At 42.1% G+C, this 57671-nt stretch carries 47 protein-coding genes and 1 riboswitch (2 of these 48 cut by a window edge); of the genes, 43 read left to right on the forward strand and 4 right to left on the reverse strand.

Features of this window, described 5'->3' with window-relative positions:
• The 32 genes from zwf to BUQ87_RS04970 form a co-directional block, all read left to right on the forward strand.
• A protein-coding gene (gene zwf, locus BUQ87_RS04815) for a glucose-6-phosphate dehydrogenase (protein ID WP_038267600.1) crosses the window boundary here: on the forward strand, positions 1–1105 show its 3' portion. Its footprint begins 365 nt before the window's first position; the window shows 1105 of its 1470 coding nt (coding positions 366–1470); the start codon falls outside the window, past its left edge; it ends in the stop codon at positions 1103–1105.
• Complete coding sequence (locus BUQ87_RS04820; RefSeq protein WP_242943776.1) at positions 1102–1770, forward strand: cyclase family protein; 669 nt, start codon at positions 1102–1104, stop codon at positions 1768–1770. Before zwf ends, BUQ87_RS04820 begins: the two co-directional genes overlap by 4 nt.
• A 165-nt stretch (positions 1771–1935) precedes the next feature.
• Complete coding sequence (locus BUQ87_RS04825) at positions 1936–2781, forward strand: carbon-nitrogen hydrolase family protein (RefSeq protein WP_038267602.1); 846 nt, start codon at positions 1936–1938, stop codon at positions 2779–2781.
• Between the two features lie 144 nt (positions 2782–2925).
• A complete protein-coding gene (gene pcrA, locus BUQ87_RS04830; protein ID WP_038267604.1) occupies positions 2926–5127 on the forward strand; it encodes a DNA helicase PcrA in 2202 nt (733 codons plus the stop codon).
• An 85-nt stretch (positions 5128–5212) separates the two neighbouring features.
• The gene (locus BUQ87_RS04835; RefSeq protein WP_038267607.1) at positions 5213–6451 is read left to right on the forward strand and encodes a GAF domain-containing protein; all 1239 of its coding nucleotides are present in this window, start codon (positions 5213–5215) and stop codon (positions 6449–6451) included.
• Positions 6448–8310, forward strand: coding sequence for a DUF2194 domain-containing protein (locus BUQ87_RS04840; protein WP_038267610.1), 1863 nt, complete (start codon positions 6448–6450; stop codon positions 8308–8310). Before BUQ87_RS04835 ends, BUQ87_RS04840 begins: the two co-directional genes overlap by 4 nt.
• Positions 8297–9259: a hypothetical protein gene (locus BUQ87_RS04845; RefSeq protein ID WP_038267612.1), complete on the forward strand. Its 963-nt coding sequence runs from the start codon at positions 8297–8299 to the stop codon at positions 9257–9259. The genes BUQ87_RS04840 and BUQ87_RS04845 overlap by 14 nt, the downstream gene beginning before the upstream one ends.
• Before the next feature lie 15 nt (positions 9260–9274).
• Positions 9275–10690, forward strand: coding sequence for a GT4 family glycosyltransferase PelF (pelF, locus tag BUQ87_RS04850; RefSeq protein ID WP_038267615.1), 1416 nt, complete (start codon positions 9275–9277; stop codon positions 10688–10690).
• On the forward strand, positions 10691–12178 hold the full coding sequence (gene pelG, locus BUQ87_RS04855; RefSeq protein WP_038267617.1) for an exopolysaccharide Pel transporter PelG: 1488 nt from the start codon (positions 10691–10693) through the stop codon (positions 12176–12178).
• A complete protein-coding gene (locus BUQ87_RS04860; RefSeq protein WP_038267619.1) occupies positions 12171–13043 on the forward strand; it encodes a glycoside hydrolase family 66 protein in 873 nt (290 codons plus the stop codon). The genes pelG and BUQ87_RS04860 overlap by 8 nt, the downstream gene beginning before the upstream one ends.
• 16 nt (positions 13044–13059) lie before the next feature.
• Positions 13060–14370 carry a M18 family aminopeptidase gene (locus BUQ87_RS04865; protein WP_242943777.1) on the forward strand — a complete coding sequence of 437 codons (1311 nt, stop codon included), beginning with the start codon at positions 13060–13062 and terminating at the stop codon, positions 14368–14370.
• 143 nt (positions 14371–14513) lie between these two features.
• The gene (locus BUQ87_RS04870; protein ID WP_038267621.1) at positions 14514–16184 is read left to right on the forward strand and encodes a sensor histidine kinase; all 1671 of its coding nucleotides are present in this window, start codon (positions 14514–14516) and stop codon (positions 16182–16184) included.
• Between the two features lie 11 nt (positions 16185–16195).
• A complete protein-coding gene (locus BUQ87_RS04875; protein WP_334292805.1) occupies positions 16196–16912 on the forward strand; it encodes a LytR/AlgR family response regulator transcription factor in 717 nt (238 codons plus the stop codon).
• Positions 16913–17074: 162 nt separating this feature from the next.
• On the forward strand, positions 17075–18496 hold the full coding sequence (locus tag BUQ87_RS04880; RefSeq protein ID WP_038267624.1) for a carbon starvation CstA family protein: 1422 nt from the start codon (positions 17075–17077) through the stop codon (positions 18494–18496).
• 351 nt (positions 18497–18847) lie between these two features.
• Positions 18848–18938: riboswitch (glycine riboswitch) on the forward strand.
• Between the two features lie 100 nt (positions 18939–19038).
• Positions 19039–19872 carry a DNA-binding domain-containing protein gene (locus BUQ87_RS04885; protein WP_038267629.1) on the forward strand — a complete coding sequence of 278 codons (834 nt, stop codon included), beginning with the start codon at positions 19039–19041 and terminating at the stop codon, positions 19870–19872.
• Between the two features lie 223 nt (positions 19873–20095).
• Positions 20096–20884, forward strand: coding sequence for a patatin-like phospholipase family protein (locus BUQ87_RS04890; protein ID WP_038267631.1), 789 nt, complete (start codon positions 20096–20098; stop codon positions 20882–20884).
• Between the two features lie 15 nt (positions 20885–20899).
• Entirely contained in the window at positions 20900–22579 is a 1680-nt protein-coding gene (locus tag BUQ87_RS04895; RefSeq protein WP_038267635.1) for a GspE/PulE family protein, read from the forward strand.
• 35 nt (positions 22580–22614) lie between these two features.
• Entirely contained in the window at positions 22615–23667 is a 1053-nt protein-coding gene (locus BUQ87_RS04900) for a type IV pilus twitching motility protein PilT (RefSeq protein WP_038267636.1), read from the forward strand.
• Positions 23668–23690: 23 nt separating this feature from the next.
• Positions 23691–24899, forward strand: a complete 1209-nt coding sequence (locus tag BUQ87_RS04905) for a type II secretion system F family protein (protein ID WP_038267638.1) — start codon at positions 23691–23693, stop codon at positions 24897–24899.
• A 289-nt stretch (positions 24900–25188) separates the two neighbouring features.
• Positions 25189–25581, forward strand: coding sequence for a type II secretion system protein (locus BUQ87_RS04910; RefSeq protein WP_052636366.1), 393 nt, complete (start codon positions 25189–25191; stop codon positions 25579–25581).
• 59 nt (positions 25582–25640) lie between these two features.
• Positions 25641–26030, forward strand: a complete 390-nt coding sequence (locus BUQ87_RS04915; RefSeq protein WP_052636369.1) for a type II secretion system protein — start codon at positions 25641–25643, stop codon at positions 26028–26030.
• 482 nt (positions 26031–26512) lie between these two features.
• Positions 26513–27274, forward strand: coding sequence for a prepilin peptidase (locus BUQ87_RS04920; RefSeq protein WP_038267641.1), 762 nt, complete (start codon positions 26513–26515; stop codon positions 27272–27274).
• A gap of 73 nt (positions 27275–27347) precedes the next feature.
• Positions 27348–27914 carry a type II secretion system protein gene (locus BUQ87_RS04925; protein WP_038267642.1) on the forward strand — a complete coding sequence of 189 codons (567 nt, stop codon included), beginning with the start codon at positions 27348–27350 and terminating at the stop codon, positions 27912–27914.
• An 11-nt stretch (positions 27915–27925) separates the two neighbouring features.
• Entirely contained in the window at positions 27926–28999 is a 1074-nt protein-coding gene (pilM, locus tag BUQ87_RS04930; RefSeq protein ID WP_038267644.1) for a pilus assembly protein PilM, read from the forward strand.
• A 1-nt stretch (position 29000) separates the two neighbouring features.
• Complete coding sequence (locus tag BUQ87_RS04935) at positions 29001–29627, forward strand: PilN domain-containing protein (protein ID WP_038267646.1); 627 nt, start codon at positions 29001–29003, stop codon at positions 29625–29627.
• Positions 29628–29629: 2 nt separating this feature from the next.
• Positions 29630–30886, forward strand: coding sequence for a hypothetical protein (locus tag BUQ87_RS04940; RefSeq protein ID WP_038267649.1), 1257 nt, complete (start codon positions 29630–29632; stop codon positions 30884–30886).
• 16 nt (positions 30887–30902) lie between these two features.
• Positions 30903–31319 carry a type IV pilus modification PilV family protein gene (locus BUQ87_RS04945; RefSeq protein WP_038267651.1) on the forward strand — a complete coding sequence of 139 codons (417 nt, stop codon included), beginning with the start codon at positions 30903–30905 and terminating at the stop codon, positions 31317–31319.
• 10 nt (positions 31320–31329) lie between these two features.
• On the forward strand, positions 31330–33690 hold the full coding sequence (locus tag BUQ87_RS04950; RefSeq protein ID WP_038267653.1) for a pilus assembly PilX N-terminal domain-containing protein: 2361 nt from the start codon (positions 31330–31332) through the stop codon (positions 33688–33690).
• 13 nt (positions 33691–33703) lie between these two features.
• Positions 33704–39775 (forward strand): PA14 domain-containing protein, encoded by a 6072-nt coding sequence (locus BUQ87_RS04955; RefSeq protein WP_038267655.1) that lies wholly within the window; start codon positions 33704–33706, stop codon positions 39773–39775.
• 194 nt (positions 39776–39969) lie between these two features.
• Complete coding sequence (rph, locus tag BUQ87_RS04960) at positions 39970–41316, forward strand: ribonuclease PH (RefSeq protein WP_038267657.1); 1347 nt, start codon at positions 39970–39972, stop codon at positions 41314–41316.
• A gap of 3 nt (positions 41317–41319) precedes the next feature.
• Positions 41320–41787, forward strand: a complete 468-nt coding sequence (locus BUQ87_RS04965) for a metallophosphoesterase (protein ID WP_038267659.1) — start codon at positions 41320–41322, stop codon at positions 41785–41787.
• A gap of 16 nt (positions 41788–41803) precedes the next feature.
• Complete coding sequence (locus BUQ87_RS04970; RefSeq protein WP_038267660.1) at positions 41804–42331, forward strand: DUF2179 domain-containing protein; 528 nt, start codon at positions 41804–41806, stop codon at positions 42329–42331.
• Between the two features lie 97 nt (positions 42332–42428).
• Here BUQ87_RS04970 and BUQ87_RS04975 read toward each other — a convergent pair whose 3' ends face one another.
• Positions 42429–43700: an ArsB/NhaD family transporter gene (locus tag BUQ87_RS04975; RefSeq protein WP_038267665.1), complete on the reverse strand. Its 1272-nt coding sequence runs from the start codon at positions 43698–43700 to the stop codon at positions 42429–42431.
• Between the two features lie 340 nt (positions 43701–44040).
• Here BUQ87_RS04975 and tig point away from each other — a divergent pair, with 340 nt between their 5' ends.
• The 3 genes from tig to clpX all read left to right on the forward strand — a co-directional run bounded on the left by tig (position 44041) and on the right by clpX (position 47690).
• Positions 44041–45330, forward strand: a complete 1290-nt coding sequence (gene tig / locus BUQ87_RS04980; protein WP_038267667.1) for a trigger factor — start codon at positions 44041–44043, stop codon at positions 45328–45330.
• Positions 45331–45790: 460 nt separating this feature from the next.
• The gene (clpP, locus tag BUQ87_RS04985) at positions 45791–46375 is read left to right on the forward strand and encodes an ATP-dependent Clp endopeptidase proteolytic subunit ClpP (protein ID WP_038267670.1); all 585 of its coding nucleotides are present in this window, start codon (positions 45791–45793) and stop codon (positions 46373–46375) included.
• 28 nt (positions 46376–46403) lie between these two features.
• Positions 46404–47690 carry an ATP-dependent Clp protease ATP-binding subunit ClpX gene (gene clpX / locus BUQ87_RS04990; RefSeq protein ID WP_038267673.1) on the forward strand — a complete coding sequence of 429 codons (1287 nt, stop codon included), beginning with the start codon at positions 46404–46406 and terminating at the stop codon, positions 47688–47690.
• A 26-nt stretch (positions 47691–47716) separates the two neighbouring features.
• Here clpX and BUQ87_RS04995 read toward each other — a convergent pair whose 3' ends face one another.
• Together BUQ87_RS04995 and BUQ87_RS05000 are read right to left on the reverse strand one after the other, a co-directional pair.
• The gene (locus BUQ87_RS04995; protein ID WP_038267674.1) at positions 47717–48247 is read right to left on the reverse strand and encodes a chromate transporter; all 531 of its coding nucleotides are present in this window, start codon (positions 48245–48247) and stop codon (positions 47717–47719) included.
• Positions 48235–48747: a chromate transporter gene (locus BUQ87_RS05000; RefSeq protein WP_038267678.1), complete on the reverse strand. Its 513-nt coding sequence runs from the start codon at positions 48745–48747 to the stop codon at positions 48235–48237. The genes BUQ87_RS04995 and BUQ87_RS05000 overlap by 13 nt, the downstream gene beginning before the upstream one ends.
• A gap of 334 nt (positions 48748–49081) precedes the next feature.
• On the opposite strand from BUQ87_RS05000, the gene lon reads away from it, so the two are divergent.
• The 3 genes from lon to BUQ87_RS15765 all read left to right on the forward strand — a co-directional run bounded on the left by lon (position 49082) and on the right by BUQ87_RS15765 (position 52608).
• Complete coding sequence (gene lon / locus BUQ87_RS05005; RefSeq protein ID WP_038267680.1) at positions 49082–51439, forward strand: endopeptidase La; 2358 nt, start codon at positions 49082–49084, stop codon at positions 51437–51439.
• Positions 51429–52037 carry a ribosome biogenesis GTP-binding protein YihA/YsxC gene (gene yihA / locus BUQ87_RS05010; RefSeq protein WP_038267681.1) on the forward strand — a complete coding sequence of 203 codons (609 nt, stop codon included), beginning with the start codon at positions 51429–51431 and terminating at the stop codon, positions 52035–52037. The genes lon and yihA overlap by 11 nt, the downstream gene beginning before the upstream one ends.
• 265 nt (positions 52038–52302) lie before the next feature.
• Positions 52303–52608, forward strand: coding sequence for an iron-sulfur cluster biosynthesis family protein (locus BUQ87_RS15765; RefSeq protein WP_334292806.1), 306 nt, complete (start codon positions 52303–52305; stop codon positions 52606–52608).
• A gap of 103 nt (positions 52609–52711) precedes the next feature.
• Here the strand turns inward: BUQ87_RS15765 and BUQ87_RS05020 are convergent, their stop codons facing one another.
• On the reverse strand, positions 52712–53194 hold the full coding sequence (locus BUQ87_RS05020; protein WP_052636373.1) for a hypothetical protein: 483 nt from the start codon (positions 53192–53194) through the stop codon (positions 52712–52714).
• 174 nt (positions 53195–53368) lie between these two features.
• Between BUQ87_RS05020 and BUQ87_RS05025 the strand changes: the two genes are divergently transcribed.
• The 5 genes from BUQ87_RS05025 to BUQ87_RS05045 all read left to right on the forward strand — a co-directional run.
• Positions 53369–53560, forward strand: a complete 192-nt coding sequence (locus BUQ87_RS05025) for a FeoB-associated Cys-rich membrane protein (RefSeq protein ID WP_038267686.1) — start codon at positions 53369–53371, stop codon at positions 53558–53560.
• 85 nt (positions 53561–53645) lie between these two features.
• Positions 53646–54341, forward strand: coding sequence for a DUF881 domain-containing protein (locus tag BUQ87_RS05030; RefSeq protein ID WP_038267688.1), 696 nt, complete (start codon positions 53646–53648; stop codon positions 54339–54341).
• A gap of 4 nt (positions 54342–54345) precedes the next feature.
• The gene (locus BUQ87_RS05035; RefSeq protein ID WP_038267691.1) at positions 54346–54657 is read left to right on the forward strand and encodes a hypothetical protein; all 312 of its coding nucleotides are present in this window, start codon (positions 54346–54348) and stop codon (positions 54655–54657) included.
• Between the two features lie 51 nt (positions 54658–54708).
• Entirely contained in the window at positions 54709–56325 is a 1617-nt protein-coding gene (locus BUQ87_RS05040; RefSeq protein WP_038267693.1) for an NAD(P)/FAD-dependent oxidoreductase, read from the forward strand.
• Between the two features lie 217 nt (positions 56326–56542).
• A protein-coding gene (locus BUQ87_RS05045; RefSeq protein WP_038267696.1) for a Na/Pi cotransporter family protein crosses the window boundary here: on the forward strand, positions 56543–57671 show its 5' portion. The gene runs 500 nt beyond the window's last position; the window shows 1129 of its 1629 coding nt (coding positions 1–1129); it begins with the start codon at positions 56543–56545; the stop codon falls past the right edge of the window.

Consider the following 57671-nt stretch of genomic DNA (forward strand, 5'->3'; position numbering starts at 1 on the left):
CACACTCATAACAGACAGCATCGGCAAAGCGGGCATGAACAAGGGCGCAAAGGGCTCGTACAGAAGGCTCGTCATAGAAAAGCCTTTCGGCAGAAGCCTTGAAAGCGCAAGGCTTTTAAACTGTGAAATAAGCAGGGTGTTTCCTGAAAAGGACATATACAGGATAGACCACTATCTTGCCAAGGAGATGATACAAAACATTATGGGGATAAGGTTCTCGAATGCGATATTCGAGCCGCTTTGGAGCAGGGACAATATAGACAACATACAAATATCAGTATGCGAAAAGGACGGGGTGCAGGGCAGGGGCGGCTATTATGACGGCGCTGGGGCCCTTCGCGACATGGTCCAAAACCACATAATGCAGATGATATCGCTTATTTGCATGGAGCCCCCAATATCGCTTGAGGCCGATGAGATAAGGGACGAGAAGGTGAAGGTAATAAAGCATATTGAAAAAATAAAGGGTGGCAATTTAAAGGAAAGAATGGTGTTGGGGCAGTACTCTGCAGGAAATGTCGATGGAGGGGATGTGGCTGGATACAGGGATGAAGAAGGTGTTCCAAGCGACTCGGCAACTGAGACATTTGCGGCGCTGAAGCTTGAAGTGGCAAACAGGAGGTGGAAGGGAGTTCCCGTGTATATAAGGACTGGAAAGCGCATGAGCAGAAAACTTGCCCAGATAGTTGTGCAGTTCAAGACCTTCTGCCAGATACACGGCTTCGAGCCCTACAAAGAGCCCATGCCTAACCTGCTTGTCATAAGAGTCCAGCCGAAAGACGGGGTGTTTTTCCAGTTCAACATGAAAAAGCCGGGAAGCACAGAGGAGATAGTCACGCAGCAGATGGACTACTGCAGAAGCTGTGAGTACAGCGAGAATACGCCCCAGGCTTACGAAAGGCTGTTTGAGGACGTCATAAAGGGAGACGCTTCGCTTTTCACCAGATGGGATGAAATTGAAGGCTCGTGGAAAATAATAGATGAAATACTCAGCGGTTGCACAAGGGAAGAGCAGAACATGCAATTTTATGAAGCCGGCAGCATGGGACCTGATGAGTCAGAAGAGCTCCTGCAAAGGGAAGGCAGGAGGTGGTGGAACATTTGAAAAAGGGGAATGTTTACGACATATCGATGAGAATAGGCGAGTATATGAGCGTATACAAAAACAGGGATGAAAACAGGCCGGAGATTGAAACGGTCAGAAGCTTTGAAGACTCAAGCGCACATGAGTCGAAAATACACATGAACCTTCACACGGGCACTCACATAGACATGCCCCTTCACATAATAAAGGGCGGGGCAAGTTCTGACGAATTGGATATCACAAGGCTGATGGGAAGCTGCCGGGTGATAGACATGACGGGTGCGAAGGACAGTATAACAAGGGAGATGATCGAAGGGGAGGGAGTGAAGGAAGGGGAATTTCTGCTTTTAAAGACCAGAAATTCATTTTCTGAAAAATTCAATCCCGAATTTGTATACCTCGACAAGGAAGCTGCGATACTTATTGCGAAAAGAGGAGTGAGGGGAGTGGGGATAGACTCGCTTGGGATAGAGAGGGGGCAGGCGGGGCATCCTACTCACAGGGCGCTTCTTGAAAATGGAATAGTCATAATGGAGGGGCTGAGGCTAAGGGACGTTCCGGCAGGGGAATATGTACTTATAGCTCTGCCGCTTAGAATAGAAGGTGTTGAGGCCCTTCCTGTGAGAGCTGTCCTTATTGACAAGAATACGGCGGCTGACTTTGTGGAATCATTTATAAATGTTTAACCTAGTATGCATTATTGACAGGGGTAAATGAAATATATATTTCAATAATCTATTTTTGCAATGTAATAAAAAATTTTTTAAAAAAAACACTTGGGGATGATAAAACATTGCAAAAGCAGTATAATATATGGAGAGAATTGCAAGTAAGACAAGGGGGACCAAACAATGGCTAAAATCAATATGGCTCTTTGCCAGATGAGTGTTGAGGAAGGCAAGGAGCTAAACATAAAAGAGGCGGAAAGTCTTATAAGAGAAGCCGCTTCAAACGGGATAGACATGGCTGTGCTTCCAGAAATGTTCAACTGCCCGTACGACAACAAATATTTTCCTGAGTACGCTGAAGGCTATCCGGGGCAGACGACAATGGCTATTTCAAATCTTGCAAAGGAGCTTGGGATATACATAGTTGCGGGCTCGATACCTGAAAAAGATGGGGACAGCATATACAACACCTGCTATGTATTTGGCAGAGACGGAGAGTGCATAGGAAAGCACAGGAAAATGCACCTTTTCGACATAGACGTAAAGGGAAGGATTACATTCAAGGAGTCAGACGTACTTGGAAGCGGCGACCAGTGCACTGTATTTGAAACAGAGTTTTGCAATATAGGTGTTGCAATATGCTATGACATGAGATTTCCAGAGCTAATGAGGCTGATGGCTGTAAAGGGAGGAGCAAAGGTGATAATAGTGCCCGCGGCGTTCAACATGACTACAGGGCCAGCCCACTGGAGCACCACCTGCAAGACAAGGGCACTTGACAACCAGGTGTATTTCATAGCGGTGTCTCCTGCAAGGAATATAAAGTCAAGCTATACAGCATACGGACACTCCATAATTGCAGATCCGTGGGGCAACATTATAATGGAAGCCGACGAGAAGGAAGACATACTATACGGGGAGATAGACCTTGAAATGGTTGAAAAGGTAAGGCAGGAGCTTCCGCTCCTCCAGCACAGAAGACGCGATGTCTATTCGCTTAATTACAAGCATGATGGAATGGAATATTAAATCCCATTTCGTGGAATTTAAAAGACGGGGTGGCTTAAGGCTATTTTTTAAAGTATAATGTAAATATAATATACAATGTAAAAAAGAGGAGGCCTCCTCTTTTTTGCTTTTGTAAAATAAAAACGGGAAATAGGTGATATATAGATGATTCAAGGCGGTAAAAGCAGCTATCAAAACTTAAACGAAAAGCAAAGAGAAGCTGTTATGACTACGGAAGGCCCGCTACTCATACTTGCGGGAGCGGGCAGTGGAAAGACAACAGTTCTGGTAAACAGGATAGGCCACATACTAGATACAAATGGCGTATTTCCATCAAACATACTTGCGATAACATTTACAAACAAGGCCGCAAGGGAGATGAAGGAAAGGGTAGAGAGGATACTTGGAGATGAAAGCGACGGAATGTGGATAAGCACTTTCCACTCGTGCTGCGTAAGAATACTCAGGAAGAATATAGACAGGCTGGGGTACACAAGCTCATTTGTAATATACGACAGATCCGACCAGCTGACCCTTTTAAAGGGAGCGATAAAAGAGCTCGACATGAACGAGAAGCTATACGACCCTAAAATGGTAATAGGTCACATATCCGATGCAAAGGACAAACTGATAAGCCCGGCGGAGTTCATGAAGACATACAGGGACGATTTCAAGATGTCAAAAATAGCGGCCATATACGAAAGGTACCAAAAGAACCTGAAAAAGAACAACGCACTTGATTTTGACGACATAATAGTGAAGACTGTGGAGCTTTTCGAGAAAAATGAGGAAGTACTGGAGTTTTACCAGAGGAAGTTCAAATACGTAATGGTTGACGAGTACCAGGATACGAACAGGGCACAGTACAGGCTCGTAAGCCTCATATCAAGGCTTCACAAAAACCTTTGCGTTGTGGGTGACGACGACCAGTCCATATACGGCTGGAGGGGCGCCGACATTACAAACATACTGAATTTCGAAAAGGAGTTCAATGGAGCCGTAGTTATAAAGCTTGAGCAAAACTACAGGTCCACCCAGAACATACTCGACTCCGCAAATGCAGTAATAAAGAACAACAACGAGAGAAAGTCAAAAAACCTTTGGACAGACAAGTCAGGCGGAGAAAAGATAAAGGTATTCAAGGCCATGGACGAAAGAGAAGAAGGGGACTTCATATCCAGAAAGATAAGGGAGCTTACAGAAGGCGACAATGGCATGGGCGACTTTGCAGTTCTATACAGGACTAATGCCCAGTCGAGAGCTATAGAGGAAGCCTTAATGAGGCAAAACATCCCCTACAAGATATACGGCGGACTGAAATTCTACGACAGAAAAGAAATAAAGGACATAATAGCCTATCTAAGGCTTATACAAAACCCTCTTGACGACATAAGCCTCAAGAGGATAATAAACGTTCCTAAAAGGGGAATAGGCCTCAAGACCATAGAAAAGCTTGAAAGCTTTGCGTATTCAAAGGAAGAGAACATATACTCGGCGATGCTCGACCTGGAAGACGGACTCATTTCAACAAGGGCAAAATCAAAAGTTGAACAGTTTGTAAGCATAATATCGACACTCATGGCCATGAACGAATGCATGAATATATCGCTTCTTATAGAAAAGGTGCTTGAAGACACGGGCTATATGGAAGAGCTGAAAAATGAAAACAGCGTAGAGAGCCAGACTAGGATTGAAAACCTCAAGGAATTCATATCTTCTGCTGTTGAATTCGAGCAGATAAGCGAGGAAAAGGACCTTGAGACGTTCCTTGCGTCAATATCCCTTGTCTCGGATTTGGATTCGCTTGAAGAGGGAGACGACTACGTTTCAATAATGACCCTTCACAGTGCAAAGGGACTTGAGTTTCCGGTGGTATTCATGGTTGGAATGGAAGAAGGGATATTCCCATCGAGCAGATCTGTTCTTGACGAGGACAGGCTTGAAGAGGAAAGAAGGCTTTGCTATGTCGGCATAACAAGGGCGCAGCAGGAGCTGTATATGACTTATGCGAACGAAAGAACCATATATGGAAGGAAAAACTATGGAACAAACTCGAGATTTTTGAGCGAGCTGCCACAGGACTGCCTTCAAAGCTATAATGCAAAAATAGACAAGATCAAAAACCACCCTTCAAGCAATATAGACATGAGGGAGATAAAAAAGAATTTCACATTCGGATCTTCTGTAAAGCCTGAAGTGAAAAAAGACATAGACAACAGCGGAATAGAGCTTGGAAGCAGGATATCGCATCCGAAATTCGGAGAAGGGACCATAGTTTCCAAGACGGGAAATGATGTGACAATAGCGTTTGAGAACAAAGGCGTAAAAATGATAAACCTGGAATATGTAAAACTTGAAAAAATATAGTAAAATCCCCCTTTTAAAAAGGGGGATTTTTAGGTATAGTCGATATATATGCGAAAATCATATAATTGAATCGTTGGAGGCGACTATGGACAGTGAAAGATTAAAAAGGCTTATAAAATGCATTGGAGAGACAATTGCTGCGGACATTATAATATTGTTTACATTCTGGCGAATAAACCCGATGGCGGAAGAGTTTTTTGCAATGAACATGCATCCATTTGTAATTGTAAGCGCTGCTATTGCGCTCAGATATGGAAACTACCTGGGGGTCATAAGCGCAAGTATAACATCTGTAATCTTCGTATATGTGTATGGATTTTTGGGAAGGGACATGTACCTTTTTTTTGTCGATTTTGACAATTACAAGTTTCTGATAATGTTTTTTTTGACGGCGGTTGTGCTGGGAAGATTCAAGGACAATTATACATACAATATGGAAATGAGCAGTGAAAAATACAGGCTGCTGAATGAAAAGCATAAAGATCTCGAGCAGCTTTATGAGAAAAACAGGTTTATAAACAAGGAGCTTAAAAAGCAGATAGTGGATTCTGAAAACAGCATAATATCGCTTTATGAGATTGCATCGTCACTTGACTCTTTGGACCCGGAGGAGATATATACCCAGACCATGGGAATAATGGCGAGGTTTTTAGGTGCAAAGACGGTATCAATATACACTGTAAATGAAAAGAGGGATTTTCTAAGGCTAAAGCTGAGGATGGGGGAAGGCAGAGGCCTTTTAAACTCAATAGATATAAACAGCATACCGTGTGTTAAAAAGATAATAGATGGAAAACAGACAGTCAAATTCGACCATTCGATGAACTGCGGCGGGAATATGCCCATAATGGGAGCGCCCATAGTATACGAGGGTAGGACAATAGCTCTCATAAACCTTGAAGATGCAGAGTTTGACAGTATAACCGACTATTCATACTATCTTTTCAAGCTGATAACCGAATGGATAAACAAGGCCCTTGCGCAGGCGATAGCCATAGAAGGTCATATAAACAGGGATAAATATTATGAAGAGACGAGAATTATGAAATACAATGAATTTAGCGAAAGGCTTGCTGAGGAAAAAAAGAGAAAGATAAGGTTTGGTCTTGAATATGGGCTTTTGAAATTCAACCGTTTTGAAAAGAGCATCAAGAACATTGACAATACGCTTTCCGGGCTTATAAGGGATGTAGATGTCGTAGGATATGATGAATCCAAAGAAGAACTATACATTCTGCTTCCGGCCACCCCTCGAAAGGTCACCCATGTAGTGGAAGAAAGGCTTAAGGGAGAACTTGCAGTAGAATTGGAGCGGTTGTCATGATAAATAAAAAGGTATTCATATATGTTTTGGCAATAATTCTAATAAGCGCTGCATTCATACAGGTAGCAAGAACCGGAACACTTGAACAGGAGTTCTCAATAAACCAGGAGAGCGTGAAGACAGCTCTTAAAACTACCGCCTCTGAAAATATACCAAAGGACTGCCAGAAGGTAATAGCATTATATTCAAAAGACTATAAAGGTTCAAAAGATCTGCGTGACAATATGGAAAAAATACTTGAAATGGCAAGGCTTAATTTTGAAATGGTAGACATAGACTCGGAAGGCGTACTCGACAATGTCAATGGCGCGGGGAAAGACGACATAATAGTGGTAGGGACTGAAAAATTCGGGAACGTGAAGTACAATGATTTGCACAATGCGCTTATTTCCAAGGTTGAAAGCGGCACAAGTGCTGTTTTCATGGTGAGGTCTTACCAACCAGGGCTTGACAAGCTCTGTGGAATAGTGAAAAATGGCGGCTATATGGGGGAAACTGTATTTGGCATTGAGTTCCATCAAAAATTCTTCCCGGGACTGGATGAAATCAGCATGGGTAAGGATGACAGGAAGATAGCACATTCGTCGCTTGATGTAAAGCTGGGAGTCGGTGCAAAGCTAATTGCAAGCGCCCAGGGAACACCTGTGCTATGGACCAATGACTATGGAAGCGGAAGGGTGGTATATGTAAATTCCACATTGCTTATGGACAAAGCAAACAGGGGGATTATGACACAAAGCATTGCGCTTTCAAATGACAGGTTTATATACACAATTTTCAATGGAAAAATTGTCAACATAGACGATTTTCCGGCACCTGTAAAGCCGGGTACAGATGATGTGATATATGAGAATTATCATATGAACAACAACATGTTTTACAGGAATATATGGTGGTCATCACTCTACAATATGTCAAAAAAATACCATATGAAATACACGGGACTTGTCACAGGGGTTTATAACCTGGAGACGAAAAGCCCTCTTCCTAATATAGACGCTGAAGGCGCGCAGGACATAAAATATTTTGGAAGGAAGCTTTCGGAGATTGGGGGAGAACTTGGGATTCACGGTTACAACCACAACTCGCTTGCACTGAATGGCCAGATGGAGTTTGGCAAATACGGGTACTCACCCTGGGAATCAAAAGATGCGATGGAAGAAGGGCTTTTAAAGCTTAAAGAATCGCTTGAGGCCATGTATGGGAGAGACATTAATATATACACATATGTACCGCCTTCAAACATAATTTCAAAAGACGGCAAGGATGCTGTCAAAAATGTATTTCCAGAGATTAAGGTGTTTGCAGGACTCTATACGGGAATGCCTGAAAATGGAATGCTTTATCAGGAGTTTGGAAAGGACCCTGATATCGAAGGGGCATACGACCTTCCGAGGATAAGCTCTGGCTACGAATACAATAAATATGTGATGTGGGACATATACAGCGGCATAGCCCATTATGGAATAGTCAACCACTTCATACATCCTGACGACATTTTGGACGCTGAAAGGTCTTCAGATAGAAGCTGGGAAGAACTTGAAAGGGACATAGATTCAATATTCGGCGATATATACAGAAGATTCCCGTATCTTAGGGGGATGACAAGCAGACAGGCTGTAGAGGAATATATAAAAAATGAAAACCTGAATGTTTACGTGGAGTATGGGAGCGACTATATAAGAATAAGCCATGAGAACATGTCGCCGCCCGCATACCACGTGCTTAAAGTGAAAAATGGCAAAATAAGCAGCATAGATGGCGGAAAATACAGCATTTTGGACATTGAAAGAGGACTATATGTAGTGGAAGCCACATCTGCGGATGTGAATATAAAAATAGGCTATGAAAATAGGTGATTTCATGTATACGATTTTGAGCATAATATGCTTGGCGGCTGAGATTTGGGCTGTCTGGGCGAATGTGGGAATGAAATATTTCATATTGATCCATATCATTGCCGCAGCTGCCCTGCTTGCGGCCAAAAGGATTTTGAAGGGGGTCAGAAAAGACAGCCTTGAAAGCTTGATAATACTCATGATGCCAATGGGCGGACTGCTCGTGCATGTAGTGGTGGAGATTTGCTACAAGTTTTTAAGAATAGATGAAAATGCAGTAGCTGAGTATGAAGACTATATAAAATACAAGGAGTTTATAACTCTTCACAAGGACATAGACATCCAAAAGGAGATCAACATACTCAGCCTTGGCGACAGGCTTATGCATTCATCTTCTGAGGAGAAGAAAAGTGCCATAATGAGCCTCAATACAAATGACATCGAAGTTAAAACAGGAGTTTTAAGAAAGGCGCTTTTGGATAAAGACCCGGAAGTTGTACACTACGCTGCATCCACACTCAGCTTCATACATGACAGATATGAAAACAAGCTTTCGGATATGGAAAATGAGTACGCCAGAAGAAGTACGACTTCAAAGCTTTACGAACTCATATCCGAATACAAAAAGTATTTGAGTTTGGGGATTGTCGATGAGATTTCAAGGCCGGCCCATGAAAAAAAATATGTCAGCCTCCTCAAGGAGCTTGATTCAAGAAGCGGTGGGGATTTCGACATGGGCATAATGATTGCAAGGGAATATATAGAATACGGCAATATTGAAGGTGCGCTGGGAATACTCCAAAAGCTCAGATCAAAGCATGCTGACAGATATGAGGTCTATATAGAATACATGCACATTTGCTACAAGAAGAGAGATTTTAAATCTATAATAAGAACCGCCAAAAAGGTAAAGGAAATGGATATTAAAATACCTGATAAAGAGATGAAAATGGTGGATTTTTGGACTTGATAAGGAAGGTGAATCATGGAGATTTGCATTTTGGCTGAAGGTTCATACCCCTATGTTTCAGGAGGTGTATCCAGCTGGATACACACTCTTGTAAGGGGAATGCCGGACAAGAAATTCAAGATATTTTCCATAATGCCCTCGCTGTTGGAACTGGACGAGTATAAATATGAAATACCTGGAAATGTAGTCGAGATAAAGACTGTTGGCCTTAGAGACTATGAGGAACTAAGCCCTCAGTATTCAGGATTCAGTCCGAATATAGGAAATGATGAAAAAAAGCAGATAGAAAAGTTTTTGAAAATGGAAAGCGACATAGACTGGAATGCAATAAACAATATACTGTCAGACAAAGGCAGACTTGGAAACCCGGTGCAGTTTCTTCAAAGCAGGATGTTTTGGGATGTATATAGAGAATTTTACTCTCAGCACATGTTCAGGCGTGGCTTCAACAAGAGCTTTTGGACTGTAAGGTCAATGCTGCTTCCTGCAATAAACCTCATGCAGCAGGAACTGCCATCTGCAGATATTTACCACGCGGTGTCTACGGGATATGCGGGGCTAATGGCGAGCATAGCCAAGTCGAAGACTTCGAAGCCTTTCGTGCTTACAGAACACGGGATATATGCGAGGGAGAGGGAAGAGGAGATATTAAAGGCTTCGTGGATAGACGAGGACTACAGGAAAATGTGGATAGACTTTTTCTACTTCATATCCACATGCGCATATGAAAACGCAGACAGTATAGTGTCGCTTTTCGAGCGAAGCAGGTTTGTGCAGATACAGCTTGGAGCTCAGATCGAAAAGACAATGGTTGTGCCAAATGGAATAGACATACAAAACCTTAACATAGACCACAAAAAGGTTCATGAAAACAACATAGGAGCCATACTGAGGGTGGTTCCCATAAAGGACGTCAAGACTCTTGTGAGAGCGTTTAAGATAGTGAAGTCAAGCATCTACGACGCAAAGCTCTACCTCATAGGCCCGTATGACGAGGACAGGGAGTACCACGATGAAGTTGTCCAGCTCATAAAGAACCTTGAGCTGGAAGCAGACGTATACATAACAGGCAGTGTGGACATAAAAGAATATATGGAAAAGCTTGACGTTCTGGTGCTCACCTCAATATCGGAGGGGCAGCCTCTTGTAATGCTTGAGGGAATGGCGTGCAAAAGGCCTTTTGTATCGACTGATGTAGGAGCTTGCAGGGAGATAGTGGAAGGGGCTGGCGATGACAAGCTGGGCAAGTGCGGAATAATAACCCCCCCAGTATCGCCGATGGAGACCGCGAGCGGGATAATAGACATACTAAAAGACAGGGAAGCGGCAATGGCAATGGGGGAAACCGGCAGAAAAAGGGTGGAAAAACACTACACTAGAGAGCAGCTCATAGAAAGATACGTGCAGCTCTATGAAGGTCTGGGTGATTAAATGGCTGGCATTGGATTTACTCTTAAAAAACTCTTTGAAGATGAAAGTTATTCTGCAAGGAGCAAGGCATACGCATATTCGGCCCTTGTGAGCGCAGGGCCTTGGATAGCGGCGGTTGTAACGGTCAACATAATAATACTGCTTTCAAAGTTTTTCCTGGTTGAAATTGCCCAAAGGGACCTTTTCATGGGAACCATGGTTTACAGCTTTGTGTTTTCGCAGATAATAACGGCACCATGGCAGCTTTTGATAACGAGGTATGTATCAGACAGGCTGTATAACAGGGAGTATGCGCACATAAGACCTTCTCTAATAGGTCTTTCAAAGATAGTATTTGCAATAAGCTATATAGTCTCGGCGCTTTATTACTATCCCAAGGACATTTCGCTTGAATACAAGATAATGGCTGTATACCTGTTTGTTTTCATATCGATTGTGTGGATACTCATGGTATATCTGAGCGCTGTGAAAAACTATGCCATTATATCATGGGCGTATGGGGCGGGAGGCATAGTGTCCATAGGCATATCTGCGATCCTTTTCAAACATCCGATTGAATTCGCCCGAAATGCGGGGGCTTCGAATCTTCTTTTGGCGTACACACTAGGCATAACCGTGACGTTTGCCCTGCTGCTGTACAGTTTTTTAAAGAATTTTGAATCGGACAGCGCCCTGGAATACGACTTTATAAGGTATATGGATTCGTTCGCTGCCCTGTTTTTCACTGGCCTGTTTTACACCCTCGGACTTTGGGCGGATGACATAATAATGTGGTACAGCAGCCTCGGAGTCAGCATAGAAGAGGTGTACAGGTATGCGCCCCTTTACGACAACGGGGTTTTTTTGGCATATCTTACAGTGATTCCGACTATGATACTTTTCATGGTTTCTGTGGAAACAGAGTTTTACGACACATACAGAAAATACTTTGCATTTGCCACAAAAGACGCTTCATATGATGATATACAGTCGGCAAAAAACGAGATGAAGACATGCATATACAGAAACCTTATATACATAATGGAAAACCAGACAATAATATCCATAACGTGCATAGTAGTGGCGGGATTTGTGTTCTCAAGGCTGGGGCTTCCGATAATAGTCAAGGACATATTCAGAATATGCACGCTCGGGGCTCTTTGCAATATATTCATACTCATAATAATACTCATACTCCTTTATTTTGAGGCAAGAAATCATGCCCTTGCGATAGCGCTGAGCTTTTTTGCTTTGAACAGCCTTTTCACTCTATATTTTCTTCCCCTGGGGGTTGAATTTTATGGATTCGGATATTTTGCGGGTTCATTTGTAAGCCTTTGCATTGCCATAGTCACAATGATAATATTTTTGGAGGAGCTCGACTACCACACATTTGCAAAGCAGCCGCTATTTGAATCGAAAAGCCGGGGCTTTTTCACGAGAATGGCAGAAAGGCTTGAGCCGGGAAGAAACAGAGCGCCTGCAAAAAGGAGGGGCATCGATGCTTAGCTTTCAAGTTGGGGTAGCAGCTACGGTTGTGGTGATTGCAGTGTGCTTTGTGGGTGCACATGTCAACTTTAAGGACTCCTGGGCGATGCAAAGCAGAGCTCCGGGGGGGCAAAAATCGGGATATGCATTAGAGGAGCAAAAGGACGATTATGTAATATACTATGGAGACGACAGCAGCGACGCTGTTCAAAAGCTCTCGGAATATGATACAGTTGTAATAGAGCCCAAGAATTTTTCGAGGGAAAATGTACTGAAGCTCCAAAAAAGCGGAAGCCGCGTGCTGGGATACCTTAGCATAGTGGAGCAAAACGGGGACGACGTTGACTTCATATCTTTAAAGGACGGCTGGTTTTTCATGCCTGAAGGAGAGCAAATCAAAAATGAAGCGTGGAATTCATACTATATGGACATAAGGGAAAAGGGATACCAGAACTTCCTGTTGAGACAGATTTATGCACATGTGGTGAGCAAGGGGCTCGACGGCATTATGATTGACACTGTGGGTGACATAGACGATTCGCATTGGAGCGATGGAGTCAAATCGGGAATGAAGGACTCGTACAGGGATTTTCTCATGAGGATAAGAAAAAACTATTCAAAACTTTACATTATTCAAAACTGGGGGTTTAAAACGATATACACCCATTCAGGGGCCATGGTGGACGGCGTAATGTGGGAGGGGCTTTCAGACGGGATAATAGAAAGTGACCAGTGGAGCAGGGACTGGCTTGAAAAGCTCGGGGATATGGGGCTTGATATATATGCGGTTGTTCCAAGCGGAGGGACATTTGGAAATCATGGCAACAAAAACAGCAATGTATTTATATATAAAAGAGACGGCGACGTATACGACAGCGTAAATTGACAGAGGAGATGATGGCTTGAAAATCGAGAAAAAAGAAAGAGAATTTGCAAACGACCTCATAGAATTCATATATAAAAGCCCTACGGCATTTCACTGCATAGAAACGTGCAGGAACATGCTTGATGAAAAAGGCTTTGAAAGGCTGCATATTGCCGGGAAATGGGACGTGAAAAAGGGTGGAAAGTATTATGTGGAGAAGAATTCATCTGCAATAATAGCATTTACAGTAAACAGCGAAAACATAGAAGAGGAAGGATTCGGGATAATAGGATCACACTCGGACTTTCCGGCAATAAAGATAAAGCCTAGCCCTGAAATGGTTCAAAGCGAGGGATATTTTAAGCTCAACACTGAAATATACGGGGGCCCGATACTGAATACTTGGATGGACAGGCCGCTTGCAGTTGCTGGAAGGGTTGTTACAAAGGGGAAAAGTCCGCTAAGACCGGAGGAAACGCTTATAAACATAAAAAGGCCTGTAGCAGTGATACCAAATCTTGCAATACATATGAACAGGGAGGTCAACAAGGGGATAGAGCTAAACAGGCAAATAGACATGATTCCTCTTGTGTCTACAGTAGGCAAGCAGTTCAAAAAGGAAGGGTTCATAAAAAATCTCATTGCAGATGAGCTGGAGATAGACATTGAAAGCATAATAGATTTTGAACTCTATTTCTATGAATACGAAAAGGGAATGCTCTGCGGCCTTGACGGCGAGTTCATATCGGCTCCAAGACTTGATAACATTTCAATGGTGCATGCAAGCCTCAATGCCCTTTTGGCTTCGAGGGCAGACAGAGGAGTGAGCATTGTATGCGTATTTGACAATGAGGAGGTGGGCTCTTCTACAAAGCAGGGGGCGGATTCGCCAATGCTTAGAAATGTAATGGAGAGAATATGCATAGGACTTGGAAAGGACAGGGACGGATTTTTCAGAGGAATGTACAATTCATTCATGATATCGGCAGACCTCGCGCACGCTGTCCACCCGAACAAGCCCGAAAAGAGCGACCCTACGAGTAGGCCTGTAGTAAACGGCGGGCCTGCCATAAAGCTGAGCGCAAACCAGAGCTATACCACCGACGGACTGTCTGCTTCAATATACGAATCGATATGCGAAGGCGAAAAGATCCCATGCCAGAGATTCCTGAACAGGTCGGATGAGAGAGGCGGCTCCACCATAGGGCCTATATCATCGACCCACCTTGACATACAAAGCGTTGACGTGGGAAGCCCTGTGCTTGCCATGCATTCGGCAAGGGAGCTTGGCGGAGTGAAGGACCACAGCATGATATACAGGAGCTTTTTGAAATTTTTCGAACTGTAAAAATCAAACGGGTAAGTTTGCAAAATATTTCTTGAAATCCGTTTTGTGATATAATTGGATATATAGTTTATGGATGCAGGCTGATCAGATTAGCCTGCATGTGTTTTATCAGGGAAAAACAGAAAAAATATGGAGTGATTATTTTGGCGGAGCTTTTTCAGCATCTCGTAAATAATTTGGGGTATGTAATAGTAATAACATTCTTCATATCCAGATTCAAGGGTTTCAGGCAGATAATAATAAAGGAAAAATTCAAAGCGGCAGACATGGTGCTTCTTGCTGTGATATTTGGAACATTTGGAATAATGGGAACCTATGTGGGAATAGATGTAAATGGCGCGATAGCAAACACCAGAAACATAGGAATAATGGTGGGCGGAATACTGTGCGGGCCTTTTGTGGGAATTGTGTCTTCCATGATTGCTGCGGTTCACAGGATTGCCATAGACATAGGCGGAATAACGGCCATCCCATGCGCCATATCCACCGTGGTGGGAGGAGTGCTTTCAGGAATCATATACAAAAGGGCCAAGCTGAAAAACAGATGGGTGTGGGGCCTCGGAGGCGGAATACTGCTGGAGAGCCTCAGCATGCTTCTTATACTGATTATGTCAAAGCCTTTCGACACGGCATACCAGATAGTAAAGGACATATATATCCCAATGATGATGGTCAACGGGGGAGGGATAGCAATAGTCATACTGATGATAGAGAACATATTTGAGGAGCAGGAGGAGATAGGCGCAAAGCAGTCGAAACTCGCACTTGAGATAGCCAATATGACCCTTCCGTATTTCAGGGACATAAATCCAAAGTCACTTGAAAACGTATGCAAAATAATAAAGGAGAAAGTGGGCGCAGATGCGGTCGCTATAACTGACAATGATACCGTAAGAGCCCATGTGGGGCTTGGGGACGACCACCATATAGAGGGCCAAAACATACTGACACATGCGACTGAGGATGTAATAAGGCTTGGCAAGGTAAGTGTGCTTCAAAGACCTTCTGAGATAGGCTGCAGCCACCCCGACTGTCCTTTAAGATCAGCCATAGTTGTTCCGCTTAAAGAGCAGGACAGTGTAATAGGGGCGCTAAAGATATACTACGGGAAGGAAAATGCAGTGCTTCAAAGCAGCATAATACTCGCTCAGGGGCTTTCGCAGCTGATATCCACCCAGATGGAGCTGAGCAAGATAGAAAAGCTGAGGGGCATGGCCACGAGGGCCGAGCTCAAGGCGCTTCAGGCCCAGATAAACCCCCATTTCATGTTCAATGCGCTCAATACAATAGTTTCATTCATAAGAATAGATCCGGACAAGGCAAGAGCGCTTATAATAGACCTTTCGACTTACCTTAGGCACAATATAGGAAGCGACGAGCAGCTTGTCGACATAAAAAAAGAGATGGAGCATGTGAACGCCTATGTCAAAATAGAACAGGCCAGATTTGGTGACAAGCTTAGCGTGGTATGGGACATAGATGACGACATAGACATAAAGATACCTTCGTTTCTAATACAGCCCCTTGTTGAAAATTCAATAAAACACGGGATACTCAAAGGGGCGGGGTTTGGAACCGTAAGAATAAATGCTAAGAAAACTCCTGAAGGAGTGGTGGTTTCGATAGAAGACGACGGAATGGGAATATCCAAGGATGTAATAGACTGCATCTATTCAGGCGCCGAGTCGAGCAGGACGGACAAGGGAGGGATAGGCCTTTCGAATGTACACAACAGGATAAGGCTCATGTACGGGAAAGGCGTAACAATAGAAAGGCTCCCAAAAGGAACAAGGATTAGTTTTGTGGTCAAATAGACGCTGAGGAGGTGAGGGATTTGAACTGCATAATTGTTGACGACGAATATCCTGCAAGAGAAGAACTCAAATATTTTATAAGGGAATTCAGCGACATAGAAATACTCGAGGAGTTTGACAGCCCGCTTGAAGCGCTAAAATACATTGAAAAACAAAACGTGGATGTGATATTTTTAGACATAAGCATGCCCGGGCTTGACGGAATCTCTCTGGGACGCATAATAAGCAGGTTCGAGGAAAAACCTAAAATAGTATTCATAACCGCATACAGGGAGCATGCCATAGACGCATTTGAAATAGACGCATTTGACTATATATTGAAGCCGTATTCAAAAGAGCGGATAATAGGACTTTTAAAAAAGCTCCAAAAAAGCAGCGCGAAGGCATCAGGGGAATCCATAGAAAAGATAACGCTTTGGAAAGACGAAAAGATAATAGTGCTTGACATTGGCGACATATATTACTGCGAGGCAAGCGAAAGAAACACAATAGTGCATTCAAAGGACGAGAGCTATATTGAAAACACAAGCATATCCGACTTTTACAAGAGGCTTCCAAAGGACAGGTTCTTCAGGACGCACAGGTCTTATATAGTCAATCTGGACAAGATAAAGGAGATAATACCCTGGTTCAACAACACATACAATATAAGGCTTAAAGACGACGTCGGAGAAGTTCCTGTCAGCAGGAGCAACATAAAGGACTTTAGAAAAATAATGGGAATATGAGTGGAATACAGAGCATGTTATCTGATTGCAGATAATGTGCTTTTTTTTGCAACTCATGCGTAATTTACAGAAAACTTTTGAAGCGTGGCTATAATGAGATTAACAAGTCAAGTATGTAGGCGTTTGAGAAAACGTTTTACAAAATGAAGAGGAGGAAATTTTATGGTTACGTTTTTCGCTTCAATTGCACTTCTTATAATAGGTTATTTGGTATATGGAAAAGTTGTTGAAAACGTATTTGGAATTGAAGATTCAAAGCCGACTCCAGCCATTGAGATGGAAGACGGCGTGGACTATATTCCAATGAGCTGGCCGAGGATATTCCTGATACAGTTCCTTAACATAGCGGGGCTAGGACCCATATTTGGAGCCATAGCGGGTGCGCTTTGGGGGCCTGTGGCGTTTTTATGGATAGTATTCGGATGTATATTCGCGGGAGCGGTCCACGATTATTTCTCGGGAATGCTTTCTATAAGGCACGGAGGAAGCAGCATACCCGAGATAGTGGGCTTTTATCTTGGCGACAATGTAAAGCAGATAATGAGGGTTTTCACGGTGGTGCTTCTGCTTCTTGTAGGTGTGGTATTCGTAATGGGGCCGGCAGGACTTTTAAGCAATATTACAGGAATGAAGTCGACAATATGGGTAGGGATAATAATAGTATATTACCTTTTGGCTACAGTTCTACCGGTGGACAAGCTTATAGGGAAGATATATCCGCTGTTTGGAGCTTCTCTTTTGATAATGGCATTTGGAATTGGAGGGGGAATAGTTCTAAAGGGGTATTCAATACCTGAACTTACTCTTGCAAACCTTCACCCTAAGTCAGTTTCAATATTCCCTTTTCTTTTCATAACAATAGCGTGCGGAGCAATATCTGGATTCCACGCAACGCAGTCGCCTCTCATGGCAAGATGTACTCAAAGGGAAAGCGAAGCGAGAAGGATATTCTACGGTTCAATGATAGCAGAAGGAATAATAGCGCTGATATGGGCTGCGGCTGCAATGTCGTTCTTCGGAGGAACGGAGGGTCTTGCAGGAGCGCTTGCAAACGGAGGACCGGCGGTTGTGGTAAATCAGATTTCATCGACAATACTTGGAAAAGTAGGTGGAGTTCTTGCACTTCTTGGAGTGGTTGCATGTCCTATAACTTCCGGAGATACGGCGTTTAGAAGCGCAAGGCTTGCAATATCGGACTCTATCGGGCTTAAGCAGGACAAGCCTAAAAACAGATACATGGTTGCAGTGCCCCTTTTCGCAGTGGGGATAGCACTTACAATGATGGACTTTTCAATAATATGGAGATACTTCTCATGGGCTAACCAGACGCTTGCAATGATAGTGCTTTGGGCTTCAGCGGCATATCTTGCCCAAAAGGGAGCTTTCCACTGGATGTGCAGCATCCCTGCGGTATTCATGAGCGCCGTGACCACGGCATATATACTCCAGGCCCCAGAAGGCTTCAGCCTTCCGGCGCAAATGTCAAATGTCACTGGAATAGCAGTTTCAGTAGTATTCCTCGGACTTTTCATGAGAAACATAGGAAAGCAAAAGAAAGAAGTGAAAGAGTCGACAGTAGCTTAATTTCATATAGATCCCCCTTTGTGAAACAGCCGCGGCATACATATGCCGGGGCTGTTTCAATACCCATATGATTACAATTTTTCATGAGTGTGGATTGCCTGTTTCCACTTTACAGTTATGTAAGGTATAAGTTCTTGACAAAAACAGCCCGTCCATGTAAACTTGTAGACGTTGAATAAAAAAAGTTTCGGAAATGTTTCGAAAACTTCAAAAAGTTGATGAAGAATATTAATATAAAACGGCATAAATGTGGCTGAATGTCATTGGAGATACCCAAAAGGGTAACCAAAGGAGCAAGGAATGGAAATGCGATGGTCCGTTTTGAAACTCTCAGGTCAAAAGACAATGGCAGGACACGCCCCTGGAGAGACCCGTAAAGGGCATCGAAGAAGAAACCCAGCTACTTGGGGAATCTTTCAGATAAAAGGACAGGGTATGAATCTGCATGTGGGGTTTCTACATGCAGATTCATATACTGTTTTTTTTATATTTCGAAAATAAAACCGAAAACAATACTGATAAAAATTCCGGAGGTGTTTTAGGTGAATGTTTTCATAGTTGAAAAGGACGCCAGCATAGTTGAAAGGCTGGAAAAGATAGTCGAAGGCAGAAATCTGGGAAGCATAATAGGCCACTGCAGCGATGTTGAACTTGCAGAGGAAAAGATAATGAAATTCAATCCGGACATGGTAATTGCAGACATAAACATGACTGAAAACAAGGGGATATCGCTTATAGGAAATCTCAAGAAAAAGCTTTCTAACACACAGGTAATAGCCCTGTCAGACGCCTCGTCCAAGGACATAGTGGAAAGGGCATATAAAAAAGGGCTGGATTATTACATATACAAGCCTGTAAACGAAGTCGAGGTTGGAAATGTAGTTAAAAATCTTAAAAAGCAGTTTGAAATGAAAAAGCTGTTCAATCAGATGAAGGGATTTTTTGACATATCGACGCTGCCTGAGATCGAAGAGCCTAAAAAGAGCATTGACTGCAGAACAAGAGAAGTTATGAGGAATATAGGGATAACGGGAGAGTGCGGAAGCGCCGACATAATGAAAGTCGTAAAATTTCTAATAGACTCGGGAAAAACAATGGATGACTACAAGATTAAAGAGCTGTGCCTTAAATTCACCGACAACTACAAGACCATGGAGCAAAGGATGAGAAGAACCGCCACTGTGGGGATTATAAATCTTGCTAACATGGGAATAGAGGATTACATGGACGATACATTCATTGAGTATTCAAAAGGGCTATACAGCTTTGAACAGGTGAGAAGGGAAATGGACAGCATAAGGAGAAATGGAAAGCGCGGGGGAAAGATAAACCTCAAAAAATTCATAAACGGCATAATATTCTATGCCACGAAATAAAAAGACAAGTGTAAAACTTTATAATTCTATAATGACAATGCAGCTGCACAGGGACGTTCTAGTGCAGTTTTTTTATTTTTAAAACAGAATATGCAAAAAATATTTGGAACATAGTGTAATGTATAATGGTGAACATGTATATTAAATTTCATTCAAAGCCTATTTTTGTAGTAAAATATATATAATGAAACTTTAAATAGATATAAAAAAGGGGATATAAAACATGAATGGACTTTTTCTTCAGGGGGGCGGTGCAAAGGGGGCATTCCAGGCGGGAGCCATATGCGCATTTCGCGAAATGGGAGTGGAATTCAGCGCCATAAGTGCAACTTCAATAGGAGCTATAAACTCATATTACGTGTATACGGGGGAGTATGAAAAGCTCATGGGGTTTTGGAACGATGTAGATGAGGACATGCTAAGAGGCAGCATGCACAAAGGGCTAACAATAGACAATTCATACCTCATAGAGCCGCTGCGCAGCCTCAGGGGAAGGGATGAAAAAGTCAAAAGTCTTAAGGTCAACTATGTGAATGTCACCGATTCAAGGCTCAGAGAATGCTGCAGCGACATTGCAGCGCTTTCCAGCGAAGAGGCCATAGAAAAGATATCGTACAGCTCGAGCATTCCCCTCAAGATAGATGATGAAAAATCCATAGGAGAGATACTGGGGGAGTTTGATTCGAGCATAGTTTTTGAAAAGTTCAGAGAAGATATAGAAAAAGGGACATATAACGGATATAATCTTGACGGAGGGATATTGAACAACAATTTCATACAGCCTTTTGAAAAGACGCGTGTCGAAAGGCTGTTTATGATATCTCTCAAAAATGAATATGAGATTCCGGAAGAAATAAAATGCAGATACAAAAAAGAGCAGTTCGTACTTTTGAAGCCGACCAGAAAAATACAGCCCATGGACACTCTTAAGTTCGAGAGGGATTTTTGCAGGGGCATGTTTGAAGAGGGCTACAATGCAGCCCGCAATGTGAATGTGTGCAAATTAGTATAGCGAGGTGAATTTTGGATGAAAAACATGATTAAACTGGGAGACCTCCTGCTGAAAGTGGGGAAGATATCGCAAGAGCAGCTTGAAAACGCTCTTGATACTCAAAAGAAAGTTCAAAAAAAGCTGGGGGAGGTTCTTACGGACCTCGGCTACGTCACAAACAGGGACATAATAGAGGTTCTTGAGTACCAGCTGGGAATTCCTCATGTTAATCTTGAAACATACGACATAGACATAAATGCCCCGAAGCTCATAAATGAAAAGTTTGCGAGAGAAAACATACTTGTTCCAGTGAAAATATCCGATGAAGATGTAATGGTCGCCATGGCAGACCCATTTGACATAATAGCCATAAGCCAGCTTGAAAGGATGCTGGGGAAAAGGGTAAGCCCGGCGATTGCAACGGATGATGACATAAAAAACACCATAGAAAAATATTACAGCTCCGAGAATGTAAGAAAGGCTGTTGAGGAATTCAAAAGGGAATATGAATTTTCTGACGAACACATAGACCAAAACCTTCTGAATGAAGTAAACGACGCTCCGATAGTAAGGCTTGTGGACTCGATAATAATGCAGGCTGTCCAAAGCCGTGCAAGCGACATACACATAGAGCCGACTGCAAACAGCCTCAGGATAAGGTTCAGGGTGGACGGAGAGCTTTCAGACGTAATGAAGCCTGAAAAGAACACCCACGGGGCAATAGTGACCAGGATAAAGATAATGGCCAAGATGAACATAGCTGAAAAAAGGCTTCCTCAGGACGGCAGGATAGAGATGAATGAGGAAAAAAGAAACCTTGACCTTCGTGTGTCCACCATACCTACAATATACGGGGAAAAAGTCGTAATAAGGGTTGTGGACAACACTAAATTCCTAAAGAAAAAAAGTGAGCTGGGACTTTCGCATGCAAACATAGAAAGGTTTGAAAATCTTTTAAGACTTAAAAACGGCATAATACTCGTCACCGGACCTACCGGAAGCGGCAAGAGTACGACGCTTTATTCTGCTATGAATGAGCTGAACGATTTCAGGAAAAACATAGTCACTGTTGAAGACCCAGTAGAATACAGGATGGAAAATATAAACCAGATACAGGTAAACTCGAAAGCGGGCCTTACATTTTCAAGCGGGCTAAGATCGATATTGAGGCAGGACCCTGACATAATAATGGTGGGAGAGATAAGGGATCACGAAACAGCCGAAATGGCGATGAGGGCCGCTATAACAGGTCACCTTGTGCTTTCGACTCTTCACACCAACGACGCCGCATCTTCAATATCAAGGCTTCTGGACATGGGCATCAAGGCGTATCTTGTATCGGCCGCAGTCAAGGGGATTGTAGCGCAAAGGCTTGTGAGGACAATATGCCCTTACTGCGAAGAGGAGTATGTTCCAAGTGAAGACGAGCTGGCGCTACTGTCTCACAATTCATGGCGAATAGAGGGGAAGCCCATAAAAAGGGGCAAGGGCTGCAGGCTCTGCAATTACACGGGATATAGGGGAAGAAAGGCCGTACACGAGATACTTGTTGTAGACAGGCACATAAGACAGATGATATTTGATGAAAGTAAAATAGAGAGCATAAAGGACTATTCGATCAAGCAGGGCATGAGGACTCTTCAGGACAACTGCATAGGCCTTATAATTGATGGTGAGACAACAATAGAAGAATATGTGAGAAGCATACACACATAGGACAAGAAAAATATTATCGCTTGGAGGAATTTTGTATGGATATAATAAGCCTTGCTAAAAAGACGGTTGACATGGGGGCTTCGGACCTTCATCTGAGCGTTGGGATACCGCCTGTTGTAAGAATTGACGGGAAGCTTGTAAAGCTCGATGAATACCAAAAACTAATGCCGGACGACATAGAAAAGATAGTTTTTGAATTTCTTGACGAAAAACACAGGGATATGCTTGTTGAAAAGGGTGAGGTCGACTTTTCGCACTCCCAAAGGGGAATAGGAAGGTTCAGGGTGAACGCATACAGGCAAAGGGGAAGTTATTCAATGGCACTCAGGGTGGTGGCACTTGACATTCCGAACATAGACGAGCTGAGGCTTCCTGAGATACTAAAGGACTTTTCACTTAAACAAAGAGGGCTAGTGCTTGTCACAGGGCCCACTGGAAGCGGAAAGACGACGACTCTTGCCGCGATGATAGACCATATAAACAAGAACAGGAACTGCCACATACTCACTCTTGAAGACCCCATAGAATACCTTCACAAGCACGACAAGGGGATTGTGAACCAAAGGGAGATAGGAAACGACAGCGTTTCATACAGCAATGCACTAAGGGCCGCCCTAAGGCAGGACCCGGACGTCATACTCATAGGCGAGATGAGGGACCTTGAGACTATATCCATAGCCCTTACGGCGGCGGAGACAGGGCACCTTGTGTTCTCTACACTGCATACAATGGGGGCCGTATCGACAATAGAGAGGATAATAGACGTTTTCCCCCCTGCCCAGCAGAACCAGATAAAAATCCAGCTAGCAAGCGTGCTTCACGGGGTCGTATCGCAGCAGCTTGTAAGAAAGCTTGATGGAAACGGAAGGATAGCGGCCACTGAGATAATGGTCTGCAATTCGGCCATAAGAAACCACATAAGGGAAGGGAAGACCCACCAGATAATGAGCTCGCTTCAAACAGGTGTCAAATTCGGAATGCACACAATGGACAGGTCGATTGCAGAACTCTACAGGGACGGCATAGTAAGCTATGAGGATGCCCTTACCTGCGCGTTCGACAAGGATGCATTTTCAAGATATGTATAGACTAGTGTAGAAGAGGTGCGTTAATGGCAGAATATATATATACTGCAAAAGGGAGAAAAGGGGAGACTCTAAAGGGAGTGATAGATTCAAGGTCTGAAGGAGAGGCGGCCCAAAAGCTCAGGGAAAAGGGGATGTACCCCGTGAGCATAAAGCTTCAGACGGTGGCGAACAGGGACATAAAAATAAGCCTTCCCCAAAAGATAAAGGTGAAGGACATAGCGCTCATGTGCAGGCAGTTCTATTCGATGCTTGACTCCGGGATTTCGATACTCGAATGCGTTGAGGTCCTGAGAAGGCAGACAGAAAACAGAAAGCTCGCACAGTCTCTTGAGGAGGTATACCAAAAGCTTCAAAAGGGGCAGACCCTTTCCGCTTCCATGAGGCAGGAGAAGGGGATATACCCGGAAATACTCATAAACATGGTCGAGGCCGGTGAAGTGTCGGGACAGATAGACGTGATAATGAACAGGATGGCCGTCCACTTTGAAAAGGAGAACTCAATAAACAGAAAGATACAGTCGGCCATGACATACCCCGTAATAGTGATATCAATAGCGGTGCTCGTGGTGTGGTTCCTCATAAGCTTTGTGCTTCCAAGCTTCATTGACATGTTTTCAGGCGCAGGGGTCCAGCTTCCGCTTCTGACGAGGATGCTTCTGAAGGTCGGCGAATTTACTAAAAACTACTGGTACATAGTGTTCGGAGCGCTGCTTGGAGGATCTTATGTCCTCGGGAAATACCTGAGGACTGACGAGGGAAGATACCAGCTCGACAGGTTCAAGCTCGCATTTCCTATAATAAAGGAGATGAACACAAAGGTTGCGACATCGAGGTTTTCAAGAACGCTTTCCACCCTTATGGCCAGCGGAGTGCCCATAATACAGGCCATGGGCATAGTCAAAAAAGTCATAGGAAATGCGGTGATAGCAAAGAGCATAGATAGCGTAATGGACGATATCAAAAGGGGAGAGGGCCTTGCAAACCCGCTTGCCGCGCTCAAGGTGTTTCCGCCAATGCTCATATCGATGATAAAGGTCGGGGAGGAGTCGGGAAAGCTCAGCGACATGCTTGAAAAGTCTGCCGACTACTACGACGCGGAGGTGGACGACGCCATAACGAGAATGACCACTATTCTCGAGCCGGTTTTGATAATAGTTATGGCCGTCATAATAGGGACGATAGTCATGGCGATAGTGCTCCCTATGTTCGACATGTTTCAACATATTGGGTAAAAACTGTAAAGAATATAAATACAGATTAAATATGCCTGAAAAAAAGGTTGAAAAAAATTAACAACAAAGGGCTAGGGTATGGGCCTTAAATGAGACTTAAGACCTATTGAAAATGATTCGTGGGTTAACAGTATTTTCCTTGAAAACAAGCCGGAAACGTAGTAAAATTAAAGTAATAAATCATTGTTTGTTTGTATTTTCGATTTTACAAAGAGCGGTTATGGTTGTCTGCTCGCTTGTAATATTTTTAAATGAAATAAGTTGTCGGTTTGAATTGGGAGGTGAATGTATGAAAAGCATGTTTATTGGCATAAAGAAGATGTTGAAAGGAAACAGAGGATTTACGCTTATAGAACTTATAGTTGTTATAGCGGTTCTTGGAATGATAGCTTCGATAGCAGTGCCGAAAGTAGGTGGAATAACTCAGAAGGCTAAGACGAATGCGGATAAGCAGACAATAGCGATACTCAACAATGCGGTTGAGATGTATGTAGCTGAGTCTGGAGATTCGGATTTGAGCGAATTTACAGATGAAGACGATGCGGCCAAGACAATAAAAGATTTGCAGGATGAGATTACTGGCCCTCATGGTAATAAATACGGTCCTTATCTTAGGGATGATGTCACTACGACGCTTCCGTCGGGAAAGACCGTCACTTGTACTGACGGCAGGTTTAAATAAGGTGTATGTTTAATAAAAGATTCAAATAAATATAATAAAAATAACAAGGAGGCGTCATAATGAAAGGGTTAAAAAAGTTAATGAATAACAAGAAAGGATTTACGCTTATAGAACTTATAGTTGTTATAGCAGTGTTAGGACTTATAGCGGCTATAGCAGTGCCAAGGATAGGTGGAGTAACAGGAAAGGCAAAAACAAACTCTGACAAGCAGGAGATTGCTATTTTGAACAATGCGCTTGAAATGTATATATCAGAGTCTGGAGATACTGACTTAAGTGAACTTACGATAACGAGTGCGGCAACTGTAATAACTGATTTGAAAAATTCTGCTGGAATAGCAGATGAAAATGATGCTACTAAGATGCATGGACCTTATTTGAGATCAGATGCTGATGATGACCTTCCGTCAGGGAAAAAAGTTACTTTTGCAGATAAACAATTCAAGTAACTTTTTCTTGTTACTCAAATAACCAGTGCCAGGCACGAACTTACGAACATATTGGATAACAAGATTGTTGGCATAGCCTATACTTACATGAATTTTATTATTTGAAAACTGCAGGGAAGCGAACTGATTCGCTTCCCTGTTTAGTACAAAGACATAATTTCTATTGTTTTACAATTCAGGAATGTTTGGCGAGGGTCGACTTCGCAGCAGGCGGTGTGTGTCATGGGCCGGTCTGGCTTTATGGAGATTTGTGAAGCAGCCCAGCGAAATGCGGACAATGGGTGATGGAACCTTTGACTTGTTTGAGCGAAGCGAGTTTCAAACGGTTCCCACCTATTGCCGAATGAGGTGTAAGGCTGCTCCAAATCGGAAGACGTCCGGGACGGCCATGCTACCACCGCCTTATAAAAACACACATGCCTTGCCGCTTTGCAGTCCAAACAAGAGGTTTTAGAAGTTTTGAGAACATAAAAGGAGATCATATGGATATTACACAAATACTGCTTTATGCATTCATTTTCGCGCTCGGGCTTGTAGTCGGAAGCTTTCTGAACGTTTGCATATACAGGATACCGCTCAAAAAGTCAATATCGTTTCCGCCGTCGTCATGTACAAACTGCGGGAAAAAGCTTTCACCACTTGAACTTATTCCGGTTATTAGCTATATGCTTTTAAGGGGCAGATGTAGAGGCTGCGGCGCTGGAATATCCATCAAATACCCTGTAGTAGAATTGCTTACAGGTTTTTTGTTTATATGGGTGTTTAGCGTTTTAGGGTTTTCAACTGTTTTTTTGAAATATGCGGTGCTCACGTGCATTCTTTTGGTGGTTTCGTTCATAGACCTTGAGCATCAGATAATTCCGGACGAAATAGTCATTTTTTCATTGGCTGCCGGCGCAGTGCTGAATATAATGTCAAGAGATGTGAGCCTGAAGAGCGCTGGGATAGGATTTTTTGCCGCCAGCGGGATACTTCTTTTGATAGCGATAATTACAAAAGGCGGAATGGGCGGAGGAGACATAAAGCTCATGGCTGCTGTAGGGCTTTTTATTGGAACAGGGCCAGTGCTTTTGGGGCTGTTCCTCTCATTTATAATAGGCGGGGTCATATCGCTTATTCTCATAATATTAAAGCTCAAGGGAAGGAAGGACTACATTCCGTTTGGGCCTTTTCTTTCGATAGGAAGCCTTGTCTCTGCGCTTTTTTACAACCAGATAATATACTGGTATGTAATGAGGCTTTAGGGAAGTATATTGGAAGAGAAACTCAATTTTGAATTTTGGTAGGGCAAAGGATTTGTTGGAAGAGAGAGATCATATGAAAACTAAAGGATATCACCGCAAAAAAAACTTTAAACTAACAGGAAGCATACTCAAAAAACAAGTGGGATTCACGCTTATCGAACTTGTAGTTGTAATAGCTGTGATTACAGCGCTTTTGATCCCGCTTGCAGGCATATTTAATGCGGGATACGACACTTTCTACAGGGAAGACGAAAATGTTAAGATTACAAGATGCGCAAGAACTGCCATGGAAAGAACAGTGGAGGCCATCAGAAAGGCCGATGCGCTTGAAAGGACAGTCAAAATAGACGGAGAGACGGTCAAGGAGTATTATTACGACATAGAATATGTAAGCGAAAGTTCAATAAAAGTAAACGGCAAAAGCATAGATGAAACGTATGCCTTTGATGACATAGACGGAGCGGATGAACTGGAAGGCAAAAATATTGATATTGAAATATATCTAGATAACGGAGACGATCTCACGGGCAGCTTGCCGGACGGAAGAAAGATTGCAAGGGTGAAGGTTATGATAACGGTTACGGGAAAAAGGATAGGGGACTACTATATAGAAACGCAGGTGTACCTGAGAAATAACTAGGGGGAGCAGGAATGGCGGAAAAAGTTTTAGGAATAGACATAGGAAGAGGAAATATAAAAATAGTGTGTGGAAGCCTTGGAAAAGGCAAATTTACGCTTCATGGACACCAGATTTTGAAAACTCCTAAAGCGGCTTTTGGAGCAAATGGAATCATAAATTCAAAAGTTTTTTTTGAAGATGAAATTACACAGCAGCTTCCTGACGTGATAAAGCATATGGGATGTAAGGGCATAAAATGCAGTCTGACAATATCAGACAAGCAGATAATAATAAGGGAGAGGAAGCTCCCATTTGTACCCCAAAAGGAGCTTAGAGAGATAGTCATACTTGAGGCCCAAAGTTTTCTTCCGGGGCCGCTGGAGGATTTTGTTGTCGACTACAGGGTCATAGATAAATCCACAGATGATGAAAATGAGCTTTTGAAGGTTTTGATAGTAGCAGCTCCACGTGAACTTATAGACAGCTATAGGAGCTTTATAGAACGATCTGGACTCAAAATCATGGCAATAGATATAAAGTCAAGCTGCATAACAAATTATGCAAAAAAATATATATTGAGAGAGGATATGAATACGCTTGTCGTGGATATAGGAGCGCAGACTACAAAGTTCATAATGTACAATGGAAAGAGCTACTTTGCGGAGCTTGAAATTGACGGAGGCGGAGACGAAGTTAATTTTGCAATGTCGGAATTCTTGAATATGAGCGACGAAGACGTCGAAAGAAAGAAGATGAATGCGGAAAAATTTGTCATGAATGACGATGTGGATCTTTCGCAAGATGAAGAGGACATGTATTTTAACATAGCTGTAAAGAGGACGTATGAAAAAATTGCCCAGGAAATAAGAAGGGTTATGGATTACTACAGGACGAGAAGATTCAGCTCTAGAATAGATAACGTGATAATGATAGGTGGAGCTTCAAATATGAACGGAATAGCGGAATATATTCAAAGCATAGCGGATGTGCCCGTCAGCGTTGCTGATATTCCAGAAGAGTTGAGCTCGAGTTTTGGAAGCGAGGACTCCCAAAAAGATTTTTCAATGATAATACCAGCAATTGGCGCTGTGCTAAGGGGGAAATAAAGTGTTAAAACTTTCAAAGTTCAGCATTAAGGGCAAATTAAATCTGAATAAAAATGAAAACAGTGAGATTGAAAAGCTAAAAAGAAAGAACATAAACCTTCTTCCCGCGGAATATATAAAGTCGCAAAACAGAAAAAGGAATGTGGCACTGTCCATAACGGCTTCAATAGTCTTAGTGGGATTTTTGGCCGGGGCATATGTTTGGATAGACAAGGAAATTGAAAATACAATACTTGAAAATGAAAAACTTTCAAAGAACATATCGGAGCTTGAGGAAATCAAAAGCCAGCAGGATTTTCTGGAAAACATAGACGAAAAAATATACGAGAAAAAACTTGTGCTGGAATTTATTGAAAAAAGCAATATTTCAGCTACTGCATTTTTTAAGATTTTAGAAAAAAATCTTCCAAAGGATATAGGGTTTATTGACATAACGGGCGATGAAAACGAAGATGTTGTGATAAACGGCTCTGCTCAAAGCGAAGTGTCTGTAGCGGAATTGCTATATAACCTGAAGTCGGAAAAAATGTTTAAAGAGGTTTTTGTTTCAAACATAAGCACACAGTCTGAAGAAGGTTCAAGCGGTTACACATTCAGCATCACTTGCAAATTTGGAAGGGAGAAATAAGGGTGAATCTTTCAAAAAGAGAAAAGATAATGGTTATGGGGCTGGCTGTTTTTACAGCATTATATTTTACATATAACAATGTGTATAAGCCTAAAATAGAGCAGTGGCAGACTCAAAAGAAAGCGCTCAGCGGAAATGAGCAGATAAAAGAAAAGCTGGATAGGAATATGCTGAACAAGGAAGAACTAGAGGCAAAAGTTGAGGCGATGAGGCTTGTAGTCGACGAGCTCAACCAGGCTCTTCCGCATGAAGTGTACCAGGAAAACAGCATACTATATATAGATGATGTTTTTTCAAAAAACAATTTGGAAATACTGACTGTGGACTTTGTGGAGCCGGGAGAAGAAAAAGGTGAAGTCGAAAGCGGCTCGCTGGAAGATGCCATAGAAGACTATATGAAATACCTGGACAAGGGCAACAAGATAGACGTCAAAAAATATGAGATGCTTGGAAAAGAAGAGAAGCTGGAAGAAAAGGAAGATGAAGATGGCGAGGAAGGAGAAGAAGAAAAGCCTTACCTTTTTCTTGAAGCTACCATTTCATTTTCAGGAAAATATGAGGATTTAAAGAAAGTGCTCGAGGAGATAGAGCAAAACAGGAAGAAAATAATAATAAAGAGCCTTGGCGTGGTCAACACCCCTATGGACATAGGAGGGAAGATAACTCTCCAGTTTCCATTTTATCCGGATGGAAGGAAAGGTGAAAATGGGGATTGGAGCATAGCTTCCGAATACGGAAATATCGACCCGTTCTCCACTGGAAGACTGAGTATTTTGAACCAGAACAAGAGAAAGACAGATGCAGTGTCAAGCGAAAGGGAATCCACGCCGGCTGTTTCGGTAGATTCTGACTTTTATGTGGTGCTAAAGCCTATATCAAGCGACATGCCCACTGTAACAATGGGTAAGTCTCCTTACAGGTATACGGCGGTGTATGAGGATTCAAACAGCTTCAAAGAGGCTAAAATATACATCAAAAAAGAAGGGGGGGAATACATGTTCAGGTATGAAACAAGTTCACATGGATACCCTTCTGCATCGAAAGAGGAATACGAAAAGCTTCAGCTGTTCGGAGACGATATAGTGATAAAGGTGTTTTCAATGGCAAGGCTTAATGAAAAGGACTCATCGGGGCTTGTTCTGAATGTATATAACGAGACTGACAAGCCGGTCAAGGTATACGTTACAGGAGATGATGCATCAAAACCAAGATTCAGAGCAGTGCCAAAGAAAGGGACTGTAAATACTCAGAAGCTTTAAAGGGGTGTTTTAGATTATGAAATCAAAAGGGTTCACCCTTATTGAAGTTGTATTGGCTGTGACAATACTTTCCTTGATGGGATTTGCAGTGCTCAACCTTTTTATGAGCGCAACAAAGACTAACAATGACGTAAAGAGAAAGATAAAGGCAAGCTATATAGCCCAGCAGATAATGGAAAAGGAAAAGGCCGAAAAGTCAAAAAAGCCCTCTGAAGGTGAGATGAAGTATTATACTGCGGATGGAGTCAAAATTGAAGTGGAGGACATAGGCGCTACAAGCGGCTATCTGGCGGGAGTGGAATATAAAAAGCTTGAAAGAGGCGATGGCGATCCGGGCGAAATGCAGGGACTCTATGAGGTGCACATAAAGGTGTATTTCAATGGAAAACAGGTGGAGAGCATAAGCTCTCTATCCAGGAAAGACAAGGACTAGGGTGGTGTATATGGACTACAGGCAAAAAATTAAAGATGAAAAAGGCTCCATGTATATATACAGCATCCTAATTGTTTTTGTGCTCACAATACTTGGTGTAAGCCTTATGGGGGTTGTAATGAGCAATCTGAAGACAGGACTCATAACTACTGAGAGAAACAAGGCGTTTTACATGGCTGACGGAGCCATAGAGGAGGCTCTTTGGGAGCTTCACGCCGAGGTTGCAAAGGCTGAAAGAGATTCGCAGGACTGGGTCAATGGAGAATACAGGGATTCCGACGAATGGAAGGATTTCATAGCGGCTGTATACGAGGACGTAGACCTTACGGTGGAAGAGGCTCGTGAAATCATAGAGGGCAGGCTTGAAGCCGAATTCAGGAAAAAGTATTTTGACCTGCTGACTTCCGACGGCGAGCTGGCATCTGATATAGTGAAAAGAATTTCAAATGTGGATTTCAAGCTCGAATCAGAAAACTCCAAGGAGAGCTCAATGGGCGACGTAGCCGTCGAATCGGAGTATGTAAAGGGCGAAAGAATAGAGGTCAAGCTGACATCGAGCGCAACATACAACAAACTGGGCAAGAATGCGGAATTGAAGCTGAACATAATAAGCCCCGGCCTTGTCAAAAAGACAGAGGATGAAGAAGAGATAGCAGTTGAAACAAAGGTATTCAAGACAAACGACATATACCTGAGGGCCATAACCTGCCAAGGCGACATAGTCGCCGTAGGCGGAAATGTCGAGGTGAACGGTGACGTATACGCCTATGGAACATACCCAGAAGAAGTCAGGGTTTCAAACGAGGAAACCGGAGGAATAGTCAGTGGATACTCAAGGAGCGCGGGTGACTTCATAGAAAAGAACAAAAGTTTGGGAGATGACGAAAAAATCGCATTTCCACAGGGCAAGGGAAATCTGACCATAAGAGGAACGGCAGCCACTAAGTCCAACATACAAGCGAGGTATTCAGGGTCCGAGCTAAATGTCGAAATGCTCCAAAAGGAAAAGTTAATAATTGAATATGACGAAGATGAAAAAGACTATGTCATAAGGCCGAATTCTTCCGCAGACAAGATAATAACGCCTGGAAACGCCTACTGCAATTCGGTGATACTTGCCAAAAATGCTGACAACTCGAGAATAGACATAGGCGGAAACGCTATAATGTATGACGACATGGAGCTCAACGGATCCGATGGGAATATAGCAGTGGGAAGCGACGGGAACCCTTCTGAAGGGGAGATATGGGCGATTCTTGACGGAGACCCTGCAGGAAACGAGGCGGACAGCGGATACGGAGAAAGAAGCGGAAGCATAATAGTCAACTCGAGTGGAAATGGCGACAGAATCGAGGCAAACAGGATATTTCTTGCGGGAACATCATACATGAACGTAAAGGACTCTAAGGACAAGCTCTACCAGACGGGTGAGAGCCTTGCAATGAGCAAGTACTCGTATTTTTACCAGGGAGAGTATACGGGAGAGCAAGATGTCAAATACAAGGAGTATACGGATGCCAAAAGCAATGGATACATGTTTGTAGACATTGACCCGGACAAGAAAATAGAGCACTACTTGAAATTTGCAGACGAGAACAATTCGTATATTTCCCCAAAAGACAAGGTGAAAGCTAAAATAAGCGGGCTGGACGGTTCGTCAGGAAGCGAAAACTATTCGCTGGGCGCGGTAATGGCGAATGAAAAGATATATGACCCGACGGGGAAGGTTTCTTCAGGCAACATATCAAAAGGAAACTTTATTGACCTGGGAAGCTTTTCAGAAAAATCAGCCGCGAAGGTGAACGAGATAGACGAGAACACAAGCCTTCTTGGAAAGAGAGATTACGCCGAAAACAAGAATATAAATGAAATATTTAAACAAATGTACAAGAGCGACGTGTCAAAAGAAGAGACAGAAAAGCCATCAAGCATAAAGGTTTTCACGAATAAAGACGTATATGTAAACGGAAGCATAGGGGATGGAGAAGGCCTTAGGATTAGCGGCAAAGACCTCAAGGGAATCATATTCACGACAGGAAATGTATTCATATGTGGAGAGACAACGTTTAATGGCGCCATAGTGGCAAGGGGAAATGTCATGTTTGTCGGAAGCGAAAACAAAACGATAACATATGACGAAGGAAGAGTCATAGACATGGTATCGGATGACGACGAGCTATATGGAGTTTTTTATGGTGAAACCGGGAGGAAATTTGAAGTTGTAAGCGGAAAGACAAGCTCGAATGACCTGGGGATTGGAGTTGTAGAAGGTGGAACTGAAAAAAGGGTGATTGCAAACCACGGAGCCATAAGCATGAAAAGAGCTTTTGACGACGTAATGGAATTTGTGAGCTGGAAGGAAGCGGATTAGGAGGAGGAATACTATGAAGTTTGAGAGATTGAGGAAATTGCTCAGTGTCTTTATGGTTTTATGCATGCTGGTAACCACGGTTCAGCCGGAAATGATAGCCTGGGCGGCACAGGATAAGACTGTAAGGGGAATAGTTTGGGAAGATTCTGATGAAGATGGAAAAATGGATGCAGGTGAAAAAAAGATAAGTGGAATTTCAGTTTCATCTCTCTGGGGAAATGGAAATGCACAGCAGGGAAAACCGTATGAAACTGTAGTTTCCGGACTAGATGGAAGCTACACCGTTACGGCTAAAAATTCAGGAAATGATATTGTCATAAAAGTCGACAAGGATAATTTGCAGAGCAATGGCAAGAGATACAGACTGACAAAAATGAGGGCTGACTTGCAAAATGGTTCTAAATTAGACCAGGCAAGCGGCGAAAGTATCAAGATAAAGCCGTCTCGAGAGGACATACATATAGGGTTGGTGGAAGTTGTAAGTGATTCGAATGGACAGGAAGGATCAAATGAAAACACAAGACTCAAGGTAAAAGTCACTGACGCAATCGGAGACAAGCCTGCGTATGAAGGGAGTGACAGGATACTGGGGGAGTCAGACTGGGCTATAAGGGGTGAAGCTACCGTGAGCTTTGAATCTGAAAGCCAGGAAGTTCTAAACGGCGTGAAGTACAAGTTTTTCAAGAAGGACAGCCAGCCATCGGGAACTGATTTTGGACAGATAGAAGGCTGGGAGAATCTTGACCCGGAAAAGAACGAGATAATGAAGCTGAGAGACGTAATGATGGACAAGCAGGGACACCTGACTTGGAGAAGCTACGATGTGAGCCACATGGATACAACGAGCAGTGCTGGAACTTACAAATGGAATAAAAGAAGCGATGTATACATGAACCCGCATAATGATATAAAATATCAGCCTGCAGATGTTGCGGATCTGGGCACTAGCTACAGAAATATAGACGAGTACATGGATATCGAAGAACTTACGCTTGTAGGGAAAAAAGGAAATTCTTATTACAAAGTAAAAAATGTTAATGGGGCTGAAGTTGAGGAGACAGTGAGAACTGCGGTTCAGGAAACGACATACCATGGAAGGCCATGTATAAAAATAGACGGAAAGATGTACATCAAAGTAGGTAAAAATGACCAAATAACTGTTAACGGAACTAAAAAACAGGTAAAGCAATTTTTTGCTGAATATGGCAACAGATATGGAGCGTATGTATATGTGGGGGCTAAAAGGTACGTCCCAAAGACTGTTTTTTACGGGTTTTCGGATATTTTTATAAACCAGTCTGGAGCCCATCCTAATTTAGCGGCGTATCAGGACTACAAGGAAGCCTCGAAGTTCTGGGGATATATAAAAGTAGACGAAAGCGGAAACTACCAGTTTGGATTTGACGCCGACGATGGTTTCTATGGGTACATAATGAGCGACGGCGAAAAAAAGGAAATTTCAAATCATGACAGGTATTTTACAAACGGTGGAGCAAGCGCTGCTGTAAACCCGAGGGAATATAATGGACCTGGAACAGGATATACCGTGATGAAACTTGAAAAGGACAAGTACTATCCTGTATACCTTGAATACTTCAACTGGGGCGGAAATGGAAAATTCATGCTCTACTATAAAGAGGATGGCTCGGCATGGGGGACTGCTAAAAAGAACTGGTTCTACCCGTCAAAGACGAACACTCCCGGGGAATACGCTGAGAGTACGTTTGTAATAAATGCAGGAGTTGATTTTCCAACCGATCCTGGAAAATACTATATAGGAATAAAGGACGGAGACAAAAACGGAGTGTACGGGCCTTTTGTGGTTGCGCCGAAAGCACAGATTGAAGTGAAGAGGGAGCCGGTTGACGGTTTTGATTCGGTTATGGAGGACAGCGAGTATACGCTCAGATATACGATAAGTCCAAAGCCGATAGAAAGCAGTAATCTGGGAAAAGAGCTGAAGGTTGAAAATCTTGTTGTTCAGGAAGAGTTCGACATTAATACGACGCCAAAAGATGTGAACGGCATAGGAACGACTACTGATAAGACAAACGAAGATGGGACTCACCAAACTACGTTCAATTCAAATCATTTGGACATAACATATAGATGGGAAAATGGAAAGTATGTTGCAGACCCGATTGAATTTGAATTGACAATGGAATTAAATGCGAGAAAGCCCGTAATTGATTTTGGAAATGAAAACACATTTGTTTCATATACTGATCTCGACGGAGCAAATGCTCAAAAACCACTCGGAAATATAAGCATAGAACTTATTCCGAAGCTGCCGGTCGTGAAGATTCTTGAAGTAGAGCCGACGGACAGTTACAAGGATGAAAGGGATATAAAAAGCAGATTTGGAAACAGCATTTCTGGTACAGGTACGGCTGACGGAAATACTAATAAATACACAGTAAGCGGACAAAATCAAGGCGAAATAACATATGAGATTGCAATAACGAAAATGCCCGTGAGTCAGTTCATAGGCGATATAGAAGATGTAAATGGAAAATACGATGTCATATTCATTGGAAATAAGACGAATAATTACACTAATAGGGAGCGCATACCAGGAGCGGGTTCATATGGAGCCTATAGGGATAATGACATAACACAAAAAAAAGCCGATGAGCTTAAAGAGTTTATAGAATCGGGACAGCTTGTAATAGCTGAAAGCAACATTAATTCTGGTACGATGATTGCAGATATTTTTGAGAATTACATTGACAGGGAAAATGTTGTTAAATGGGAAGATCTTCCTAATGGAGATACGTTTGAAGGATTTAAACCTCACTACTTAAGATCAAACAAGAGGCCGAGGCTTACAATAAATGAAAAGCCTAAAGACTATGATGGAACAGATGGAAGCTATATAGATTCAAATGTGATGAGATTTAATTTTGACATGAAGTCTCTCAATATGACAGGCAGAAATAAAAACCTTGTTGAGGCAAGGCTTTACATGGACTTGAACGGTGACGGGCTTTTCAAGGACGATGAACTTGTAAAAACCAGCCAGCCGGTGATGTCTGTTGAAGACTATTCAATGGAGTACAGGCTGAAAGATGCATTTACGGGAATGATGCCGTGGAAGCTTGAGGTTGTAGATCGGGAAAATGGTGCTGCGTCATATGAGGTTGGATATCCCGCATACAAGAGCAAAAAGCTTAAGACAAGGGTGCTTCAGCTTACTCCTAATGGAAATAATTTTTCAATTTCAAGCATGGGGTATATGCTGAGTACAGATGGATATGAAATAGAAGTGACTCAGCTTCCTGTAAGTATATTCAATGCAAATTATCCGAATGAAGCTTCTTATGGAGGAAAGAAAATTAGAACAGAGCTTAATGGAAACTACGATATGGTGGTACTTGGTTTTGCAGATTCATTTGGAAACGGATCTGATATTACTAATTCAGCAGCCATAGAGGAATTGAAAAACTTTATAGGGACGGGCCAAAGTGTTTTGTTTACTCATGACACTCAAGGACCTATAGATTTTTATAACGATGCACCAAACCTTACAAGAACACTAAAGGGCTTTGTTGGATTCACAGACAGCAGGACATATTCTGGAAGTGGAAGTGGGAAATGGGATAATTCATGGGAGACAACAGTTGCTTTCAAGCTGAACAAGGGCGTAATTACTATGTACCCGTATATGATAGGTGAGCAGATAAGTATATCGCCTTCACACCAGCAATACTGGGATATTGACTTGGAAAATGAAGATGTTGTGCCGTGGTTCACCCTCACAACAAAAAATGGAAACAGCCATGACAAAAGTATAAACAAATATAAATATTCGCCAAGGGCCCATTACTATACCTTCTCGAATGGAAATGTGACATTTTCGGGAACGGGGCACAAAAGCCCAAGTAGTTCTATGGACGAAAAGAAGCTTTTTGTAAATACAATGGTAAAGGCTGCGAGAAATGCAAACCATGCTCCGACGATACAGGTTTTCAACCTCGATGAAAATGAGATAATATCAACTTCACAGGAGAAATTGGAATTCAGCTTTATGGCTGAGGACATAGACGGAGACGACATGTCCGGAGCGGTTTATATCAACGACGTGCCGGTTGAGACTTATGGAGAAGGCAGCATAAAAAGCGGGGGCTCTGTAAAGGTTGAAATAACAAAGCAGCAGCTTAAGAGCATAATAAATTCAGATGACTCGTTCGAAATAAGGATAGAGGTCAAGGATTCCAAAGGGGCGATGGCTCAGGAAAATTCAAGCTTTACAATACAGCGTTTTGCAAACCCTACAATTTCAATTGGGGAGAGTGGAAATGCAAACGGATACCTTGTGGGAGATACCGCGAATATTACAATGTCCATAACAGCCCAGGGGCCTGGAAAAGTTCTAAACAGAGGAATTGAGGGCATGGACTTCTCAATGAACTATGACAGCAGTGCGATTGTGGGAGATTCATCTTGGACGGGAATATCGAATGTTTCGTTTGACCCAGACCCAAGTCCTGAAGTCCAGGAAAAGAGATTCAACTTCAGTCTCGAAAGGGCTGGAGAATACACTGTTGAAAATTCAGTTTCATATAACTGTCCTGAATTTAGTGCTCTCGCAGACCACCAGAGCGAAAGTTACAGCTATCCTGTCAATGTAAGATCGGGAGTAATAGACGTAAAGGTTGTTGAAAGTGACGGTTCGAGCTTTGAAAATGCCAGAGTCAAGATTGAAATGCCGGACGGAAGCCCAAGAACATTGGATTTAGATAGGAATGGAAGGGTATCCTTTGAAAACATGAAATCGGGAAGATACGAAATTTCAATAGAGGGACTTCCTGAGGAGTATATTGTAAATGGAGATGCAAGCAGGGTTGTAAACCTTTCGTATGAAAACAACATAAGCGATGAGACATTCGAACTTATAGACAAGGGGGATGTCGGGCTGGAAATTGAGGTTCAGGCGAAAGAAGGATGCCTTGTGGGCGACAAGATAGACGTGAACATGAAGGCTGTTGCACACAATGAAGACAGTACTGTAAGTACGGACATAGAAAATATAGAATTTAAGATGTCTCATGACAAGGGGATTTCGCCAGCAACAAGTCTGGATTGGAAAATGAGCAACATAATCATATCGGGCGACCGTATTTTCAATAATAACCAAGAAAATAAATTCCAGTTTACAGCCGACAGCGAGGGCGACTTCAGCATAACAGGGGCTGTAACATACGACTATTTTGAAAACCTGCAGGCGGTAAGGAGTGCCACTAAAAAGGTGACTGTAAGGTCGGGAAGGATGACTGTCACGGCGAATACACAGGATGGGCTTCCTTACAAAAATATACCTGTCGCTGTAAACGGCACCACCGACTCAGGTGAGCCATACAGCAGGACTTTAAGTACCGACGAGACCGGCAAGGCTGTAATGACGGGCATACCGTCAGGAAACTATAAGGTAGAGCTGCAGCTCCCTGGTGGAATGGTTGCAGAAGGAGGCAATTTGAAGTCTGTAAGAATGGACTATTCAAACAGCGAACAGGACATAGAGTATAATATATACGACAAGTCCGGAATAGACGGTCACGGCAGATTCACCAACGGAAAAGTGCTGGAAAGTGCAATGGTAACCATACCTGCGGCTCCAAACTTCAAGTCGGATTTCGGGGCTAAGTTCAAGTTCTATGGAAGTGCCGAGGCCCAGGACGTAAGATTCAATTTGGATAGAGCCGTTACAAGCGTGGACTTTACTCTTTACAGAGTGGATTCTGCTGAAGGTCTTGAAGAGATTTCTGGAATAGAGTACATCTGGGTAACTAAAACCGGAGAAGTTGAAGTTGAAGAGACTTTGACTCCGGATCAGATCAACGAAAGAATAGCAAATGGAACCGATTTGATGTTAAAAGACGGAAGGATAGAGATAAAACTGAAACTTCCTGAAAGCTCGGATTTTGAGAACAACTATATAATAAAATACTCTATAACAAATAGCATGGAAAAAGGCGATGTAATGCAAAACAGATTCATAATGAATGGTGAAATGAAGCCTTGCGATGTCAATGCAAATTCAATTGACTACACATATAACAGCGAGGCGAAGAATTTGACGGTATAAGCGTGGTTGAAAATTAAAGAGATCAATTGCAAAAAGGCCATCAGGCCTTTTTGTTTTGTCCAAATACAAATGAATCACCAAGTATCATTGAAACTTGACTTGAATTGACTTACAATAGAGTATGTCATATATTCGATATCATGAATTGAACATATCGAACACACTAAACATATGAACCGAAATCTGAAAGGGTGATGGACTTGAGAAAAGGAAAGAGAAAAAACGACGAACTTAGGGATGTGAAAATAACCAGAAGCTATACAAAATATGCCGAGGGTTCTGTACTTATAGAAATGGGAGACACGAAGGTAATATGCAATGCATCTGTTGAGGAAAAGGTTCCTCCATTTTTGAAGGGGAGCGGCACAGGCTGGATAACAGCCGAATACTCAATGCTTCCAAGGTCTACCGGCCAAAGGAAGGTAAGGGAGTCGTCAAGGGGCAAGGTCGACGGAAGGACCCAGGAGATACAAAGGCTTATAGGAAGAGCATTAAGGTCTGTTGTAGACCTTTCGAAGCTCGGGGAAAGGACAATATGGATAGACTGCGACGTAATACAGGCTGACGGCGGAACAAGGACTGCATCTATAACAGGTTCTTTCATAGCGCTTGTGGACGCACTCTACAAGGTATACATGAACGGAAAGATAGCGGAGATACCTCTGAAGTCGTTTGTATCGGCAGTGAGCGTAGGCGTGGTGAATTCGCAGCCAATGATTGACCTTTGCTATGAAGAGGATTCGGCGGCGCAGGTGGACATGAACGTGGTAATGACGGACCTTGGGGAGTTTGTAGAGCTCCAGGGAACTGCGGAAACTCATCCGTTCACAAGAGCCGAGCTTAACGAAATACTTGAACTTGCTGAAAAGGGGAACAGGGAGCTTATAGACATACAGAAAAAGGCGCTTGGAGATGCCATGACAAGTCTTGTGCTAAATAAAAGGATAGACATGGTGGTGGCTACATCCAACAAGGGGAAGCTTGCCGAATTTTCAAAGCTATTGAGGGACATGAACGCAAACGTACTTTCAATGGCTGATGTGCAGCTTGAAGGCCTTGAGATAGTCGAAGACGGAGAGTCATTTGAGGAGAACGCGCTCATAAAGGCAAGAGAGGTTGCTCTAAGGACTGGAAAGATTTCAATAGCGGATGATTCAGGGCTTGTAGTCGACTTTTTGGACGGAGAGCCGGGCGTCTATTCGGCCAGGTTTGCGGGCGAGGACGCAACAGACGGCGACAACAACGAAAAACTGCTGGAACTTTTAAAAGAGGTGCCTGAAAAGGAGAGAAGGGCCAAATTCGTATGTGTAATAGCAGTTGTATATCCTGACGGAAGGGAATTTACAGCAAAGGGGTCATGCGCCGGAAAGATAGCATATGAGCCTGCGGGAGAGGGTGGATTTGGATATGACCCGCTATTCATAGCAAAGGGCCACGACAAGACATTCGCCCAGATGGAACAGGAGCTTAAAAACAAGATAAGCCACAGGGCAAAGGCTCTTGAAAACATGAAAAAAGAGTTTAAAAACAGGATGCTGTAAGCCATGAGAATAGGCATCATAGGAGATACTCACAGGCATATGGAGTCCATTGAAAAAGCTATAGAGCATTTTAAAGGTTGCGAAATGATACTTCACACAGGTGACAATTTTGAGGATGCAAGCATTATTCACTCCAATACAAATATAGGGATTATAGCCGTAAAGGGAAATTGTGACTTTGAAGACGTTGAAGATGAGATGCTGTTTGAAAGCTGCGGCAAGAGGATATTTCTCTGTCATGGCCACAAATATGGAGTGAAGCACGGCAATATGGGTCTTGAAAAAAGGGCAAAGGAAGTGCGGGCCGACATAGTGGTTTTTGGGCACACCCATATCCCTCATATTGAGGAAACTGGAGGCATACTGTTTATAAACCCCGGCAGCACATCTAGGCCCAGAAGCGGAAATGGCAGCGCGGGAGTGCTGAGCATCACTGATGAAAATGTAGAATTTGAATTGTTTGAGGTTTAAGGAGAGGGAAAAACTAATGGGTCATCTGATTGGGTATTTTCTTATATTTTTGGCCAGGGTAACTGACGTTTCGATGGCTACAATAAGGACAATAATGGTTGTGAGGGGGAGGAAAGTCACTGCGGCGTGCATAGGGCTTGTGGAGATAGTCATATATGTCCTTGCAATAAGCAGGGTTCTTGGGAATATGGACAATCCATACAACCTTATAGCATATGCGCTTGGATTTTCGACGGGCAATTTTGTAGGCATTACCATAGAAGAAAAAATGGCCATAGGAAGTCTGATCATACAGGTTGTTACAAAAAACAATGCAAATGAAGAACTTTCACAGCACCTCAGGGATAAGGGATATGGGGTTACATGCACTGAAGGTTTTGGAAGAGAAGGGCGAATATATGTGCTTAATATAGTTGTGGACAGAAAGAACTTTAAGGAAGTTGAAAAAATAGTTTCGGAATTTGACAAGTCTGCTTTCACCACGGTCCAGGATGTGCGTAATATAAGAGGCGGATACTTCAAAAGAAGGATAAAGAAAAAATAGAAAAGATTATCAGAACAAAAAATATCCGAAACAGCCATTTACAAAGGCTGTTTCGGATATTTTGCTGAATATAGCTTTGGTACACCATAAACTTGTATTACAGATAAAAGGCTATAAGATACACGCTTGCCATTATTATTGATATTATCATCATAGGGAAACCAACCTTGATATAGTCTATGAATGAAAGCTTGTACTTGTTCTTTTCGAGTATGCCTGCAACTATTACGTTGGCCGATGCCCCTATAAGGGTTCCGTTTCCGCCCAGGCAGGCTCCGAGTGAAAGCGCCCACCAAAGGGGAGTTACGTCTATTGAAGTCATTACTGACATTTTGCTTATAAGCGGAATCATTGTCGCTACAAAAGGTATATTGTCCAGGAACGACGAAATTATTGCAGATCCCCAAAGCATTAATAGCGCAGTCAGGAAGAAATTTGTCTCGGCGGTTTCTGTGATTCTTTCAGCTAGCATGTCTATGAGTCCGACCTTTTCAAGACCACCTACCAGCATGAACAAGAATGCGAAAAAGAATATTGTGGGCCACTCTATTTCATGCAGTACGACTTCAATGTCAGCTCTGGTCAAAAGCAGCATTGTACTTGCACCTATGAGGGCTACTGATGCGGATTCAAGACCTAGCATTTCATGGAGAGAAAATCCTATAATGGTCAAAAAAAGCACAGAAAGAGATTTTATAAGCAGCCTTTTTTCCTTTATAGCTTTTTGCTCATCGAACATGAGAAGCTTTTTCTTTTGGGCCTCATCTACAGTTACTTTACGCCCGTATATGAATTTGAATATAAATATTGTAACAATCAGTATTACAAGCGCTATTGGGCCCGTATTGAGAATGAAATCCATAAATCCAAGCCCGGATATGCTTCCTATCATTATGTTTGGAGGGTCCCCTACCAGGGTTCCCGTACCGCCCACATTTGACGATATTATTTGCGGTACGAGGAATGGAAGAGGGTTTACCTCGAGAGTTTCAGTTATTACAAGAGTCACCGGCGCTATTAGAAGAACTGTGGTGACGTTGTCCAGGAAGGCTGAAAGAACGGCTGTGACGATGCAAAGGAACATTATTATCCTCCAGGGATCGCCCTTGGCAAGCTTTGCCGTCTTTATTGCTATGTACTGGAAGACCCCTGTGGTTTTGAGTACGTTTACTATTATCATCATGCCTATCAAAAGGCCTATTGTATTGAAGTCTATAAAGTGGAGCGCTTCTTCCTGGGAGAGTATCCCAAGCAGTATGAGCATTGTAGCTCCAAAAAACGATATTATTGTTCTGTCTATTTTTTCGGATATTATGAATATATAAGTCACTATGAAAATTGAAAGGACTATTGCAGTTTGAGAAAACATTATGGATTATCAACTCCTAGTCAAACAATGATTATTTGATATGATTTTTGAAGCTGTATTGAAGATGTTTAAATTTGATTATACCACAGAAATATTCTTGATTATAGGACAGATTATAGAACGGAAATTTTACAGGACGGGTTTCAAAAGGCCCATAATATATTTTATTGGTCAAAAACGATATTTTGACTTGATTTCTAGGGGGTATTGTATGATATAATATTAAAGTTGTATGGTATAATATTCAAGTATTTAGGATATTGTTCAATCAATGTGGAGAATGTCGGCATGGTTTTATCTGGGCCGGATTAAAATAAATTTTTATTAGGAGGATGTATTCATGAGCGCAGAAATGATAACAAAAGAAAACAGCGAAGTGATCATAAAGCTGGCGGTAGACAGTGCAGAATTTGGCAAGGGAGTAGACAAGGCCTACAAGAAGCTAAGAGGAAGATTCAACATACCAGGCTTCAGAAAGGGAAAAGCTCCTAAGAAAGTCATAGAAATGAACTATGGAAAGGGAATATTCTTCGAAGAAGCTATAAACATAGTTTTCCCTGACGCATACGAAAAGGCTGTAAAAGAGCTTGAGCTTGATCCTGTTGCAATGCCTGAGATTGAAGAGGTTGAGCAGGTTGAAGACGGCCAGGACCTTGTAATGAAGGTTAAAATTGCAGTTAAGCCTGAAGTTGAGCTTGGAGAGTACAAAGGCGTAGAAATAGAAAAGAAGGAAGTTTCAGTTGAAGACGAGCAAGTTGAAAAAGATATTGAAGTAAAAAGAGAAAACAACGCAAGATACATAAACGTTGAAGACAGAGGAATACAAAACGACGACATGACAATAATAGACTTCAAAGGATTCGTAGACGGAGAAGAATTCGAAGGCGGAGCTGCGGAGAACTACAACCTTGTTGTTGGATCGAACACTTTCATACCAGGATTTGAAGAGCAGCTTATAGGAGCATCTGTAGGCGACGAGCTTGACGTTAACGTTAGCTTCCCAGAAAGCTACCACGCTGAAAACCTTGCTGGAAAGCCTGCGCTTTTCAAGGTTTCAGTAAAGGAAATCAAATTCAAGGAGCTTCCAGAGCTTGACGATGAATTTGCAAAGGACATAAGCGAATTCGACACTATAGACGAGCTTAAGGCTGACATCAAAAAGCAGCTTGAAGAAGAGGCTAAAAAGCAGGCTGAAAACGAAATGAAAAACGAACTTGTTGAAAAGATAGTTGAGGCTGCTACTGTGGAAGTGCCTGAGGTTATGGTTGAAAACGAGGCTGACTCTATGCTTAGAGATTTTGAAATGCAGCTTAGATACCAGGGTCTTGACATGGACAGCTACATGAAATACATGGGCAAAAACAGAGACGAGCTTAAGGATGAAATGAAAGAGCAGGCTCTTAAGAACGTTAAGAGATCTCTAGTTCTTGAAAAGATATACAAGACAGAGGGAATCGAAGTAAGCGATGAAGAGTTTGAGAAGGAAATCGAGGAAATGGCTAAAACTTACAACATGGAAGTTGAAAAAGTTAAGTCTTCTCTAAGACCTCAGGACATGGAGAGCATAAGAGAGAGCATGCTTGTTAAAAAAGCTGTAGAAATGCTTATGGACAGCGCAAAGATAGCTTAATCAAATAAAATATCATATATAAAAGCAGCGGACATTTCCGCTGCTTTTTAATTTCCGTAAAATGCTCTGCGGATTCAGGAGGATTTTGAGTTTGTAGCCCAAAAATAAAAAAAAGAGCCCAAGCATATGTACATATATGAGTGTTGTGATAAAATTGTATATAATAAAAAAATGTTTCATATGGCTGAAACTGAATTTAGAACTGCGGTTAGGTCGACAAGATTTCTGATTTGAGGTATTATGTATATACCACAAAAATTCCAAAAACAGTGCGGAATAGTGGTAGGGGGTTTTAAAAGCCTGAAAATTAGCTGGATTGGTTGGATAGAGGTTCAAATAATTTACATTTAGTGCTATTTAGTAGTATAATAATGTTAAAACACATGTTTAGTCAGCAGACATTTGGTATATTATATAATAATAGAATTTACAACAAACTTAAAAGGGGAGGGATTACAACATGTCACTTGTACCTGTAGTAGTAGAGCAAACCGGAAGAGGAGAAAGAAGTTACGATATATATTCTAGGCTTTTGAAGGACAGGATAATTTTCCTTGGGGAGGAAGTAAATGATGTAACGGCATCACTGATAGTTGCACAGATGCTTTTCTTGGAGTCGGAAGACCCAGATAAGGACATATATCTTTATATAAACTCACCTGGAGGGTCTATAACTTCAGGAATGGCTATATATGATACAATGCAGTATATCAAACCGGATGTTTCAACAATATGCGTAGGAATGGCAGCTTCCATGGGAGCGTTCCTGCTGACAGCGGGAGCAAAGGGAAAGAGATTCGCACTTCCAAACAGCGAAATAATGATACATCAGCCGCTTGGAGGAACAAGAGGCCAGGCCACAGATATCCAAATACATGCTGAGAGAATACTGAAAATGAAGGAAAAGCTGAACCAGATAATGGCTGAAAGAAGTGGGCAGGATATCGAAAAGGTAAAAGCGGATACGGAAAGAGACTACTTTATGAGCGCTAAAGAAGCAGCGGACTACGGGCTTATTGATGACATCCTTGAAAGAAGAGTGTAGAGCTTATAATAATTAAAGAGGTGAAAAAATGTCAAGATTTGATGACAAAAAACATCTGAAGTGTTCTTTCTGCGGAAAGTCACAGGATCAGGTAAGAAGGCTTATAGCAGGCCCTAACGTATATATATGTGATGAATGTGTTGAGCTTTGCCAGGAAATAATAAAGGAAGAATTTGAAGACGTTATAGAAAGTGAGATAACAGGTCTTCCAAAGCCGCAGGATATCAAGAAGATACTTGACGAATACGTAATAGGTCAGGAGACGGCGAAAAAGATGCTGGCTGTTGCGGTATACAACCACTACAAGAGAATATTCAATTCAAATGCGGATGTGAAAGATGACGTCGAGCTTCAAAAGAGTAACATATTGATGCTTGGACCTACTGGTTCAGGAAAGACTCTTCTTGCTCAGACGCTTGCAAAGATAATAAATGTGCCATTTGCAATAGCTGATGCGACTTCGCTTACAGAAGCCGGATATGTTGGAGAGGACGTTGAAAACATACTTCTAAAGCTTATACAGGCGGCAGACTATGACATAGAAAAGGCCGAAAGAGGTATAATATATATAGACGAGATAGACAAGATAGCTAGAAAATCGGACAACCCTTCTATAACAAGAGACGTGTCGGGCGAGGGTGTTCAGCAGGCCCTTCTTAAAATACTAGAGGGAACTACTGCAAATGTTCCGCCTCAGGGAGGAAGAAAGCATCCTCATCAGGAATTCCTTCAGATAGATACGAGCAAAGTACTTTTCATAGTTGGAGGAGCTTTTGACGGAATAGAAAAGATAATCCAAAAGAGAACAGGGCACAAGTCGATAGGTTTTGGAGCTGATATTGAAAGTGAAAAGGATATAGACCTTGGAAAGATATACGCGCAGGTTGAGCCTGAAGACCTTTTGAGATTCGGTTTGATACCGGAGTTCATAGGAAGGGTTCCTGTAATAGCATCGCTTGACCTTCTTGACGAGAATGCCCTTGTGACTATACTGAAAGAGCCTAAAAACGCACTTGTAAAGCAGTATAAAAAGCTGTTTGGAATAGACAATGTCGAGCTTGAATTTGAGGACGAAGCGCTTATATACACGGCTAAAAAGGCCATAGAAAGAAAGACTGGCGCCAGAGGTCTTAGAGGAATACTTGAGACAGTAATGATGGATGTAATGTTTGAAATACCTTCAAGAGACGATATTGAGAAAGTTATAGTAACAAAAGAATGTATCTCGGATTCTAAGGAGCCTCTTGTGATATTTAAAAACAGCAAGCTTAAAAAAGAAAGTGAAGAGGAATCAACAGCGGGAGAGAGTGCTTAATATTCATATGATGAATGCAAAAGGGGCTATAAAGCCCCTTTTAAAATTATGCCGGTAAATCCGAAAAACAGTATTACCGGGATAGGGTGTATTTTTTTGAACTGAATGAGAAAAAATGAAAAGGCCATTATAAACAAGGAGGCGGTGTCGAAGTCTCCTCTTTTGAAAATGGAAATGGCAGCTGAAAGTATAAATCCTATTGTGAGCGGCCTTAGCACGCCAAATAGCCTGGTTAAGAATTTCGAGTCCTTGTGCTTTTCCATAAGGGGCGAACATATGCCAAGGGTTATTATTGAAAATGAAACTACGGCAGCTGTTGCAGCTATGCTGCCCGGAAGGCCGAGGAGCTTGAAGCCTATAAATGTTGCGCTGTTTGTAGCTATGGGTCCTGGAGAACTTTGAGATATTGCAAGCAGGTCGAGGAATTCTGAGTAGTTCATCCAATGGTTCTTTTCTATTATTTCCCGTTCTATAAGGGGAAGCATCGCGTAGCCGCCGCCAAAGCTGAACATACCTATTTTAAAGAATGCAATATACAGCATCATTATTTTGTACATAAGCTGAAAACACCTCCAGTCAATATCACGAATATCGGATTGATGTTGAAAACCGCAACGAGTGCGAATGAGAATGCAAACAAGGCGATATTTAATCTGCACTTATCCATTTTTGAAAAAAGCCTCGTAAATGAATAAGCCAAAAGCGCTACCATAACAGGGCGTACCCCGTAAAAAAAGCTTTTGAGAAACCAAAGCTCACTGCCCACACTGTATATATAGGAAAGGGCGAGTATTGACAGGAAAGAAGGTAGCACTATCCCTATGCAGCAAAGCGCACTGAGGGCATATCCTCCTATTTTGTATCCCGTCAGAAGGGAAAGGTTTACGGCTATCGGTCCGGGAAAGCTTTGGGCTATAGATATTATGTCGACGAACTCATCTGGGGAGAGTAAGTTTTTTTTTATGGTCAGCTCATCTTCTATTATGGGGATCATCGCATATCCCCCACCGAATGTAAAGAATCCTATTTTGAGGAAAATCAAAAAAATTTCAAACAAGAAAAAGCCTCCTTATAAATGTGATTTATAAATGTATTATATCACACATGAATCAGCCGGGTTTTGTTGAGCAAAAAATTTACAAAAATAACAAGATTCATAATTAGGATGTGCAATTTGCTTTTACATAAAAATTTGAATCTGCTACATATTGATTTATACTGATATACTGAGCATATAATTGTTGAAAAAAAAATGTGGTAACTATATAATAGTAAGGGATTTAAGATAACTTGGAATTATGGAATATTTAGACTATAAATGCTATGCTTGACGTATTTTTTATGCAGTATTTGGCTGGAGCATATAAATTCAAGCAGTGAGGAGTGATAAAATGAGTAAAAATTTCAAATTTAAAGAGCACACGCTAACGCTCATACCCCTTAGGGGACTGGCAGTTTTTCCATATATGGTACTCCATTTCGACGTGGGAAGGGAAAAATCAATAAACGCCCTTGAAGAAGCAATGGTGGAGGAGCAGCTTATATTTTTGACTTCTCAAAAGGAAGCTGAGATAGACATACCTACTACGGAAGATTTTTATCATGTTGGAACAATATGCAAGATAAAACAGATGCTAAAGCTTCCGGGAGATACAATAAGGGTTCTTGTGGAAGGTGTATCAAGAGCCAAGATAAAAGAGATAATTGATGAAGAGCCTTATTTCAGAGCAATTCTTGAAGAGGCGGAATACGAGCAAGACGATGAAAGGGACAAGGAAACGGAAGCCCTTATGAGAAGCGTCATGGATGCGTTCGAAGAATATGTGAACACTGGAAACAAGATAACTCCTGAAGTGCTTTTGACTCTTTCTGACATAGAAGAGCCGAGTAGGTTTGCAGATACAGTGGCTTCGAACATGAGCCTCAAGCCAAAGCAAAAGCAGGAGCTTCTTGAAATATTTGATCCCAAGGAGAGGCTTGAGACTATATACGCAATACTTCTCGAGGAAATTGAAATACTTGAAATAGAAAAGACAATAAGCCTTAGGGTTAAAAAGCAGGTCAACAGGCTTCAAAAGGAATACTATCTCAGGGAACAGCTTAAAGCCATACAAAAAGAGCTTGGAGAGGACGAAGAGACTCTAGACGAGATAGAGGAGTACAAGGAAAAGCTTCAAAAGCTCAAAATAAATAAGGACGTCAAGGAAAAAATAGGCAAGGAGATAAAGAGACTTTCGTCAATGTCCTCGTCTTCTGCTGAATCTGCGGTAATAAGAAACTATGTCGACACTTTCTTTTCTCTTCCTTGGAACAAGGAGAGCAAGGACAAGCTGGACATAATTGAAGCTCAAAAGATACTTGATGAAGACCATTTCGGGCTTGAAAAGGTCAAGGAGAGGATACTTGAATACCTTTCGATAAGAAAGCTTGCAAAATCCATGAAAGGACCTATACTTTGCTTTGTGGGACCTCCGGGAGTCGGAAAGACTTCCATAGCCAAGTCCGTAGCAAGAGCCATGAACAGGAAATTCGTAAGGGTTTCTCTTGGTGGAGTAAGGGATGAGGCTGAGATAAGGGGCCACAGAAGGACTTATGTAGGTGCAATACCGGGAAGAATAATAAATGCCATGAAAGAAGTGAAGACTAAAAACCCTGTGTTCCTGTTTGACGAGATAGACAAGATGGCATCTGATTTCAGGGGAGATCCGGCATCTGCAATGCTTGAAGTGCTGGATCCTGAGCAGAACAAGGAGTTTACAGACCACTATATGGAAATACCATTCGACCTTTCGAAGGTGCTTTTCATAACCACTGCAAACAGCCTGAGCACAATACCGGGACCTCTTAGGGACAGGATGGAGATAATAGAGCTTTCAGGCTATACAGAGGTTGAAAAGCTTGAAATAGCCAAAAGACACCTTGTGCCAAAGCAGATAAAGGAGCACAATCTTGAAGAAGGTTTTGTGAAAATGTCAGACGGCACCATATTGGATGTGATAACCCACTATACTAGGGAATCAGGAGTCAGGACGCTTGAGAGAACCCTTGGAAGGCTTTGCAGAAAGGCTGCCAAGAAATATGTTGAAGATCCAAAGCTCAAGCAGGTTAGAATCACATCGTCAAACCTTGAAAAATACCTTGGCAAGCACAGGTTCACATACCAGAAGGCTAATGAACATCCTCAGGTTGGAATAGTTACAGGTCTTGCGTGGACACCTGTTGGCGGGGACACTCTTTCAATAGAGGTTGCCCTTATGAAGGGAACTGGAAAGCTTGTTCTAACTGGACAGCTTGGAGATGTCATGAAGGAGTCTGCTCAGACAGGGCTGTCTTTCATAAGATCCAAGGTGGAAGAGCTTGGGCTTGACGAAGAATTCCACAAGAACACGGACATACACATACACATACCGGAAGGTGCGATACCAAAGGACGGCCCTTCGGCAGGAATAACGATGGCTACGGCTGTGATATCTGCCCTTACTGGAATAGCTGTAAGAAGCGATGTTGCCATGACGGGAGAGATAACGCTTAGAGGAAGGGTTCTTCCTATAGGAGGGCTAAAGGAAAAGACTCTTGCAGCGCACAGGGCCGGAATAAAGAAAATTCTAGTGCCAAAGGAAAATGAAAAGGATTTGGACGAGATACCTCAAAATATCAAAAAGGATCTTGAACTAGTGATTGTAGAGAATATGGACGAGGTCATGGAGCATGCGCTCGTAAAAAAAGAGGAAGATAAAAATGAAGGTTAAATCAGCGGAATTTATAATAAGTGCGGTAAACACGGATCAGTACCCTGCAGAGGGGCTTCCAGAAGTGGCTTTTGTAGGAAGGTCCAATGTAGGAAAGTCATCTATAATAAACAGCCTTTTGAACAGAAGGAACATAGCAAGGACAAGCCAGAATCCAGGAAAGACAAGGACCATAAACTTTTTCAAAGTGAACGATGAGTTCCACTTCGCAGACCTTCCGGGATACGGATATGCCAAGGTTTCAAAGACGGAGCAGGCGAAATGGGGAGGGATAATGGAAAGATACCTCTCAGACCGTGAAGAGCTAAAGTGCATACTGATACTTGTGGACATAAGGCATGAGCCTAAGGAAGACGACAAGAGGATGTATGAGTGGGCAAGACATTTTGGATATGAATGCCTTATAGTAGCTACGAAATCCGATAAGATTACAAGGGGCAAATACCAAAAGCAGTTTTCTCTTATAAGGAAAAAGCTGGGGCTTTCGGGCGAGAAGATAATTCCGATATCGTCGCTTAAAAAGACCGGAATAGACGAGCTGTGGAATGAAATCGCAGACGTATTCATAAAGAACGGATATGAGATAACAGTAGAGTAAGACATATTTAATAAATGCAAAAAGACCCCAGGTTGCTGGGGTCTTTTTTTACGAACTCTACAAAATCAGGAATGGAGTCTGTTGTAGACAGTCGGCAGAAGCTTTTTCAAAGCGACATTGACTATTGTTAATTGAATATGAAAATTATATAATCGCCGTATGATGTATATAAAAAATCAATTTTGATACTTGACGGCGATACCTGAAGGGGGTATAATTAAAATACAAACAATACCTCATAAAGGTATGGCGAGGAGGAAAGAGTATGAAAATTGACATAAGCAGTGCAGCAGTTGAAAAGCTAGAGGCGTATTTTGGCGAAAAGTCAAAAGACAAACAGAAGGATCTGGTTAGGGTATATATATCAAGGTATGGCTGAGGCGGGCCGGTGCTGTCTATAGCTCTGGACGAGCTAAAAGAAAATGACTCTTTGTTTGAAAAAGCGGGATTCAAATTTATAATGGATTCGGAACTGGCATCTAATACGGGCGGACTTGAAATAGACTATTCTACCAAGTGGTTCAGCAAAGGCTTCACTGTATCCGCTTCAAATTTCGGCGGAGCATGCTAAACTAAAAGCTTTATTGAATATAAAAACGACCTTCAAATTTTGAAGGTCGTTTTTATATTCAGTAAAAAACAGCGTATTTTGAGCTTTGTTCAGGCAATGATTATTATACCGTCTCGGGGTCTTTTTCGAAATAAACCCTTTTGGAAGTGACCTTGCACTCCTTAATAAGGCTGTCAAGTGACTTAAGGCTTTCGTTCATAGATTGGAGCGTGTCATGAGGAACGTTGTAGTAAAGGTAAAGATCCTCAAACTGCCTCGCAAGTCTTGTGAGATTTTTGTTTATTTCTATGAAGTCTTTGAATGCGGAAGAGTTTGCGGCATTCTTAAATTGACTTATGTCGTGTTTTATAAGATTTATGACTTCGTCCTTGGATACGAAGCTTCCTGCAACCATTGGATATGGGGAAAGCCTTTGGAGAAAATAATTTCCCACATTGTTGATCTGGTAGACATATTCAACTGGGATCCCGTTTATTTCAATGGATACATAGCACATTATCCCTTGGACTATTTTAACATCCGCGCCGAGCTGGTTCAGTATCATTTCGTGCTGAGTCATTTCGGTTTTCAGAAAAGCATATTCCATATGGCATTCTCCTTTTTTATTATGTATTATACACTATTATATACCCCCGGTTATAAAATATGCATCATAAAATGGGCATTTATTTCAATATAAAATACAATAAAGGGGTTATTTTTGATATAATCATAATAGAAAAAAGCCTGTGGCGTAACATGAATGGAGAATTAAAATATTATGTTTTTATTACAATTTGCAAATATACTTGTTCTTATGGCAATAATAGCAATCCCTGCAGTGGCAGTTTTTTTTATTGTAAGAGCCATGAAAGATAAGAAATTTGGCAGCGACGACTTGGACTCTAGAATAGCTGTCCTTGAAAAAAAGGTGAGAGAAATAGAAGAATACATAAATGAATCATATGATTAATATGTAGATTATGTTTTTTGAGACATTATAGAAACTAGATGAGTTTGGCGGTGACGACATAAAAGAATGCAAAGGTGATACTGAGATGGCTAAAAAGGCGGTTAAAAAATTCGATTTTATGTTTCTGATTATATTTTTATTTGGAATTACAATAGGAATACAGTTTAAGGCTGGTTATAGCGAGAGATATGAGCTGTCATTTATGGACAGGGAGATAGTCACTCAGATAAACCAGATGCAGCAGGGGAATTCAGAAATAAGCAGGCAGTTGAAATACGCAAAAAAGAAGATAAATGCGTTTGAAAACAGCTCGAAGGAAAGCGAAGAAACAAAACAGGTTAGGGAGCAGGTGGAAGAGCTAAAGCTGACACTTGGATATTCCCAGGTTTCTGGAGCTGGTGTTATTGTAAAGATAGACATAAGGGAAGATGTGAATCTAGGGCCTCTTATGGAGGAGAAAAAGTGGTTCTTGTCAATTCTCAATGACATAAAGTATTATGGGGGCGAAACAGTGTCCATAAACGGACAGAGGATAGGCCCTTATTCAGCGGTGGTACTTGCGGGAAACCACATAAACGTGAACTCAATACCCATAGTGCAGCCTTATGAAATAAGTATAGTTGGAGATAGAAAGAGCCTATTGAAGTATTTTAATGAAACCAGCATAATGATTGACGAGATGAAGGGCAGATATGGCATGGATGTCGATGTGAGAGCATATGAAAACATAACAGTGCCAAAGCTGGATGTTGAAAAAAAGCCCAAATATGTGAGGAGGTAGTTTGTTGAAATTTTCATTTGTTGAAAATATACAGCCATATGAAAATTCATGGGAGTATGGTCTTTATGAATATGACGATGAGATACAGCTCGGAGATGCAGAGTCCCATATATGCACAGTGAGGATAATAATGATAAAGCCCCATGAGGTGTATGTCCAAAAGGGGCTGACGGACAAAATGTTTTATGTGGCGGTTGAGGATTTTGAAAATGGCAAATATTCAAAAGTGGAATTAAGAAAGTCAATAATGGATTTTGTAAAAGATGAAATAATACAGTTTGAAAACGAAGACCAAATTGTCGTGCTTTTTAGCTGATGCCCGGCAGTTTGGTTTTCTGATGTGCAAATAGTTTTGGAGGTGTTTTGATTGATAAGGATATCAAATATTAAAATGACAGTTGACGATGAAATGGAGAATATAGGGAGGAAAATTTCCGAAAAGCTGAAAATAGATGAAAAAGACATAGAGGATATCTCGATAGTAAGGGAATCACTTGATGCGAGGAAAAAAAACAGCATTCATTTTGTATACACTGTAGATGCAAAAATAAAAAATGAAGAATCTCTGCTCAAAAGGGAGTCGAAGAGGAAAAACAGCGATATATCACTTTGCGAAGAAAAAAGGCAAGAGAATCTGGAAAAAGGAGAAGTGAAGCTTATTCAAAGGCCGGTTGTAATAGGTATGGGACCTGCAGGCCTTTTTGCGGCGCTTACTCTTGCACAGAACGGATACAGCCCAGTCGTGCTTGAGCGCGGCTGTGACGTGGACAAAAGAACAGACGATGTCGACTTGTTTTGGGAGACGGGAAGGCTGAGTGCAGAGTCGAACGTACAATTTGGAGAAGGCGGAGCCGGAACCTTTTCGGACGGCAAGCTGACTACAAGAATAAAAGACAAAAGGGCAAAGGATGTCTTGTTTGAACTCGTGAGATTTGGAGCGCCAAATGAGATAAGATACTCGCACAGGCCCCATGTCGGAACAGACATACTCAAAGAAGTCGTTAAAAGCATAAGGAATGAGATAATAAGGCTCGGGGGAGATGTCAGGTTTGGGTGCAAGGTCACAGACATTGGAATTGAAAATGGAAAAATAACTTCTGTAACTATAAATGGCAGCGAGAAGCTGCCGGTTCAGGCGGCAGTGCTTTCGCTCGGACACAGCGCAAGGGACACTTTCCATATGCTGCATGAAAGAGGGGTCGAACTCAGTCAAAAGCCGTTTGCAATAGGGGTAAGGATAGAGCATCCTCAATTGCTTGTAAACAAGGCCCAGTACGGAGAATTTTATGACAATCCAAGGCTGGGAGCGGCTGACTACAAGCTTACACACAGATGCCAAAACGGAAGAAGCGCATACACTTTTTGCATGTGCCCGGGAGGGGAAGTCATAGCATCAAGCTCGTCAGAAGGAGAGCTTGTCGTAAATGGAATGAGCTACCATGCAAGAAGCGGAGAAAATGCAAACAGTGCGCTTCTTGTAAATGTGGAGACAAGCGACTTTAAAAGCAGCCATCCGCTTGCAGGGGTGTTTTTCCAGCAGGAGTATGAAAAAAGGGCCTTCGAGATGGGCGGTTCAGACTACACTGCTCCAGTCCAGACTGTAAGAGATTTTGTACAGCAGAGGCCGTCAGATTCAATAGAAGGGGCTGTAAATCCCACATACAGGCCAGGAGTGAAGCCTTCGGACATCAGAATGTGCCTTCCTGAGTTTGTATGTGAATCACTTAGGGAAGGCATAGTGGAAATGAACAAAAAACTTAAGGGCTTTTCAATGGATGATGCGGTTATCACGGGAATAGAGACGAGGTCGTCATCTCCCGTGAGGATATTAAGGGATATGGAGACTCTTGAGTCTGTTAATGTGAAGGGGCTTTACCCGAGCGGCGAAGGCGCCGGGTATGCGGGCGGAATAGTATCTGCCGCCGTAGACGGCATAAGAAGCGCCCAGAGCATAATCAAAAGCTATTCTCCAGCAGAGCTGTAACGCGATTCAATAAATAAATTTAATGCTGCAGACAGGCCTATTTTGGCAGTGAAATTAAAAATATCCATAAAAGGCATGCTTTAATTTGTAAAGTTTGAAAAAATTTAACGCAAAATTAACTCTCTTAATATATTTAACATGTTCTTAACATTTAACCCCCTTGTTTTTGATAAAATGTTACAGGGAAGTGAAGGAATCATATTCGAGGAGGTTTAAAATGTTTTTTAGCATACTGTTTGGAATTTTAGGAGGTTTGGGACTGTTCCTGTATGGAATGAATCTTATGGGATCGGGACTTCAAAAGGCGGCAGGAGACAGACTTAAAAGGATAATAGAGCTTCTTACAAGCAACAGGTTTACGGGAACTCTTGTGGGAATGTTTGTAACAGCCATAATTCAGAGTTCTTCAGCAACCACAGTAATGGTCGTAGGTTTCGTAAATGCGGGAATAATGAACCTGGGCCAGGCTGTGGGAGTGATAATGGGTGCCAATATAGGTACCACTGTTACAGCCCAGCTTGTATCGTTTAAGCTTACAGATATTGCACCTGTAGCAGTGGGTGTCGGAATGATAATATACCTTTTCTCATCAAAGGAAAAGACAAAGCAGGTTGCGGAGATACTTATAGGTTTTGGTATACTTTTCATAGGTATGGATTTCATGAAAGATGCTGTAAAGCCTCTTAGAGAATTTGAGGGATTCAGGACAGCTCTTGTGAATTTTGGAAAGAATCCTGTACTGGGAATACTTATAGGGTTTGGACTTACTGTAATAGTTCAAAGTTCGAGTGCCTCTATGGGTATACTTCTTGCTCTTGCATCTGAAGGATTAATGCCGCTTAGTTCTGCGCTTCCTATACTTTACGGAGAAAACATAGGAACATGTGTGACTGCGCTGCTTTCGAGCATAGGGGCGAGCAAGAATGCAAAGAGGGCTGCCATAATGCACCTGTGCTTCAACATAATAGGTACACTTCTATTTATAGTTCTGCTAACAAAGCCTATAGCGCACATAGTTACGCAGCTTGATCCTGGAAACGTTACAAGGCAGATAGCAAATACGCATACGCTTTTCAACATAACAAATGTTATAATACAGTTCCCATTTGCAATGTTCCTTGTGAAAATAGCTACTACACTTGTTCCTGAGAAAGAAGGGGAAGAGAAGTTCAAGGTTACAAAATATCTTGACCCAAGGATAATGGAAACTCCAAGTATTGCTCTTGCCAATACTGTAAGAGAATGTCTTCACATGGGTAATGTTGCAAAAAGTTCCCTTGAAAATGCAATAAACGGTTTTATAAATAGGGACGTTGAAGAGATAAAAGAGACTTTTAAAATAGAAA

Origin of the sequence: Peptoclostridium litorale DSM 5388 (assembly GCF_900141635.1) — a bacterium.
Taxonomy (GTDB): domain Bacteria; phylum Bacillota; class Clostridia; order Peptostreptococcales; family Peptostreptococcaceae; genus Peptoclostridium; species Peptoclostridium litorale.

Bases quoted from the DNA above. Each gene is read 5' to 3' on its own strand.
- BUQ87_RS04825 (WP_038267602.1), top strand. From the start codon at position 1,936: ATGGCTAAAATCAATATGGCTCTTTGCCAGATGAGTGTTGAGGAAGGC.
- pcrA (WP_038267604.1), top strand. From the start codon at position 2,926: ATGATTCAAGGCGGTAAAAGCAGCTATCAAAACTTAAACGAAAAGCAA.
- BUQ87_RS04835 (WP_038267607.1), top strand. From the start codon at position 5,213: ATGGACAGTGAAAGATTAAAAAGGCTTATAAAATGCATTGGAGAGACA.
- BUQ87_RS04840 (WP_038267610.1), top strand. From the start codon at position 6,448: ATGATAAATAAAAAGGTATTCATATATGTTTTGGCAATAATTCTAATA.
- BUQ87_RS04845 (WP_038267612.1), top strand. From the start codon at position 8,297: ATGAAAATAGGTGATTTCATGTATACGATTTTGAGCATAATATGCTTG.
- pelF (WP_038267615.1), top strand. From the start codon at position 9,275: ATGGAGATTTGCATTTTGGCTGAAGGTTCATACCCCTATGTTTCAGGA.
- pelG (WP_038267617.1), top strand. From the start codon at position 10,691: ATGGCTGGCATTGGATTTACTCTTAAAAAACTCTTTGAAGATGAAAGT.
- BUQ87_RS04860 (WP_038267619.1), top strand. From the start codon at position 12,171: ATGCTTAGCTTTCAAGTTGGGGTAGCAGCTACGGTTGTGGTGATTGCA.
- BUQ87_RS04880 (WP_038267624.1), top strand. From the start codon at position 17,075: ATGGTTACGTTTTTCGCTTCAATTGCACTTCTTATAATAGGTTATTTG.
- BUQ87_RS04890 (WP_038267631.1), top strand. From the start codon at position 20,096: ATGAATGGACTTTTTCTTCAGGGGGGCGGTGCAAAGGGGGCATTCCAG.
- BUQ87_RS04895 (WP_038267635.1), top strand. From the start codon at position 20,900: ATGAAAAACATGATTAAACTGGGAGACCTCCTGCTGAAAGTGGGGAAG.
- BUQ87_RS04900 (WP_038267636.1), top strand. From the start codon at position 22,615: ATGGATATAATAAGCCTTGCTAAAAAGACGGTTGACATGGGGGCTTCG.
- BUQ87_RS04905 (WP_038267638.1), top strand. From the start codon at position 23,691: ATGGCAGAATATATATATACTGCAAAAGGGAGAAAAGGGGAGACTCTA.
- BUQ87_RS04910 (WP_052636366.1), top strand. From the start codon at position 25,189: ATGAAAAGCATGTTTATTGGCATAAAGAAGATGTTGAAAGGAAACAGA.
- BUQ87_RS04915 (WP_052636369.1), top strand. From the start codon at position 25,641: ATGAAAGGGTTAAAAAAGTTAATGAATAACAAGAAAGGATTTACGCTT.
- BUQ87_RS04920 (WP_038267641.1), top strand. From the start codon at position 26,513: ATGGATATTACACAAATACTGCTTTATGCATTCATTTTCGCGCTCGGG.
- BUQ87_RS04925 (WP_038267642.1), top strand. From the start codon at position 27,348: ATGAAAACTAAAGGATATCACCGCAAAAAAAACTTTAAACTAACAGGA.
- pilM (WP_038267644.1), top strand. From the start codon at position 27,926: ATGGCGGAAAAAGTTTTAGGAATAGACATAGGAAGAGGAAATATAAAA.
- BUQ87_RS04945 (WP_038267651.1), top strand. From the start codon at position 30,903: ATGAAATCAAAAGGGTTCACCCTTATTGAAGTTGTATTGGCTGTGACA.
- BUQ87_RS04950 (WP_038267653.1), top strand. From the start codon at position 31,330: ATGGACTACAGGCAAAAAATTAAAGATGAAAAAGGCTCCATGTATATA.
- BUQ87_RS04955 (WP_038267655.1), top strand. From the start codon at position 33,704: ATGAAGTTTGAGAGATTGAGGAAATTGCTCAGTGTCTTTATGGTTTTA.
- rph (WP_038267657.1), top strand. From the start codon at position 39,970: ATGGACTTGAGAAAAGGAAAGAGAAAAAACGACGAACTTAGGGATGTG.
- BUQ87_RS04965 (WP_038267659.1), top strand. From the start codon at position 41,320: ATGAGAATAGGCATCATAGGAGATACTCACAGGCATATGGAGTCCATT.
- BUQ87_RS04970 (WP_038267660.1), top strand. From the start codon at position 41,804: ATGGGTCATCTGATTGGGTATTTTCTTATATTTTTGGCCAGGGTAACT.
- BUQ87_RS04975 (WP_038267665.1), bottom strand. From the start codon at position 43,700: ATGTTTTCTCAAACTGCAATAGTCCTTTCAATTTTCATAGTGACTTAT.
- tig (WP_038267667.1), top strand. From the start codon at position 44,041: ATGAGCGCAGAAATGATAACAAAAGAAAACAGCGAAGTGATCATAAAG.
- clpP (WP_038267670.1), top strand. From the start codon at position 45,791: ATGTCACTTGTACCTGTAGTAGTAGAGCAAACCGGAAGAGGAGAAAGA.
- clpX (WP_038267673.1), top strand. From the start codon at position 46,404: ATGTCAAGATTTGATGACAAAAAACATCTGAAGTGTTCTTTCTGCGGA.
- BUQ87_RS04995 (WP_038267674.1), bottom strand. From the start codon at position 48,247: ATGTACAAAATAATGATGCTGTATATTGCATTCTTTAAAATAGGTATG.
- lon (WP_038267680.1), top strand. From the start codon at position 49,082: ATGAGTAAAAATTTCAAATTTAAAGAGCACACGCTAACGCTCATACCC.
- yihA (WP_038267681.1), top strand. From the start codon at position 51,429: ATGAAGGTTAAATCAGCGGAATTTATAATAAGTGCGGTAAACACGGAT.
- BUQ87_RS05020 (WP_052636373.1), bottom strand. From the start codon at position 53,194: ATGGAATATGCTTTTCTGAAAACCGAAATGACTCAGCACGAAATGATA.
- BUQ87_RS05025 (WP_038267686.1), top strand. From the start codon at position 53,369: ATGTTTTTATTACAATTTGCAAATATACTTGTTCTTATGGCAATAATA.
- BUQ87_RS05030 (WP_038267688.1), top strand. From the start codon at position 53,646: ATGGCTAAAAAGGCGGTTAAAAAATTCGATTTTATGTTTCTGATTATA.